The sequence below is a fragment of the Sphingobium sp. B2D3C genome, assembly GCF_025961835.1.
In the GTDB taxonomy this organism is placed as follows: Bacteria; Pseudomonadota; Alphaproteobacteria; order Sphingomonadales; family Sphingomonadaceae; genus Sphingobium.
Genome location: NZ_JAOQOK010000001.1, coordinates 2790952 through 2848622, shown reverse-complemented (window position 1 = coordinate 2848622; position 57671 = coordinate 2790952). Strand labels below are relative to the sequence as shown.

Sequence of the window (57671 nt, the reverse complement as noted above, 5' to 3'; positions counted from 1 at the left end):
CAATGCGGACCCAGAGCACATCGATGCCCATATAGTCGGCAATGCCAGCGCAGACGCCCATGGCTTTGGCATTTTTCTTGTCGAGGTAGAATTTGGTGCGGCGGGCGGACATCTCAGTTCCTCCTGTCGAAATAGGGATCGTCGCTCGCGCTCGGGCGGGCTGGACGGAAATCGGGATTGTCGGCGGCGATGATCCGCTCGACCGTCTGGAGGCGCTCCTCCAGGCGACGGGCGAGCATGTGCATTTCATCGAGCAGCCGTTCGTCCTCATCGGTGATCTTGGGCGCCTGCTTCCACTTGGTGACATAGTGGAAGATCAGCCACGGCATGCCGATGAACAGCATGCCGCAGATGACGATGGGCAGAAAGACGTCCTCCATGGATCAATCCTTCCTGGCTTGCGCGGCCTTGAGCGCCGCGAGTTCGGCTTCCACCTTGTCGGCGGATTGAAGCTCGGCGATTTCCTGCTCCAGCGTCTTGGGCTGACCGCCCAGACCCATGGCATCGGCCTCGCCTTCAGCCAGATCGACCCGGCGCTCCAGCAGTTCGAAGCGGGAGAAGGCATCCTGCACGCGCTCGCCATTGTACATCTCGCGCGCGCGTCGGCGCGTCTGTGCGCTCTCCATGCGGGCGACGAGGCTGTTCTGCCGGACGCGCGCCTCGCGCAGCTTGGCCTGCAGCTTGGCGATGTCTTCTTCGGATGCGGCCAGCGCCTCATCCAGCATGGCAATCTGCCCGCGCAGCTGCTCGGCCATGTCGCCGGCCTTCTGCTTTTCGACCAGAGCGGCCTTGGCAAGGTCTTCGCGATCCTTGGAGAGGGCGAGCTGCGCCTTCTCGACCCAGCTTTCCTGGAGGGCATCGAGCTTGGCGATGTGGCGGCGCATCTCCTTCTGGTCGGCGATGGTCCGCGCTGCCGATGCACGCACCTCGACCAGCGTCTCCTCCATTTCGAGGATGATCATGCGGATCATCTTGGCCGGGTCCTCGGCGCGATCCAGCAGATCGGTCACGTTGGCGGCAATGATGTCCCGGGTGCGAGAGAAAATACTCATGTACATACTCCAACTGAGGCGGTTCGGTCGGGGCAGCGGGGGTGTGCTGCCCCGACCTTGAAGCCGTCACACAAGGGATTGTGACGGCTTGTCCGGTGTGTTGTCCAGAGCCGCTGCAGTCGTGGCGGCAGGGTTGCCGGTGACAGCAGGGCCGACAGCGCCGATCACCATGATGGCGCTGAAAATGAGGGTAAGACATGCTGCGGCGGTCTGAGCACCGAAGCGGTCGATTGTGTTCAACATGGCGGTCTCTTCCTGATCCTGGTTGGGCCTTCAAATCCCGCTCATTGGCGGATTGCACAATGTATTGCAGGGGGCGTGCCAATTTCTGAGAAGCCCGGATTTTCGCCAACTTCTTCCCGGCCGAGGTGCGCGCGAAGCATTGTTTGTTGCAATGAGTTGGGAAATATCCCTAAAAGTTGGGAATGGAAAAGACGACGCATTTTGTCGGGGAATCCCTCGCCTTTCTGGATGCGGTCGAGCAGGCCGGCCGTGCGGCTGACCTCAACCGCCCGGTGCTGGTCATCGGCGAGCGGGGTACTGGCAAGGAGCTGATCGCCGAGCGCATCCATCGCCTTTCCCAGCGCTGGGATGGGCCGCTCATCATCATGAACTGCGCCGCCTTGCCCGAGACGTTGATCGAGGCCGAGCTGTTCGGTCATGAGGCCGGCGCCTTCACCGGCGCGACGCGGGCGCGGGCCGGTCGCTTCGAGGAGGCCGATGGCGGAACCCTGTTCCTCGATGAACTGGGCACGCTCTCCATGGCGGCGCAGGAGCGGCTGCTGCGCGCCGTGGAATATGGCGAGGTGACGCGCATCGGCAGTTCGCGGCCGCTTACCGTGGATGTGCGCATCGTCGGCGCGACCAACGAGCATCTGCCCGATGCCGTGGAAGCCGGGCGGTTCCGGGCCGACCTGCTGGACCGGCTCAGCTTCGAGGTGATTACCCTGCCGCCTCTGCGCGGCCGCGAGGGCGATGTCGACGTTCTGGTCGAGCATTTCGGGCGCAAGATGGCATCCGAATGCGGCTGGTCGTCCTGGCCGGGCTTTTCCAAGCGGATGATGACGGCGCTCAACGCCTATCGCTGGCCCGGCAATGTGCGCGAGCTGCGCAATGTCGTCGAGCGCGCCGTGTATCGCTGGCCCGACCCAGATCGGCCGATCGACGAGATCCAGCTCGATCCGTTCGCCTCGCCATGGAAGCCGCAGCCGATGCCGGGAAAACCCGCTGCCGCCAGCGCGGCGCCTGCCGCCGGTCCTTCCGAGGATGGCGCGGTCGAGGACGGGCGATTGCTGATCGCGCTGGACGATGTCGCCGACTTTCGCGGCGCTGTCGACGCGCATGAGGCCGCGATCCTGCGCCATGCGCTCCAGCGCCACCGCTTCAACCAGCGCGCCACGGCCAAGGCGATCGGGCTCTCCTACGACCAGTTGCGGCACTGCCTGAAGAAACACGCCCTGCTTTGAGGCGCTTGCCGCCTCGCGCAGGGCGCCGGCCGCTCAGCCGCCGTTGAAGTTGACCATGCAGTAGAGCATCGGGATCGACAGCAACGTGTTGGTGCGGCTGAAGATCATCGCGCGGGTGGCGGCGCTGGCCTTGGTCGCATCGTCGGCGGCCACCAGCCCCAGCGCCTTCTTCTGCGCCGGCCAGATCACGAACCACACATTGATCGCCATGATCACGGCGAGCCACATGCCCAGACCGATCAGTTGATAGGGCGCCTTGAACGCGAACGCCTCGTGCAGATAGCCGGTGCGCCATGCCACCAGCAGACCGGTCAGCACGGTCAGCGCCGCGGCCCAGCGGAAGAAAAACAGCGCGGAGGGCGCGATGAACTTGGAGACGCCCGGTTTCAGCTCTGCCGGGACCTTGGGCATGGTCGGGATCTGCACGAAGTTGAAGTAATAGAGCAGGCCGATCCACAAAATGCCGAAGAAGGTGTGCAGCCAGCGCAAGGCGGCGGAGACGGATTCGCCATTCGGGCCAATGCCGTAAATGACAGCCAGGGTCAGAATAACCCCGATCAGCAGGACGAGATGCAGATTGCCGAACAGTTTCGTCATGATGCTCCCCCAGTCGTTTGCCGGGTGCTTTGACCGCACCCTCCCCTAAAGCCGGTTATCGGCCATCGCACAGGCTATGCCAAAGTCGCGCCGCTGTCATATCGAAATTATATTTGGCGCTGATCGGGAGAGATGACTGGAAAGCTGCCGGTCTACGCGCCATCTGCTGCGGGCAACCGACACGAATCGCGCGCCTGCGCGTTTCGCCTGCAGAACGACTTTAATGCACCAAGAGGAGATTAGCGCCATGGCATTCACACTGCCCGACCTTCCCTATGCCAAGACCGCCTTTGGCGATGACATGTCGGCCGAGACCTTCGACTATCACCACGGCAAGCACCACAATGCCTATGTGACGAAGGCCAATGAGCTGGTCGCCGCCGATCCGGCCCTGCAGGGCAAGTCGCTGGTGGAGCTGATCAAGTCCTCCAAGGGCGGTCTGTTCAACCAGGTCGGCCAGATCTGGAACCACAGCTTCTTCTGGCAGTGCCTCTCGCCGGACACGCAGGAGCCGAGCGGCAAGCTGGCCGATCTCATCAACGAAGGCTTCGGCTCGACCGACGCGCTGATCGAGAAGCTGAAGGCCGAGGCCGTCGGCCACTTCGCCAGCGGCTGGGCCGCGCTGATCCTCAAGGACGGCAAGCTGGAAGTGACCAGCTACCACGACGCCGACTGCCCAGTGGCGCATGGCGATACGCCGCTGTTCATCCTCGATGTGTGGGAGCACGCCTATTACATCGATTATCGCAACGCGCGCCCCAACTTCGCAGACACGATCCTCAAGAAGCACGTCAACTGGGCATTCGTCGCGGAGAATCTGGACGGCAATGGCGCCGAACGGGCCAACCAGCCGGGCTGAACCCGCCGCAATCGGATTTTGAAGGAGGGGCTGGCGAAAGTCGGCCCCTTTTCATTGTCGTAATGAAATTAACAGTGCTCCTGCGAAGGCAGGAGCCCAGGGCGGCGAGGTTCGTCGGTTGCGCCCTGGGTTCCTGCCTTCGCAGGAACACGTTGCAGGGACACGATGGCCGACCTAACTCAGCCGCTCGATATCCTCGCGGCTCAGCGATCCGGGGATGATCATCACCGGGCAGGGCAGGGTGCCGGCATCATTGCCGGCAAAGTGCGCCACCAGCGGGCCGGGCGCGCCCTTGGGCGCCGCCCCGAGCACGAGCGCGGCGACCGTTTCGCCCGAGGCCAGCATCTCCTTCACCGATGCCACGGGATCGCCGACCTTCACCGTAATCGCGGGCTGGATGCCCGCTTCCGCCATCAGCGTGCCGGCGGCACTGGCCGCGAGGGCCTCGGCGCGGGCGCGGGCTTCCTCCTCCATTGTCGCCTGCACGGCGCCCCATTGGACGAATTCTGTCTTGGGCACGAGCGCCAGCATATGCACGCCGCCGCCCGTCTTGGCAGCGCGGCGCGCGGCGAACAGCAGGGCCGATTCCGCCTCGCTGCTTTCGTCCACCACGACGAGATAAGTCCGCATCATCGCCTGCTCCCCCGAAGAAACCGGCTCGGTAGGTGCGGGAAATTCGGTCTGGATGCAAGGGATGGCCTTGACCCCGACGGGCAAAGCGTGAAGGTGGCCGGTGATTGTCCAACCCGAAAAACAGGAAAGCCTGGCCCCCATGGCGATCAATATCCAGATGCCCGCCCTCTCGCCGACCATGGAGGAAGGCACGCTTTCGAAATGGCTCGTGAAGGAAGGCGACACCGTCTCGTCCGGCGATCTGCTCGCCGAAATCGAGACCGACAAGGCCACCATGGAATTTGAAGCCGTGGACGAAGGGGTCGTCGGCAAGATCCTCGTCGCCGAAGGGACCGACAATGTGAAGGTTGGCACCGTCATCGCGGTGCTGGTCGAGGAAGGCGAGGACGTGCCGAGCGGTGATGCTCCGGCTGCCGCCAAGCCCGCGCCCAAGGCCGATGCCGCTCCGGAGAAGAAGCCGGAAGCCGCCAGCGCCCCCAAGCCGGAGCCGGAAGTCGCGAAATCGACCGCTGCGCCGGCCGCTGCCTCCTCTGGAGATCGCGTCAAGGCGAGCCCGCTTGCCCGCCGCATCGCCACGAACAGCGGCATCGATCTGGCTGCGGTTTCCGGTACTGGTCCCAATGGCCGCATCGTGAAGGCAGATCTGGAGGGGGTGAAGCCCGGCAGCACCGCGCCCAAGCCCGCCGCGAGCCCGTCCGCGGCGCCCGCAGCGTCGGCTCCGGCCGCGCCTGCCCCGGTGGCCGCGACCGCGCAGGATTTCGGCATTCCGCACGAGGTCGAGAAGCTCTCGAACATGCGCAAGACCATTGCGCGCCGCCTCACCGAATCGAAGCAGCAGGTGCCGCACATCTACCTCACCGTGGATGTGCGCCTCGATGCGCTGCTCAAGCTGCGTGGCGATCTCAACAAGGCGCTCGAATCGCAGGGCGTGAAGCTCTCCGTCAACGATCTGCTCATCAAGGCGCTGGCCAAGGCGCTGATCGCCGTACCCAAGTGCAATGTGCAGTTCGCCGGCGACCAGCTGCTCAAGTTCAGCCGGGCCGATATCTCGGTGGCGGTGTCCATCGAGGGCGGACTGATCACGCCGATCATCACCGATGCCGGCGCCAAGTCCGTCTCCGCCATCTCGACCGCGATGAAGGACCTCGCCACCCGCGCCAAGGAAGGCAAGCTCAAGCCGGAAGAGTTCACCGGCGGCACGGCCAGCCTCTCCAACATGGGCATGATGGGCATCAAGCAGTTCGAGGCAGTGATCAATCCGCCGCAGGCGATGATCATGGCGATCGGCGCAGGCGAGAAGCGGCCTTATGTGATCGACGACGCGCTCGGCATCGCGACCGTCATGTCCGCCACCGGCAGCTTCGATCATCGCGCCATCGATGGCGCCGACGGTGCGGAGCTGATGAAGGTGTTCAAGGAACTGGTAGAGGCGCCGCTGGGTCTGGTGGCGTAAGCGCACCATGGCCGCTGACGAGGATGTCCTGCCGGAAGGTGCGCCCGCGACGCGGATCACCGCGATGCCGGCGGATGCCAATCCCTATGGGGACATTTTCGGTGGCTGGCTGATGGGCCAGATGGATATGGCGGCGGCGCTTGTCGCCTCGCGGCACAGCAAGGGCCGGGCTGTCACCATCGCCGTGGAAGGCATGCAGTTCCACCGCCCGGTGCTGGTGGGGGACGAGGTCTCCGTCTTCGCGACGCTCGTGAAGGTGGGCAGCACGTCGATGACCATTGAGGTCGAGGCCTGGCGCCGCGCGCGGCACAGCGAGGAAACCTACAAGGTCACGCAGGCCCGGTTCATCTTCGTCGCCATCGACGAAGTGCGCCGCCCCCGCAGGGTGCCGCCCCTGGCGAACGCGCAATGAAGGCGCAGTCGGTCATTTTAGACCCCTCTCCCTCAAGGGGAGAGGGCATCATGGATGGAGCATTTCGTGTCTGAATCCTATGACGTCATCGTTCTCGGTTCCGGCCCCGGCGGCTATGTCGCGGCGATCCGCGCGAGCCAGCTTGGCCTCAAGACGGCCATTGTGGAGCGCGAGCTGCTCGGCGGTATCTGCCTTAACTGGGGCTGCATCCCGACCAAGGCGCTGCTGCGCTCGGCCGAGATCTTCCATTATATGAGCCACGCCAAGGATTATGGCCTGGCCGCCGAGAAGATCAGCGCGGACATTGAGGCGGTGGTGAAGCGCTCGCGCGGTGTCGCCAAGCAGCTCAATGCCGGCGTCACGCACCTGATGAAGAAGAACAAGGTCGCCGTGCACATCGGCACGGGTACGATCACCGGCAAAGGCAAGCTCTCGGTCACCGACAAGGACGGCAAGAAGACCGATCTGGCGGCCAAGCACATCATCGTGGCGACCGGCGCGCGGGCACGCGACCTGCCGTTCGCGCCGGCGGACGGCAAGCGCATCTGGACCTATCGCACCGCGATGACCCCGCCGGAAATGCCGGGCAAGCTGCTGGTCATCGGCTCGGGCGCCATCGGCATCGAGTTCGCGAGCTTCTATAACGACATGGGCGCTGACGTGACCGTGGTCGAGATGATGGATCGCATCGTACCCGTCGAGGACAAGGACGTTTCGGCGTTCCTTGAAAAGCAGCTGGTGAAGCGTGGCATGAAGATCGTCACCGGCGCCTCGCTGGAGAGCCTCAAGGCCAGCGACAAGGGCGTTACCGCCGCCATCAAGGGCAGGGATGGCAAGAGCGAGACCAGCGAGTTCAGCCATTGCATCGTCGCCATCGGCATCGTCCCGAACACCGAGAATATCGGGCTAGAGGCGCTGGGCGTCACGCTGGAGCGCGGCCATATCAAGACCGATGGCCTGTGCCGCACCGGCGTCGATGGCATCTGGGCGATCGGCGATGTCACCGCGCCGCCATGGCTGGCGCACAAGGCCAGCCATGAGGGCGTGACCGCCGCCGAGGCGATTGCGCAGGCGCTGGGCAACAAGGATGTCCACCCGCATGAGATGGACCCGCTCAACATTCCGGGCTGCACCTATTGCCAGCCGCAGGTCGCCTCGGTGGGCCTGACCGAGGCGAAGGCGAAGGATGCGGGCTACACCGTGAAGGTCGGCACCTTCCCGTTCATCGGCAATGGCAAGGCGATCGCGCTCGGCGAGGCGGAAGGCTTCGTGAAGACGGTGTTCGACGCCAAGACCGGTGAGCTGCTCGGCGCGCATATGGTCGGCGCTGAGGTGACCGAGATGATCCAGGGTTACACCATCGGCAAGACGGCCGAGCTGGTGGAGCAGGACTTCATGCAGACGGTCTTCCCGCACCCGACCATCAGCGAATCCATGCACGAGAGCGTGCTGGCCGCTTATGGGCGGGCGCTCCACATCTGATCCAAAGGCGGATGCGGCGACTGCCAACTCCGGGCGTCGCGCTCAGTTTTGCGCTCAGTCTGGCGTTGCTGGTCGCGGCCATCGGCTTCCTCCAGCCCACCGGCCTGTTCGCGTCTATCGATGAGCGGCTGATGGGGCTGGCGGGCAAGCTGCACGGCGTGCGCGGTGCGGGGCTTGTGACGCATGGCGCGGTGGCGCTCGACCGGCTGGGCGCGGTCGGCGGTCGCACGTTGATCGTGCTGGCGGTGGGGCTGGTCTTCATCAAGCTGGGGCATCCCGAACGCCTGATCCCGCTGCTGGTCGCGGGCGTGGGGACCGCGCTCGTCATCGGGGTGGTGAAGCTCGGCTTCAATGCGCCGCGCCCGATGATGCTCTCCCCCGATATGCTCCCCAGCCTCGTCGAGACTGTGGGCACCAGCTTTCCCAGCGGGCACGCCGCCGGCGCCATGGCGCTCTATGGCGCCATCGCGCTGCTGGCGCGGAGCCGGGTGGTGACAGGGATCTGCGCGGCGATGATTCTCGCCACGGGGGCCAGCCGGGTGTGGCTCGGCGTGCATTGGCCCAGCGATGTGGCGGGCGGTTGGGCGGTCGGCCTGATCTGGCTGCTGCTCGTGTTTTTCATCCTGCCCTTATGGCGTCCGCTTCTGCAGCGGCCGGTCATCTCGCGCGACTGAGCCCCGCCGGCAGCCCAGACGGTCGATCGGGCCGGCGATCCGTTCATCTTATGGCAAGATTCTGCGCGAGCGTTGCATGGATGCCGCACTGCACAATATGTCATTGATATCGCGCGATTTTATTGCCGAATTAGGAGCGACTTCGAGAATTTTCCTCCTTTTTCCGGATACATACCGCTCATTTCGCAATGGCGAGACTGGGCAGGTCGCCAGTATGAACCCGCCATCGTCATAATTGAGTCACGTCCGACAGACACGGGCGATGACATAAAGATCGCAGACCAGGCGAGAGGATGTGTCCGAGCCCAGAGGGGTGAAGGCAGCCGTGATCAGGACGGCTCAAGACCAGTTTTCGTGATGATCTAAAGGGGATCTTCGATGCGCAACTTCCGCTTCTTCCTCGCTGCCTCGGCCGCGAGCATCGCCACCTGCGTGGCGCTCAGCCCTGCCCATGCGCAGGAAACCACCTCTTCCGTGCGCGGTACGGTCACGGCGGAAGGCGCGCCGGTCGCCGGCGCCGCCGTCACCGTGACGCACGTCCCCTCGGGCACCGTCTCGCGCACCACGACGGGCGCCGACGGCAGCTTTTCGACCAGCGGCCTGCGCATTGGTGGGCCTTACACGGTTGAGGTCGCCGCATCCGGCTTCGAAGATGTTCGCGTGACAGACGTGTACACGGTCGTTGGCCAGTCCTTCACGCTGCCGATTGAGATGGCCTCAGGCGACGCCATCGTCGTGACGGCATCGGCCATCCGCGGCGCGGGCAACGTGTCACAGGGCCCCGCCATGGTCATGACCGCTGAGCAGATCGGCAAGATCGCTTCGGTCAATCGCGACATCCGCGACATTGCGGCGCGCGACCCGTTTGCGACGCTCGACACCAGCCAGACGACGGGCCGCCAGGTTTCGTTCGCGGGCCAGAATCCCCGCTTCAACCGCTTCACCGTGGACGGCGTTCCGGTCACCGACAGCTTCGGCCTCAACCCGGACGCGCTGCCGTCACGTCGTGGTCCGGTTCCGCTCGATTCCATCGGGCAGTTCGAAACCAAGGTTGCGCCTTATGATATCCGCGAAGGCTTCTTCCAGGGCGGCGTTTCGAACGCGATCCTCAAGTCGGGCACCAACGAATTCCACGGCACGGCCTTCTTCACCTTCAGCTCGGACGAGCTGACCGGGAAGCGCACCAAGCCCTATATCCTCAACACCGCCGGACGCGTCACGCAGCCCGATTTCACCAGCAAGGACTTCGGTGCAACCCTCTCGGGGCCGATCATCAAGGACAAGCTGTTCTTCATGGTCTCCGCCGAGCGCGTGCGCGCTGCCCGTCCGGTGGCCTTCGGTACGCAGGAAGACAATGCCGGTACGCCGGTCATCGGCGCGACGAACGCTGCCCTGCAGCAGATCGTGGGCATCGCTCAGAGCCGTTACAACTACGACGCCGGCGGCCTGCTCCGCACCGATGGCGACAAGGACGACCGGATCGTCGGCAAGCTGGACGCCAACCTTTCCGAAACGCAGCGCGTCTCGCTGACCGGTCTTTATACCAAGGATGAGTTGAACGTCAGCACGACCACCGGCACCCGCGATCTGGGCCTTGAATCCAACGCCTATCGCAAGCCGAACGAACTGAAGGCCGGTATTCTGGCCTGGAATGCCGACTGGTCGGATAGCTTCTCCACTGAGACCCGCGCGCTCTACAAGACCTATGACAGCGGCCAGTTCCCTCTGATGGGCCGCAGCGCCCAGATGTCCGTCTGCGCGGCGCCAACCTCGGATCGCACGACGAATGGCGCTACCACGACCGCGGCCAGCATCGTGTGCCCCACTGGGACGCCGCAGTTCGTCCTGGGTGCCGGCGGCCCGAGCCAGTCGAATGTGCTGAACATCAAGAGCTGGGGCGGGTCCGTTTCCGCCAAGCTGAAGGCTGGCGACCACAACCTCCGCGCTCTTGCGGAATGGAATCACACCAAGTCCTTCAACATGTTCGTCAATCCGTCGGCGGGCACCTATTATTTCGACTCGATCGCCGACTTCCAGGCCGGCACGGCGCAGAGCTTCAGCTACAACAACGCGGCTTCGCTTAACCCCGCGGATGCCGCCGCCAGCTTCTCCTACAATGTGTACACGTTCGGCTTGCAGGACGATTGGCGCGTGAACGAGACGCTCTCGGTCGGCGTCGGTCTGCGCTGGGATGTGTTCGGGATGAAGAGCACTGCGGCGGTAAACCCCAACTTCTACCCGCGCTACGGCTTCTCGAATAACAGCAACATCAGTGGCATCGACCTGCTGCAGCCCCGCCTTGGCTTCACCTACAAGGCAACGCCGCGCCTCACCATTCGCGGTGGTGGCGGCATCTTTGGTGGCGGATCGCCGGACGTTTATATCGGCAACTCCTTCTCCAACACCGGGGTGATCAACACATCGATCACGGCGCGCCAGACGGACGGCGGCATATACCAGCTTAACGGTTCCGCGAGCGGCGCCAACAGCGCAAACGCGTCCTCCATCCTCAACAACCCGTCGTTCACAAACATTCCCGCTGCTGCCAACACTGCGGTGGTCGCCGCAGCCAACGGTCTGTCTGCGAACCCGAACGCGACCACGTCGATCAATGCGATCGATCCGAACTTCAAGGCGCCCAACCAATTCCGCGCGACCTTGTCGGCGGACTATGAGGCCGATCTGGGTCCGCTCGGCGACGGCTGGCGCTTCGGCGCCGATGTGCTGTATTCGAAAGTGCGTTCGCAGGTGAAGGTCATCGATCTGCGGTCGATCCCCGTTGCAGGCTCGCTCACGCCGGACGGCCGTCAGCGCTACACCAGCAAGATCGGCAACGCGAACGATACCGGCCAGGACCTGCTCCTGACCAACACCGATTATGGTCGCGGCTGGATCGGCGTCCTGCGCGCCGAGAAGAGCTGGGACTGGGGCCTGACGCTGGGCGGGGCCTATACCCGGCAGGACGTGCGTGACGACACCTCGCTCACGTCATCTCAGGCAAGCTCGATCTACGGCAATACCGCCGCTTATGACGCCAATCTGAGCGGGCCCGGCCATTCGAACGACGAAGTGACTTGGGCCTTCCGCTACAATGCTTCGTTCGAGCGCGCGTTCTTCGGGGATTACAAGACGCGTATCGACCTGTTCGGCTCGACCCGTGCCGGTGCCAGGTACAGCTACACGATGCAGGATCTCTCGGGCGGCCGCTCGGGTGTGTTCGGCACGGCCGGCAGTGCACAGCGCTATCTCTTCTACGTGCCGACCGGCGTGAACGACCCGAAGGTCATCTATGATAGTGCGGCGACGGCAACGCGGATCGACAGCATCGTCCAGTCCTCTGGGCTGGCAGGCTATCGCGGGCAGGTTGCGCCGCGCAATGCCTTCCGCTCGAAGGCGTTCACGCGCATCGACCTTCATGTGGAGCAGGAACTGCCGCTGCCGCTGGGCACGCGCTTCGCGCTGTTCGCGGACATCGAGAACTTCACGAACCTGCTCAACCACAAATGGGGCCAGCAGCTTCGGTCGAGCTTCCCCTTCCGCAAGACCGTTGCGAAGGTGAGCTGCGTGGCAGTGGGCGCCAACAGCTGTGCTCAGTACAAATATGAGCAGCCGAGTAGCGACACTGTGCTGGCGGACGAACTGGTGACGACAAACGGATCGTCGTTGTACGCGATCCGTCTGGGCGCACGCTTCAGCTTCTGATCGGCGCGGGATAAAGATCGAAAAGGGCGGGGGCAGCGATGCCTCCGCCCTTTTTGTTGTCCGACTTGTTTGCAAAATCTTCTGACCCCGCAAACGGGCTCTGCTTGTGCCCGATCAGGTCAGATCCAGGCAGGCATCCAGTCCGTCGGCTTTCACATGGCCGATCCAGCGGGCGATGTTGTTGCCGTGGCGGCGGGTGAAGCCGGTGGGGGCGATGGCGCCGCGCTTTTTGGGCAGGGGGAGGACCGCCGCGATGCGGGCGGCCTCGGTGCGGCTCATCTTGTCGGCGCCGTGGTTGAAGTAGCGGACTGCGCCGGCCTGCACGCCATAGGTGCCGATGCCCGTCTCGGCGACGTTGAGATAGACTTCCATGATCCGGCGCTTGCCCCAGATCGCTTCGATCAGCACCGTGTACCAGGCCTCCAGCCCTTTGCGGAAGAAGCCGCCGCCCTGCCAGAGAAACACGTTCTTTGCGGTCTGCTGGCTGATCGTGGAACCACCGCGAATGCGCCCGCCGCGTGCGTTCTGTTGCATGGCCTGCCGGATGGCATCGGTGTCGAAGCCGTGATGCTGGCAGAATTTGGCGTCCTCGCCCGCAATGGCGGCACGCGGCATGTCCGGATCGATGTCCGACAGCGGCGTCCAGTCCTTGGTGATGCCGTTCTTGTCCATCAGCATGGTGATCGTCACCGGCACCGGCACGACTTTATAGACCAGCACCTGCAGCAACGAGATGCCGATGAAGGCGAGGATGAGCATCAGCAGCCAGCGGAACAGCTTGCCCGGCAGGCTGGTGGGATTGCCGGGAAAGCCCAGGCCCTTGCGCCGGGGCGCCTTGCGTCTCGTGGTGCTCCGCGTTGTCGCCATCGCCCCGCCTTCCCCCTTTTGCCTTTGCCTCAGTGGCCGGGGAACTCGGTCGCCTCGAAGCGCACCGGTTCGCCTACCGCCTCATTGGCGAGCTGGTTGTCCCACATCACCCGATGGCCGCGCACGATGGTGCCGATCGGACGGCCGGTCACGCTCATGCCCTCAAACGGCGACCAGCCGCAGCGCGAGGCCATCCAGTCCGCGCCCATCGTCCAGCGCGCCTTGAGGTCGACGACGGTGAAGTCGGCATCATAGCCGGTCGCGATGCGGCCCTTGCCGACCAGACCGAAAATGCGCTGCGGCCCGGCGCTGGTCAGATCGATAAAGCGCTGGAGCGTCAGGCGGCCGTTTGCGACATGATCGAGGAGCAGCGGCACTAAAGTCTGCACGCCGGGCATGCCGCTCGGGCTGGCCGGGTAGGTCTTGGCCTTCTCTTCCTTGGTGTGCGGCGCGTGGTCGGAGCCGAGCACGTCGGGCACACCCTGGCCGACCCAGTGCCACAGTCCGTCACGGTGCGCGGCGCTGCGTATCGGCGGGTTCATCTGCGCATAGGTGCCGAGGCGCGGATAGGCATCCTCGCCGGCCAGCGTGAGGTGCTGGGGCGTCACCTCGCAGGTCGCGACATCCTTGTGCTGGCTCAGAAACTCCAGTTCGGCCGGCGTGGTGACATGCAGTACATGGATGCGGCGCCCGGCTTCGCGCGCCAGCTTCACGATGCGGCGGGTGGCCATCATCGCGCTTTCATCGTCGCGCCAGACCGGGTGGCTGGCCGGATCGCCCTCGATCCGCTCATCTTTGCGCGCATTCATTCGCGCCTCGTCCTCGCAATGCACGGCGACGCGGCGGCGGCCATGGGCGAGCACCCGCGCGAGGGCCTCGTCCTCGGCGACGAGCAGGCTGCCGGTGGAAGCGCCCATGAAGATCTTGACGCCTGCCGTGCCGGGGATGCGCTCCAGCTCGCCGAGCTGCTCGGCATTGTCGCCGGTGGCGCCGACATAAAAGGCATGGTCGCACCACATGCGGTGATGGGCGCGCTTGAGCTTGTCGGCCACGCGCTCGGCAGTGTCCGTGTTCGGATTGGTGTTCGGCATCTCGAACACGGCGGTCACGCCGCCCAGCACCGCGGCCCGGCTGCCCGATTCGAGATCTTCCTTATGCTCCAGCCCGGGTTCGCGGAAATGGACCTGGCTGTCGATCACGCCCGGCAGCACATCAAGGCCGGCGCAGTCGATCGTTTCGCCCGCATCGCCAAGACTGGTGCCGATTGCCGCGATCCTGCCGGCAGTGACGCCCACGTCCACGCGTGCCGGGCCGCTCGGGAGGTGGACGGTGCCGCCCTTCAGCAGCAGGTCGAATGTCTGGGCCATCGCGCGAACCTCTCTTGGCTTGGTGCTCCTCTCCCCCTACCTAAAGCGCATGTCCGCCACCACCCCCCTTGCCACGCCGCCCCTCGCAACCACGCTGCGCGATCGGGCCATCCTTCGTGTCGGCGGGGCGGAGGCGCGGCCGTTCCTGCAAGGCCTGCTCACGCAGGATGTGCTCGGCCTGCAGCCGGGCGCGCCGCGTTATGCCGGGCTGCTCACGCCGCAGGGCAAGGCGCTCTACGATATGCTCCTCTGGGCCGATCCGGCGGGCGGCGAGGATGTGCTGATCGATTGCGAGGCATCGCGGGCCGAGGCGCTGGCCCGCAGGCTGACGCTGTACCGGCTGCGCCGCCCCGTCACCATCGGCATCGAGGAAGGGCTTGCCGCGCACTGGTCCGCCGATCCGGTCGAGGGCGCATCCGCCGACCCCCGGCTCGCGGCACTGGGCTGGCGCTGGCTGGCCGCAGCGCAGGAGGGCGACGCTTCGGACATGGATCGCGCGCATCGGCTGGCCCACGGCGTGGCGGAGGGCGTGGCGGAGCTGGGCGAGGACAAGACGCTCTGGCTGGAGTGCAACGCGGAAGAGCTGCACGGCGTGGATTATGGCAAGGGCTGCTATGTCGGGCAGGAGAATACCGCGCGGATGCACTATCGCAACAAGGTGAACCGCCGCCTCGTGGTGGTGCCGCTTGACCGGTCCGACCCGGCCCGGCTGCGCATTGCCTATCCGGCTTTGGGGCTCGCGGTGGATCATCGTCCGGTCGATTCGCTCGAGGGGATCACGCTGCCGGACTGGCAGGCCGACGCGCTCGCGGAAGACGCCGAATGAAGCGGCTATTGGTCGCGATCTTCGTCCTCGTCTTCAGCGCGGGGCCCGCGCAGGCGGAGATCAAATGGGAGATCGTGCGCGAACTGCCGCATGATACCCGCGCCTTCACCCAGGGCCTCACCATCCATGGCGAGCTGATCTACGAAACCACCGGGCAGGTCGGCGAGTCAGATGTGCGGATCATGCGGCTGAGTGACGGCAAGATCCTGCAGCGGCGGCCCATGCGCGCCGATGTGTTCGGCGAGGGCAGCACAATCTGGGGCGACCGGATCGTGAGCATCACCTGGAAGGACGAGACCGGCTTCGTATGGAACCGCAAGGATTTGAAGCCGATCGGCTCGTTCCGCTACACGGGCGAGGGCTGGGGCCTCACTCATGATGGCCACGCGCTGATCATGAGCGATGGCACGCCGGACCTGCGCTTTCTCGATCCCGAGAGCTACAAGGAGCAGCGCCGCGTCACCGTCACATGGGAAGGCGAGCCTGTGCGCTTTCTCAACGAGCTGGAGCAGGTCGGCGACGTTCTCTACGCGAACATCTGGTTCTCGCCGCTCATTGCCCGCATCGATCCGGCCACCGGCAAGATCGACGACTGGATCAACCTGCAACCGCTGGTGGCGAAGAATATGAGCGCGAGCGGCGAGGGCGTGCTGAACGGCATCGCGTGGGATGCCAAGGCGCAGCTTCTCTACGTCACCGGCAAGAACTGGCCCAAAATCTACGCGCTGCGCCTGCAGGACTGAGCCTGAACGACTGAGATCGCGCCTGTTTGATCTTCGTCAAGGTCAGGCGCCTGCGACCCGCCTAGCATCACCGTCAGATGAAATTGTGAGAGGGCTGTGGCCATGGCTGCGAACATCGGACGACTGGACCGGATTATCCGGATCCTGATTGGCCTCGGGCTGATCGCGCTCGTCTTTGTCGGCCCGCGAACGCCGTGGGGCTGGATCGGCCTGGTGCCGCTGCTCACCGCGTTCGTCAGCTTCTGCCCGCTCTACGCACTGATCGGAATCAGGACCAAGTCCTGACCGTCACTTTGCGCGCCTCTCGTCCCACCGTCCGGGCATTGGAGGCCAGTGCAAAGGGAGGCCCCCTCTTGGCAGCGGAGGGGGCCTCCAATGTTCGGCCGGGAATGTTCAACGGCGCCGACTGAGCCGTTCCGGTCAATCAGCCCTTGGTGCGCGCCTTGTCCACAGCAGCCTGTAGCGTCTCGGTGCCGACCAGGCCGTTGAACACCTGATCGCCCACCACGAACAAAGGCGTGCCCTCGGCGCCGAGGGCCTGGGCGAGGCGGATGTTGCTCATGAACTCATCATCGCCGCCCTTGGCCGCAATGGCGGCCTTCGCCTTGTCGGCATCCAGCCCCGCCGTGCGCGCGGCCTTGAGGATGGCGTCCGAGGAGACGCCGCCGGCCGCGTACATCGCCTTGTGAAAGGCCATGAACTTGTTCTCGCTGGCGGCCAGCAGGCTGACCTTCGCCGCATTGGCACTGCCATCGGCAATGATCGGCAGTTCGCGATAGACCACGCGCAGATCGGGATTGGCCTTCACCAGTTCCTCGATATGCGGCAGCGCGGCGCGGCAATAGCCGCAGGCATAGTCCATGAACGCGACGAGGGTGACCTTGGGCTGGGCCGCGCCTTCCCATGCGCCCGGATAGGGCGTTTCCAGCGCGGACCGGTTCTGATCGACGGTGCCGGCGGTCTGCTTGGCTTTCAGCCGTTCCATCGCCTGCGGAATGATCTCGGGATGCTCGAGGATATAGTCACGCACCACCGATTCGATGGCGGCGCGGTCCGCCGTCGGCATGGCCGGGCTTTGATTGGTCGCAGCATAGGTTACCGCCGCGCCGCCGGCGAGCAGCGCAACGGCCAAAGCCGGCATTACCATCCGCCCGCGCTTGCGCTCGCCGGTGCGGCTGCCTAGCGCGGACACGATCACCCCGGCTGCGCGGAACAGCGCGCCCGCGCCTGCCTTGTTCGTCATTTCTTTCGTGTCCTTTCCATGGCGGCGCGGCTGGCCATCGCAATGTCCTGCGCCCGCAGATAATCGGGTGAATTGGGCTGGATGCCGGCCAGCGCCACATCGGCATGGCGCAGGGCGAGGGCGTCCTGCCCTTCCATCGAGTAGCGCTCGGCCGTGGCGAGCGCGGCGCGGGCGGTGTCGCCCTTGCGCTGATAGACGACGCCGAGCGAATACCAGGCAAACGGATTCTGCCGATCCCGCGCGACCGTGTTGCGCAGCACGCGCTCGGCCTCATCGAGATGGCTGTCATCCTCGGTCGCAACGAGGGCATGGCCGAGCATCGCGGCGATCAGCGGCTCGCCATTGGTGCGCTGCACGGCCTCTCGCAGCGGCGGGATGGCATCGGCGGGCTTGCCGGATTCGAGCATGACCTGCCCTTGCAGCTCCAGAAAATACGGGTCGTGCGGCGCGGCCTTGAGCAGGGTATCGACTTCCGCCAGCGCTTTCTCGGTAAAGGCGCTCTTATGATAGGCATAGGCCCGCGCATAATGGGCGGGCAGGCTCTGGTCCGAGGGCGGATAGAGCTTGAGGGTCTTTTCCGGCTCACTGACGAAGCCGATCAGCTTGGCGCGCACACGCTGGAAGCGCGCTTCCAAGGCCGGGTCGGTTGGCTTGTTCCAGGCCGGATCATTCTCATACAGCGCCGTCAGGGCTGAGATGCGGTCGCGCGAGAGCGGGTGGGTGCGGACATAGGTGTCCTGCGGCACGTAGAGCCGATATTCCAGATTCTGCAGCTTCTGAAAGAAGGCGATGCTGCCCTTGCCGCTGATGCCGGCCGCCTTGAGATAGCGCGCGCCGGCGGCGTCCGCGCTCGATTCCTGCGTGCGCGTGAAGGTGAGGAAGCGGCCCATTGCGGCCTGTTGACCGGCCGCCATGATGCCCATGCCGGCCTCGCCCCCACCGGCTGCCATCGCCGCGGCGCCGAGCAGCAGCGAGACGAGCTGGATGCCGGTCGCTTCCCGCGCGCCATCGGCAAAGCGCACGATATGGCCGCCCTCGATATGGCCAAGCTCGTGGGCCATCACGCCCTGCACCTGATTGAGGTCGTCGGCCTCCGCGATCAGGCCGCTGTGGAACCAGACGATCTGCCCGCCCGCGACGAAGGCGTTGAGGCTGGGATCGTTGATCACCAGCATCTGCACATTGCGCTCATCGAGCCCGGCGGCCCGGATGATCGGGACGGAGGCATCGCGCATCAGCGCTTCGGTTTCGGCATCGCGCAGGACGGACTGGGCCAGCGCGGGCTGCGCGGCGAGCAGGCTCAGCAGCGCAAGAACGGCGAGAAGTCGGCCGATCAGCCAGGGCGCGACAGCCGCCTCACGGGCATGATGGGGTTTGAGCTGGCCGGCAAGCTGCCGGGGAGGGGAGAGCGGCCGATCCATGACCGGCCCCTTAGCCCGGCGAGCCTGAACCCGGCATGACGGATCGGACGATCCATCATGCCGGTTCTCAGACCGCAGGGCGGTGTGCGTCACGCGCCGAACGTGCGCTGCCACCAGCCGCGACGGGGCGTTTCGCCGCTGTCGCCATCGGCTTGCGCCGACGCATCAGCGTCCGTTGCCGTGTCGGCGGCATCCGCGACCAGCGTCTCGCGCGCCTCGGTGGCGGCCTCGACGGTCTTGGGCTTGCGACGCGCGCGCGGCTTGGGGGCGGCCTTGGGCGCCTCTTCTGCCGCCTCGGTGCTTGTCTCAGCTTCGGGCTGGGCTTCACCGTCGGTCGCGGCGGGCGTTTCCGCAGCCTTGGTCGTCTTGCGACGCGTGCGGCGCTTGGGTGCCGGTGCCTCTTCGGCAGCCTCGCTCGGTGCTTCCGCAGCAGGCGCTTCGGCGGTCGGGGTCTCGGCCAGTTCCGGCGAGACTTCGACCGTCACGGCTTCATCAGCGGCTTCGGCGGCTTTGCGGGTGCGACGACGGCGCTTGGGCGCAGGCGCTTCTTCCGCGTCGGCAGCAGGCTCGGTCGATGCGGGCTCGGCCGTCTCCTGCACTGCCTCGGCAGCGTCCACCGATGCGACCGGCGCGGCGTCTGCTGCGTCGTCCGTCGAGCCTTCGCTGGCTTCGGCACCATTGTCTGCACCGTCGCTCTGTCCGCCCCGCCGGCGACGACCACCACGGCGACCACGGCGACCGCGACGCGGTGCCTCGTCAGACCCTTCGGCCTCGCTCGATTCGGACGGGCCGGCTTCGGCCTGCTCGTCATCGCGCTCATCGGCATCGGCCTGCGCGTCGTCATCCTCGTCGGACGCAGCGCCATCGCTGTCCTGCGGCGACTGGTCGTCGCGGTCACGCCGGCCACGGCGACCACGACGGCGACGCTTGCGCTTGCGTCCCTCGCCACCTTCGTCGTCTGCGCGAGGCTGGCGCTCTTCAGCGACCTCTTCCTCTTCCTCGACGTCCTCGATCTCGTCCTCTTCGTCCTCCACCTCTTCGGTGATGACGGGCGCATAGCTGACCTGCATGGTCGGGCGCGGGCCACTGGCCTCGACCGACATGCGAGCGCCCTCGATCTCGCCATCGGGCAGGATGAGGATGGTCACGCCATAGCGGTTCTCGATCTCATCGAGTTCGCGGCGTTTGTTGTTGAGCACGTAGAAGGCCGCTTCCTGGCTGGCGCGCAGGGTGATCTGGCTGCCACGACCGCGCGCGGCTTCCTCTTCCAGCATGCGCAGGGCCGAGAGGCCCGCCGAGGATGCCGTGCGGACGAGACCGGTGCCTTCGCAATGCGGGCAGGGCCGGGTCGAGGCTTCCAGCACGCCGGTGCGCAGGCGCTGGCGGCTCATTTCCATGAGGCCGAAGCCGGAGATGCGGCCGACCTGGATGCGGGCGCGATCGTCCTTGAGCGCCTCCTTCATCGCCTTCTCGACCTTACGGATGTTGGAGTTGTGCTCCATGTCGATGAAGTCGATGACGACGAGGCCGGCCATGTCGCGCAGGCGCAGCTGGCGGGCGATCTCGCGCGCGGCTTCCAGATTGGTGGCCGTGGCGGTCTGCTCGATGCTGTGCTCGCGCGTCGAGCGGCCCGAGTTGATGTCGATCGACACCAGCGCCTCGGTCGGGTTGATGACCAGATAGCCGCCGGACTTGAGCTGGACGACCGGATTATACATCGCGGCGAGCTGGTCCTCGACACCGAAGCGCTGGAACAGCGAGACCGGATCGGCATATTGCTTCACGCGCCGGGCATGGCTCGGCATCAGCAGCTTCATGAAGTCCTTCGCCTGGCGATAGCCTTCATCGCCCTCGACGATCACTTCCTCGATATCGCGGTGATAGATGTCGCGGATGGCGCGCTTGATAAGATCGCTGTCATTGTGGATCAGCTCCGGCGCGGCGGCCCTGAGCGTGTTCTCGCGAATCTCGTCCCACAGGCGGGCGAGATAGTCGAAGTCGCGCTTGATCTCGGTCTTGGTGCGCGAGAGGCCCGCCGTGCGCACGATGCAGCCCATGGTGTTGGGCAGCTTCATCTCGGCGATGATGGACTTCAACCGCTTGCGATCCGCACCGTTGCTGATCTTGCGCGAGATGCCGCCGCCATGGCTGGTGTTGGGCATCAGCACGCAATAGCGACCGGCGAGGCTGAGATAGGTAGTCAGCGCCGCACCCTTGTTGCCGCGCTCTTCCTTCACGATCTGGACGAGCAGCACCTGGCGGCGCTTGATGACGTCCTGAATCTTGTAGCGACGGCGCAGGGCCATGCGCTTGCGGCGCACTTCTTCTGCGGCCTGCTCATTGCCCTTGCCGTTCTGCTTGCGGGCCGGGGCTTCGCCTTCGCTCTCTTCGTCTTCGTCGAGATTGGGGCGCTCGACGACTTCTACGCCGTCTTCGCCGTGATCATCCTCGTCGTCGACATCGCCGCGCAGGGCGGCTTCTTCGGCAGCGTGCGCGGCTTCTTCAGCCAGCAGCGCCTCACGGTCCTCGCGGGGGATCTGGTAATAATCCGGGTGGATTTCCGAAAAGGCGAGGAAACCGTGGCGATTGCCACCGTAATCGACGAACGCCGCCTGCAGCGAGGGTTCGACTCTGGTAACCTTGGCGAGATAGATATTGCCCTTGAGCTGCTTGTGTTCAGCGCTCTCGAAATCAAACTCCTCGATCCGGTTCCCCGTTACGACCGCGACCCGGGTCTCTTCCCGGTGGCGCGCATCGATCAGCATACGCATTGTCATTAAAGTCTCTCCAGCCGGTCATCGCCATGCGCCGCAAGCGGGGATGGCGACCCGGTGTCATGTAGGGGGGCGCGCTCTTGCGTGTCGTGTCGACACGGCAGCGGCGCTGAAAACCCCGGTTTTCAAAAAAGGATTGCGTGTCTGTCGCCTGGGCATGTCCGCGTCCTGCGGATACCGGCTTGAACAGTGCTCGCGGCTGAAGGCCCGCTTTCGCGCGCTCCAAGCTCATCAAGCCATGCCCCATGCAACATCAACCTGTCGGATCGCCCAGAAGGCGATGATTAACCGGAAAAATCCCCACCGCGCGCCAGTCGGGCACAGCGGGTTGTCCGGGAGAACGAAGCGCTAGCAGGGCTTGCTCCGCAGAGCAACGTGGAAAAGCAGAAGGCCCCGCGCTGCCAGACCAAGCCAGGCCGCTTGCCAGCGCGGCGGCACCCTGCACGCAAGAGCCTTGCCGGCCGGTTAACTTTTGGCTGGCGCTGGCGGCGCATGGGCGGCAAAAGTCGCCTTCCATGGCCCTGTTGACCGCATTTTCTGCTCTTGTGCTGACCCTTGCCGCGCCGTCGGACGGGGGGCAGGTGCCTGTGGCTTCGGCCCCTGCGTCCGGTGCTGGCGACCTCACAAACCATATGAGCCGCCCGCCCAAGGGGCCGCGCCTTGTCGTGCGCATTCCGGATGCTGCGCCGGCCGTGCCCCTCCCGACCATCGAAGGGCCGAAAGACCCGCGCCGCCCGCTGGTGGTGATCGACGCCGGGCATGGCGGGCACGATCCCGGCGCTTACAATGCCAGCCTCGACATTCGCGAGAAGGATCTGACTCTGGCCATCGCGCAGGCCGTGCGGGATGAACTGCTCAAGACCGGCCGCATCCGCGTTGCGCTGACCCGGTCGGACGATCGCTTCCTCATCCTGCAGGAGCGCTACAGCATCGCGAGCAAGCTGGGCGCCGGACTGTTCATTTCGATTCACGCAGATGCCGCGCAAGACGGGGAGGCGCGCGGCGCGACCGTCTACACCCTGTCCGATGTCGCGTCCGACCGTGAGGCGGCGCGGCTGGCGGCGCGCGAGAACCGCACGGATATCATCAATGGCGTGGACCTCTCGGGCGCCAGCACGGCGGTCAGCTCGATTCTGATCGATCTGACGCGGCGGGACACGATGGAATCCTCGGCCCGCTTTGCCGAGATCCTGCATCGGGAGGGGCTGCCGCACTTCCGCTTCCGCGATCCCTATCATCGCCAGGCTTCGCTCGTCGTGCTCAAATCGACCGACACGCCCTCGGTGCTGCTGGAGACCGGTTATGTCAGCAACAATGCCGAGGCGGGGTGGATGGCCACGCGCGACGGGCGGTTGCAACTGGCCAAAGGGGTGGCCGCTGCCGTCTCGGTGTATTTCGCGCGGCAATCGGTCCAGCGTTGAATTCCAGCTTTGCGCGCACCTTGCCGCAAAATCGGTTCCCTCAGCCGGCAGAATTGGTCTAGGTGGCGCGCATGGAAGAAGCGACAAACGAAGCGACGAGCTTCCGGTTGCAGCGGGGCGGGCGTCTTGACACCGTGCGCGCGCGCCTGCGCGACATGATGAAGCGGCGGCGCTGGCGCTGGCTGGCTTATGTGCTGCTGGTCTTCATTGGCGCGATTTTCCTCTTCTGGCTGCTGTTCGCACGTGATCTGCCCGATGCGCGCACGCTGCTCGATTATCAGCCGCCGCTGCCGACGGTGGTGCGCGATATCGATGGCCAGCCCGTCTACAGCTTCGCGCGCGAGCGCCGCGTCCAACTGCAATATTCCGATTTCCCGCCGATGCTCGTGAATGCCTATCTGGCTGCGGAAGACCGGACGTTCTTCAGCCATCACGGCCTGGATTATCCGGGTCTTGCCCGCGCCGCATTCCAGGGCCTGATGAGCGGGCAGACGCCGCGCGGCACCTCCACGATCACCCAGCAGGTCGCCAAGAACCTGCTGGTCGGCAATGAGGTGAGCTATACGCGCAAGCTCAAGGAAGCGATCCTCGCCTGGCGCATGGAAAGCGTGCTGACCAAGCAGCAGATTCTCGAACTTTACCTCAACCAGATCTTCCTTGGCCGCAACGCTTATGGCGTGCAGGCTGCGGCGCGCGCCTATTTCGACAAGGATGTAGGCGATCTCAAGCTGCATGAGGCGGCGTATCTCGCGATCCTGCCCAAAGGGCCGGCGAATTATCGCCCGGAAGTGCACATGGATCGCGCACTCGAACGGCGGAACTGGGTGCTGGGCGAGATGCTGCGCAACCGCTTCATCACGCAGGGCCAATATGAGGAAGCGCGTGCGCAGCCGCTGGGTGCGGTGCGGCAGCGCGGCAGCGGCTACAGTGCTGTGGGCGGCTATTATATCGAGGAAATCCGGCGGCGTCTAATCGCCGAGTTTGGCGAAGCCGCCGAGCATGGCCCCAACAGCGTCTATGCAGGCGGCCTGTGGGTGCGCTCGCCGCTCTCGCCCTTCATGCAGGAGCAGGCGGCACGGGCGTTGCGCGAGGGCCTGCTGCGCTATGATTCGGGCAAGGGCTGGTCCGGGCCGATCGCGAAAATCGACAATCTGGATCGCTGGGAAAGCGAGCTCGCCGCGTCCAATCTCGGCATCGATTATGCGGACTGGACCGTCGCGGTGGTGCTGGACAAGTCCGGCAGCAGTGCCTCGCTCGGCCTGCCTGGTGGCCAGACCGGCACATTGCCGCGCTCGTCAGCCCTGCTCGCGGATCGGCGCAATGGCCGCCCGACCTTCGATTCGCTCAAGCCCGGCGATGTCATCGCGGTGAAGCCCGAAGGCAATGCCTATGCGCTGCGCAACGTTCCGGGCGTCTCAGGCGGCTTCATGATCGAGGGCGTCCACACCGGCCGCGTCTTCGCCATGCAGGGCGGGTTCGATGCGCGCCTGTCTTCCTATAACCGGGTAACGCAGGCGATGCGGCAGCCCGGCTCGACCATCAAGCCGTTCGTCTATGCCGCCGCGCTCGACAATGGCATGACGCCCGCCTCGATCATCGTCGATGGGCCGTTTTGCGTGTGGCAGGGCGCCAATCTCGGGCAGAAGTGCTTCCGCAACTTCTCCGGCGGGGGCGGTGGCGCGCAGACGATGCGCTGGGGCATCGAGCAATCGCGCAACCTGATGACGGTGCGCACGGCGGCGCAGACCGGCATGGACCGCGTCGTCCGCACGATCAAGGCGATGGGCATCGGCGATTACCAGCCCTATCTCGCCTTCGCGCTCGGCGCCGGCGAGACGACCGTCGAGAAGATGGTCAATGCCTATGCGATGCTCGCCAATCACGGCCGCCAGCTCACCCCCAAGGTGATGGATTATGTGCAGGACCGCAACGGCCAGGTGATTTGGCCGCGCAATTGGAAGCCGTGCCAGGGCTGCAATGCCGAGGACTGGAACGGCAAGGCCATGCCGCGCTTCGCCCATGGCGGGCGGCAGGCGATGAACCCGATGACCGCCTATCAGATGGTGCACATCACCGAAGGCGTGATCCAGCGCGGCACCGCGACCAGCCTGCGCGATCTGGACCGGCCGCTGTTCGGCAAAACCGGCACCACCAACGGCCCGACCAACGTCTGGTTCGTGGGCGGATCGCCGGACATCGTCGCCGGCGTCTATGTCGGCTTCGACCAGCCCCGCAACATGGGCGGTTATGCCCAGGGCGGCACGCTGGCGGCGCCGATCTGGAAATCGGCCATGGCGCCCATCCTCAAGGATATGCCCAAGACGCCGTTCGTGGCGCCGGCGGGCGTCCGCATGGTGCGGGTCGACCGGCGCAGCGGCAAGCGCGTCTATGGCGGCTGGCCGTCGGACGATCCGCGCACCGCGATCATCTGGGAAGCGTTCAAGCCGGAAACCGAGCCGCGCATTTCCATGCGGCGCGATGAGCTGGAAGAGCGCGCGCGCGAGGACAAGCCCGCCGCGGCCCGCCGCGATGTGAGCCGCGATTTCGCCGGGGAGCAGGGCGGCATCTATTGAGCCGCGGGCCCGGCGACCTATATCGCTTGTCTGGCCCGTTACTTGTCCCGTCCTCGTGCGCCGCGTTCACGCGATGCTCAGCCTTGATGGGATAGACAGGTCGCCTGTCATGGAGGACCCGTCTTGAAGCGCTGGTTGATCGGCCGCCTGCCGACCCGCGAAAGCCTGCTATCGAATCGGTGGATGAAGCCGTTCGCGCACCGCATCGCGCACCCGCTGCTCTGGCATTTCAACCGGCGGTCGACAGCACGCGGGGTCGCGCTGGGTCTGTTCGCGGGCTTCCTGATTCCCTTCGGCCAGACGCCGGTTGCGGCCATGCTGGCATTTTCCGCACGGGCCAACATATTGACCGCCGCGTGCGCAACGCTGGTCACCAATCCGTTGACCTTCCCGCCCATTTATTTCGCGGCTTACAAGCTGGGGCATGGTGTGCTTGGCGACCGTCTCTCGGCAAGCGGCGATACGATGATTCGCTCCATCGGCGCGCGCGTGCTGGATTTTGCGGCGCCCACCGCGCTGGGGCTTCTGCTGTTCGCCATTGTGACATCGATCCTGGGCTTTTGCCTCGTCCACCTTGGCTGGCGGGGCTGGGTGGCCCATCGTTGGCGGCAGCGCAGCCGCGCGCGGCAGGGCGATTCCGCCGCATCCGATCCGCCGGATCAGTCGTTGATCTGAGAGCAACTTTCCGCCCGCTGTGCCAAGGCCGGCCTTCTCGCCCCTTGACCGGGGGGAAGCGGCGTCGCATCGGGCTGCATTCGGCCCACCATCTGGCCACGGACTTGACGGAGATTTCTCATGCGTGCCGAAGCGCAGGCCCATGTCGACCACATTCAGGCAGCGCTGGATTTGCTGCGCCGGTTCCTCGACTGGGATCGCGCGCTGCGCCGCCTGGATGAGCTGAACGCGCGCGTGGAGGATCCGACGCTGTGGGATGATCCCAAGGCAGCGCAGGATGTCATGCGCGAGCGCCAGCGGCTCGACGCAGCCATCAACGCCACCCGCGCCATCGAATCCGAGATGAACGATACCGTCGAGCTGATCGACATGGCGGATGCCGAGGGCGACGAGGAGATGGCCAATGAGGGCATCGCCGGCCTCGCCGCGCTGGCTGAGCGGGCGGATCGTGACAAGGTAACGGCGCTGCTCTCCGGCGAGGCGGACGGCAACGACACCTATTTGGAAATCCACGCCGGCGCCGGCGGCACCGAGAGCCAGGACTGGGCGGAGATGCTGCTGCGCATGTACCAGCGCTGGGCCGAGAAGCGCGGCTACAAGGTCGAGATGATCGAGTATCAGGCGGGCGAACAGGCGGGCATCAAGTCCGCCACGCTGCTGCTCAAGGGCGAGAATGCCTATGGCTATGCCAAGACCGAGAGCGGCGTGCACCGGCTGGTGCGGATCAGCCCCTATGACAGCTCCGCCCGCCGCCACACGTCATTCAGCTCTGTGTGGGTCTATCCGGTGATCGACGACAATATCGAGATCGAGATCAAGGAAAGCGACCTCAAGATCGATACCTATCGCGCGTCCGGCGCGGGCGGTCAGCACGTCAACACCACCGATTCCGCGGTGCGCATCACCCACGTGCCGTCCGGCATCATCGTGGCGAGCCAGAACGACCGCTCCCAGCACAAGAACCGCGCCACCGCGATGAACATGCTCAAGGCGCGCCTCTATGAGGCGGAGCTGCAGAAGCGCGAGGCGGAAGCCAACACCGATTATCAGGCCAAGACCGAGATCGGCTGGGGCCACCAGATCCGCTCCTATGTGCTGCAGCCCTATCAGCTGGTGAAGGATCTGCGCACCGGCGTCACCTCCACCGCGCCAGATGACGTGCTGGACGGCGCGCTCGATCCGTTCATGGCGGCCGCGCTCAGCCAGAAGGTGACCGGGGAGAAGGTCGACGTCGAGGATGTCGACTGATGCTGCGCGGGCGGGATGCGCGGCGCTCAGCCGCGCTGGTCCTGCTGCTTGGCCCTGCCTTGCTCTCGGGCTGCGATTCGCTCGCGCCGGCGTCCAGTGGCCGGCCTGACACGGCCGAAGCCTTCCCCCGCGCCGACCGGCCGGTCGCACCGATCATCTCGACGCGCTGGTCCACGGAGGAGGCGCGCGACCGGGTCAACGAGGCCGAGGAGATCATGGACCGCGCCGGCATCGCGCCGGGCATGACCGTGGCCGACATCGGTGCGGGTGAGGGATACTACACCGTGCGGCTCGCCACACGCGTGGGGCCGAGGGGCCGCGTGCTCGGGCAGGACATCATCGCCGAGGTGATCGACCAGCTCGGCCAGCGAGTGACCCGGGAGAATCGTGACAATGTCAGCGTCAAGCTCGGCACGCCGGACGATCCGCGCCTGCCGGAGCACAGCTTCGACCGGGTGCTGATGGTGCACATGTATCATGAGATCGCCGAGCCCTACGCCTTTCTCTGGCGGCTCTATCCCGCGCTCAAGCCCGGCGGGCAGGTGGTGGTGGTCGATATCGACCGCCCGACCGAGCATCATGGCACGCCGCCGGCGCTGCTGCGCTGTGAGTTCGAAGCGATCGGCTTCCGCTTCGTCGGCATGGAAGGCCGGACGGCGGCGGGCGGCTATCTGGCGCGTTTCGAGCCCGGCGAACGCCGTGTCGAGCCGAGCGAAATCAGGCCGTGCCGCCTCGCGCGCCGCGGTCGCCCCGGATAGCCGGCGAGACGATCAGCCCACCCGGCGCCCGGCCCAGATCACGCGACCGACGATATTGACGAGGGCGGGGTCGACATCCTCCCATGTGGGATAGAGCGGGTTGTCGCTGCGGATCGAGAAGAGCCCGCGGCGGGGCGCGAGCGCGACGCGCTTGACCATCAGCACATCATCCATGCGCAGCACATAAATGCCATCGCGCAGCCGATCGATGCCATCGGCCCGATCGACCATGATGTCGTCGCCATCGCTGAGCGTGGGAGCCATCGACTCGCCATCGACGCGGATGATGGAGAGCTGATCGGGCTGGCCGCCCAAGGCCCTCAGCCAGCGCATGTCGAAGGCCAGCGCGCCGGCCGCCGCCTCATCCTCGACCAGCGCGCCGACGCCGGCAGAGGCACCGAGAGCGAGTCGGGGAACTGCGATGAGCCCGCGCGGCAGGGGTGCGCTGTGTCTCATCGGGTTGGGCGTCAGTGCTGAAGAGCCGCCGAGCAGCGCCTCCTCGACGCCAAAGAAGCGGGCGAGCAGCTGGCGATCGGCCTCGTCCAGCTTGCGGGGCGAGCCGCGCTTCACGAACTGCTGAATATAGGCCGGATTGCGACCGAGCAGGCGGGAAATGCTGCCATAGCTTTCCCCACGCTGTTGAATCAGCCGCTCCAGATTGGCTCTCGCATCGACGCTGTCCATTGCGGAACACTACACATAGGAATTTTCCTAGACAAGTAGGAAATAACTTTAGAACCTAGGGGTCTTCCTATTGTCGAGTCCAGTGAGGAGGTTCGGTTGGCGATGACGGTCCTGAGATCCATAGAGTTGTTCCTGCGCCGCACAGGCATGGCGGCAACCCGTTTCGGTCGCGAATGCGTGCGCGATCCCCGTTTCGTGCATGATCTGCGTCGGGGGCGTGAACCCTCCGAACGCACGCGGCGCCGCGTAGAACATTTCATGAACATTTATGAAGAAGGTGCGCAATGAGAGCGCTGTTGAGATCCAGGCCGGCTCGTTCGTCTGCCATGGCCAGCTCGTTGCCTCGCAAGGCCGCCCCAGCTCGCAGCACGCGGCGCGATTGTCACGGCCGTCTGCTGGCTGCTTTGCAGGCGCTGGCAGGCCAAGATTGTGCTGTGGAGGATGGCGGACAGCGCCCCTGGTGCAGCGCGACGTTCATCGGCGCGCAGCATCGGATCGTGCTGCACCTCCCCGGTACGGATGCGTGGGACAGGGCTACGGCGCTGACCAAGACGTTGCCGGACGCAGAGATCGCCCTCGTCCATCACATCGTCGTCGATCTGGCGGTCGATTCCGTGATGGATGGGCAGGATGGCGGGGTGGAGATGGTGCTGGCGGTCCTCACGATTGAGGACTGGTGACTGGCGTGCGGTGCGGCTTTGTCAGTGGCGGGACTGGATGGTCAGTGCGCGCAGGCGGGCGAGCGCCTCGCTCAGCGCGGCCTGCATCCCGGCGGAGTCCTCCTCCGTCGCATCGCTGGCGACGCGGATGGCTGCATCATCGCTTATCGGGCGGGCGCGGGGCCAGTGCGCGGCGGCCAGCGCGCTGACCTCCAGATCGCTAAGTGGCGCCGGCATGACCGCGCTGAACGACGCCCATGCGGGCAGCGCGTTGGTCTCGGTGACGAGCATGAGGGCTGGGCGGCGCGGCGTCGGCGCTGTCTCCGCCACATCCGGAGTGGCGGGCAGGTCGTCGTTCATGCGGAGGCGAGGCGCCGGCCTCGGGCTCCATGCGGAGGGTGCAGCCTGACCCTGAACCGATGCCTGCGCGCGACTCGTGCGGTCGAACAACCGCGCCAGCAAGCTCGTCACATCCGGCGCGGCCCATGTGAGGCCCGCCCGCATCGTTCTTGTCTGTCCCATGCCGCTTACCCCCTTTGCCTCGAATGGCCCTGCCGTAGCGGTAGCGCGCAGATGGTAAATGAAACGGTAACGACGCGATTTTCGCCGGCATTGACGGGTGCAGGCCGCCATGTCAGGCCGGGCGGGAGAGGAGAAACTGGTGTCCGTTCCCGAGAGCCTTCGCCGTGGTTTGCGTCTGCCCGTCATCGGCGCGCCGCTGTTCATCATCTCCAATCCCGATCTGGTGATCGCGCAGTGCAAGGCGGGCATCATCGGTGCCATGCCCTCGCTGAATGCCCGCGCGCCGGACCGGCTCGAGGACTGGCTGGAGCGCGTCGTCACCGAACTCGCGGCGCATGATGCCGCCCACCCCGAGGCGCCGGCCGCGCCCTTTGCCGTCAATCTCATCGTTCATCGCTCCAACCCGCGCCTGATGGAGGATCTCGCGATCTGCGCCCGCTTCAAGGTGCCGCTGATCATCACCTCGCTGGGCGCAAATGAGGAGGTGAATGCAGCGGTGAAGGCCTGGGGCGGCCTCGTCTTCCATGACGTCATCAATCAGCGCTTCGCTCACAAGGCGGTCGAAAAGGGGGCGGATGGCCTGATCCTGGTGGCGGCGGGCGCAGGCGGCCATGCCGGCAGCCAGTCGCCCTTCGCGCTGGTGGCGGAGACGCGGGCGTGGTTCGACGGGCCAATCGCCCTTTCCGGCGCCATCGCCACGGGCAGCGGCATCGCTGCCGCGCAGGCGATGGGCGCGGACTTTGCCTATATCGGCTCGGCCTTCATCGCCACGCAGGAAGCGCGGGCCAGCGCCGCCTACAAGCAGGGCATCGTGGACGGGCAGGCGGCGGACATCGTCTATTCGGATTACTTCACGGGCGTCTCCGGCAATTATCTGCGCGCGTCCATCCTCGCACAGGGGCTGGACCCGGACGCGCTACCCGCAAGCGATCCCTCGGCGATGGACTTCGCTGCGGCGACAGGCGCCAAGGCGTGGAAAGACATTTGGGGCGCAGGCCAAGGCATTGGCGCGGTCACCGATGTCGTGCCGGCCGCTGCGCTCATCGCGCGATTCGCCGCGGAATATGAGGATGCGCGCCGCCGCCTTTGCGCATCGTGAAGGCGCGCACGGTGCGCGGGCTGCACGGCGCGCCACGCGCCCGCCGGGCAAAACACGCCATGGGCCTTGATAATCGGCGACAAACCGGCCAATGGCCCGGCCATGGACAATAGTCGCATCTTTGAAGCGATCGCGCTGCGTCGCTGTCTTTCCGCCCGCTACAACAAGCTGGCGCTCGTGCTCGCGCCGCATGTGCTTTACAAGCGCAACGACAGCTACTTCATCGATGCCATCACCATTACCCGCGACGGCGCCGAGCCGCGCGAACCGAAGGTCGGCAGCTACAATCTGGCGGGCCTGAGCGAGCTGGACGTTCTTGAGACCACGTTCGATGTCCACCCGCTGTTCGACCGCATGGACCCGAAATATCGGGAAAACACGCTTTTCATGATCGACGCGGACTGAGTCTGGGTGGGGCGTACGCCCTGAAGACTTCCTCCCGTCCAGGCTCATCTGAATCGGATGACGCCGCAGCGCCCGCCATTTTTGGCTCCTCTGCATTCCAAGACGGCCCGAGATTTCTGCTGTTTGTAGCCTGTTCCTGTTTCAGAGCGGGCACAGGCTAGTCTTTGGGTGAACGCGCTGAGCAAACTCTGTACAAAATGGCATTTCGCGACCGTAGGTGGTGAGATAAACCGTCAGACCTTGGCGTATCGGCGAAGATGGCAAAATCTCGCGGGCGGCCCTCGATAGGATCTCGATACGAATGCTCCAGAATATGCCTGCGCGCGCTCAACATCTGGCCTCTGCCGATCTGGCCTTCCTGGCTGGCGGGGGCGAGTGCGCTGCGTTGATCAGGGACAGGGACTGGAGCGCCACGCCACTCGGTCCGATCGAAGACTGGGCGCCCTGCCTCAAATGCGCCGTTTCGCTGCTGCTTCGCTCGCAGGTGCCGATCGTGATGTTGTGGGGCGAGGAAGGCGTCATGCTGTATAACGACGCCTATTCCGGCTTCGCGGGCGGGCGCCACCCCGAGCTTCTGGGTTCCAATGTTCGGGAAGGATGGGGCGAGGTCGCCGACTTCAACGACAATGTCATGAAGGTCGGGCTGGCCGGCAAGACGCTCCATTATCGCGACCAGGAATTAACGCTGCACCGCCACGGCCGGCCCGAGCAGGTGTGGATGGACCTCGATTATTCGCCGGTGCTCGATGAGGAGGGCCAACCGGCGGGCGTCATCTGCATTCTCGCCGAAACGACCGAACGCGTCGCCGCCGAGCGCAAGACAGCGTTCTTGATGTCGCTGTCCGACGCGTTGCGCCCTTTGACCACGCCGGCCGACGTCATTGCCCTGACGGCGGAACGCCTTGGCGCGTATCTCTCGGCCAGCCGGGTGTTCTACGCGGAAATCACCGACGGCCGCATGACCGTCGAGCGCGATCATCATCGCGGTGTCGGGTCGATTGTTGGCGAACATTCGCTCGAAGCCTTCGGCCCGGACCTGCTGAACGCCTATCGCGTCGGCACGCCCGTGGTGGTGCGCGATGTGCAGGCCGACGCGCGCCTGAGCGCCGAGGCAAAGGCCGGCCTTGGCGCCCGCGAGGTCGGCGCCTTCGTGGACGTGGTGCTGTTCGAGGAGAAGCAGTGGGTGGGCCTGCTCGCGGTCCAGAATGCCACGCCGCGGGTCTGGACGGCGGAGGAAGAAACGCTCGTTCAGGAGGTGGGCGAACGCGTGAAGGTCGCTGTGGAGCGCGCGCGCTCGGAGCGGGACCGCCTGTGGACCTTGTCGCAGGACATGCTCGCGCGCGCCGATTTCACCGGCATGATGTCAGCCGTGAGCCCCGCCTGGACGCAGGTTCTGGGCTGGACGGAAGCCGAGCTGCTCACTCGCGGTTACGCGACATTCATGCATCCCGAAGACATGCCGCCCACGCTGGAAGCCATTGAGCGCATGGCCCAAACCGGGGAGCCCACGCGGTTCGAGAACCGCATTGCGACGCGCGATGGCGGCTGGAAGCATATCGAGTGGACCGTCGCGCCGGAGCCCGATGGCGTGAACTTCGTCGCGGTCGGCCGTGACCTGAGCGAAACCAAGGCCCGCAATGCGGAGCTCGAAGCGGCGCGAGATGCGCTGCGGCAGAGCCAGAAGATGGAAGCCATCGGCCAGCTGACCGGCGGCGTCGCGCATGATTTCAACAACTTGCTGATGGCCATCATGAGCAGCCTCTCGCTGCTCGGCAAGCGGATCCCCGATGACCCCATGTCGAAGCGGCTCCTCGACAATGCCCAGCAGGGCGCCGAGCGCGGCGCAGCCCTGACCCAGCGCATGCTGGCCTTTGCGCGGCGGCAGGACCTCTCGCCCGAACCGGTCAACGTCTCCTCGCTGCTCGACGGGCTCAAGGAACTGGCGCAGCGGACGCTGGGGCCGCTCTGGCCGCTCGAATTTCACGGCGTTGCGGACGGCCCCTTCATCGTCGCCGACCCCAACCAGATCGAGATGGCGCTGCTCAACCTGCTGGTGAACGCGCGCGATGCCTCACCCGATGGCGGCACGATCCGGATCGAGACGGATACCAAGCGGATTGCGCCGGGCGAATCGGCCGAACTGGCGCCGGGCAGCTATGTGCGCATTCTGGTCATAGACCAGGGCACGGGGATGGATGCCGAGACGCTGGCGCGGGCGACCGAGCCATTCTTCACCACCAAGGGCGTTGGCAAGGGGACGGGCCTTGGCCTGTCGATGATCCATGGCCTTGTGCGCCAGCTCGGAGGCACCTTTACCCTGACGAGCGCACCCGGCATCGGGACGACGGCGGCGCTCTGGTTCCCCGTCTCCAGCGACGACGCCAACCGGCCGGCACGGGAGGCGGAGCCCGCGCTGTCTGCGGACGGCACGGTTCGCCCGCTCAAAATTCTCGCCGTGGACGATGATCCGCTCATCCTGATGAACACGGCGGCGTTCCTGGAAGATCTCGGCCATCAGGTGTGGGAAGCCGATTGCGCGGCCGATGCTCTCAAGATCTTGCGGGACAATCCGGGCATCGACCTGCTTGTCACCGATCAGGCCATGCCGAACATGACCGGCGTGCAGCTTGCTATGCAGCTGATGGCCGAGGACATCCGCCTGCCGATCATCCTCGCCACGGGCTATGGCGAGGTGCCGACGGATAGCGGCCTTAACGTCCTCAAGCTGGGCAAGCCTTTCTCGCAGGGTGAGCTGAAGGCGGCCATCGCCCGCGCCATGGCGGAAGTCCGGCAGGCTCTGTAAGCGCCGGGATCAGCGCTCAGGATGAATGCGGCCGCGCCCGGTCGATGGGGCCGCTGTCGAGCAAGGGCGCTGCGTCGATATGTTCGGCGTCCATCAACATGGCGAGACGCTCGGTCGCGGCGAGGACCATCGCCTGTTCCCAGACGGGCAGAGCTGAGAAGCGCTCGGTAAAGGTCGCCTGAAGGGGGTCGGGCGCTTCTGCGAGAGCGGTTTCTCCCGCCGCCAGAACATTCAGATGGAACTGCCGCTTGTCGCGTTCGCTGCGCTCCCGCTGGACAAAGCCCAAGGCGACAAGGCGGTCTACGATCGCCGTGATGGTGGCCTGGCTGAACTGCAGCGATTGGGCAATCGCGCTTGGCGTGGCGGAGGGGGCGGCGGCGATTTCCCGCAGCACCAGCAGTTGCGAGGGGGTGAGGCCGGTCGCCGTGGCGAGTTGGCGGCTGCCGATGTCCGTGGCGCGGAGAATCCGTCGCAAGGCGCGTAAAGTGGATGAAGCAATATCGAGGCTCATGCCGTGTCGATAGCGCAAGGCGCGCCCCACGCCAATTCGCTGGAACGACGGGAGCGGGCGGGTATATGCTTTATCAGATGAACTAAAATTTGCCTCTTCCGCTTGAAGTGAGCGAGAAAAGTGCCATATATGGCCCGGAACGACGCTCTGCACAGCGTCGCGTCTCAGAAAATATAATTCGGGAGATAAACAATCTTTGATCGACAAGCTACAGCGGCTCTTGAGCCGCCAAGGGCTTCTGCGCACTTTTTAGATCGCGAGGGGCGATCTATCTCGCTTCGAAAGCCCGCCGCCACGGACGGGCCTGCCGTCAGTGCCCTGATTGCCGCATCACCACCGCTGGATGCGAACTCCGCCTATTGCAACCTCCTGCAATGCACCGATTTCGCCGATAGCTGTGCTGTGGCGGAATGCGATGGCGCGCTGGTGGGCTGGGTGTCTGGCTATCGCGTGCCACAATCGCCCGAGACGTTGTTCGTCTGGCAGGTGGCCATCGCCGCCTCCATGCGGGGCCATGGCCTCGCAGGGCGGATGATGGAGTCCTTGCTGGCGCGCCCGCAGCAGCATGGCGTGACCCACATCACGACCACGATCACGCGGGACAACCGTGCATCCTGGGCGCTGTTCGAAGGACTGGCGCGGCGGTGGAACGTCCCCATCGAGAAGACCGCGCGCTTTGGGCGCGAGCCGCATTTTGCCGGAGCGCACGCCACCGAGTGGCAGGCGCGCCTCGGCCCGCTGCCTCATCTGGCAGCCGCAACAGAAGAAGGAACGCTGACAGCATGACCGCCAACATCTTGCCCCACCCCACGGCTCGCAAACCCGACACCGCCATTTACGAGCGGCGGGAATCCGGCGTGCGCAGCTATGCACGCTCCATGCCGCGCCAGTTCAACCGCGCGCAGGGCGTCTGGATGCACGACAATCAGGGCGGCCGCTATCTCGACTTCCTCTCGGGCTGCTCGACGCTCAACTACGGCCATAATCATCCGGTGCTCAAAAGCGCGCTGGTCGATTATGTCGCCAGCGACGGCATCACCCACGGCCTCGACCTGCACACCGATGCGAAGGCGGATTTTCTCGCTGCGCTGGAAGAGGTCATTCTGCGCCCGCGCGGACTGGATTATCGGGCCATGTTCACCGGGCCGACCGGCACCAATGCGGTCGAGGCGGCGATCAAGCTCGCCCGCAAGATCACCGGTCGCGAGATGGTGATCGCGTTCACCAACGGCTTCCATGGCATGACGCTGGGCGCGCTGGCCTGCACCGGCAATGCCGCCAAGCGCGGTGGCGCCGGCGTGCCACTGAGCCATGTCGCGCATGAGCCATATGATGGCTATCATGGGCCGGACGTCGACACGGCCGAGCTGCTGGAACGGCGCCTGTCCGATCCGTCGAGCGGCCTCGATGCGCCGGCCGCCATTCTGGTGGAGACGGTGCAGGGCGAGGGCGGGCTCAATGTCGCGTCGGCGGAATGGCTGCGCAAGATCGCCGCGATCGCCAAGCGCCACGGCGCGCTGCTGATTATCGACGATATTCAGGCGGGCTGCGGCCGCACCGGCAACTTCTTCAGCTTCGAGGGCATGGGCTTCACACCGGACATCGTGACGATGGCGAAGTCGCTTTCCGGCATGGGCCTGCCCTTTGCGCTCACTCTGTTCAGCCCCGCGCTCGATCAATGGTCGCCGGGCGAGCATAATGGCACCTTCCGGGGCAACAACCATGCCTTCGTGACCGCCACGGCCGCGCTTCGCCATTTCTGGAGCGACGACACATTCCAGCAGGACATTGCCCGGCGCGGCGCACTGCTGGAGCGGCGGCTGGAGGCGATGGCCGCCGAACATGGCCTTTCCACCCGCGGTCGCGGCATGATGCGCGGCATCGATGTCGGCTCGGGCGAGGTCGCCGAAACCATCACCGCCGCCTGCTTTGCGCAGGGGCTCATCATCGAAACCAGCGGCGCGCATGACGAGATCGTGAAGGTGCTCGCGCCTCTCGTGATCGAGGACGACGTGCTGTCGGCCGGCCTCGACATTCTCGAGGAGAGCATCCGGTCCGCGCTGAGCGTCCCTTATGGCGTCGCCGCAGAGTAAGAGGAGATACGCATTATGATCGTTCGCAAGCTGCAGGACATCCGCAAGACGGACCGCAACGTGAAGTCCAAGGGCTGGGAGAGCGCACGCCTCCTCCTGAAGGATGACGATATGGGCTTTTCCTTCCACGTCACCACCATGCACGCCGGTGAGGAACTGCACATGCATTACCAGAACCATCTGGAGGCGGTGCTGGTCCTCAAGGGCACCGGCACCATCGAGGATCTGGGCACCGGCGTGACGCACAAGCTCTCGCCCGGCGTCATGTACGCCCTCAACGACCATGACCGGCACATCGTGCGCCCGGAGACGGACATATTGTGCGCCTGCACCTTCAATCCGCCGGTGACCGGCAAGGAAGTCCATGACGAACATGGTGCCTATCCCGCCGACACCAGTGCCCCGCGCGAGCCCGCGCTCGCCGACTGAACCATCTTTCAACCATTAGAAGGGGGAGAAGCATGCAAGACCTCTACCCATCCCGCCACGATAGCGTGGCGGCCTTTTCGCCGCGCCGCGACCCCGTCGTTCACAGCGACTGGAGCGAGGACGCACCCATCAGCCGCGCACAGGCCGAGCGCTTCGACCGCGACGGCTATCTGGTACTGGAAGACCTGTTTTCCGGCGAGGAAGTCGCGTTCCTCCAGCGCCACGCCGGCAAGCTGCTGGCCGATCCCGATGCGCTGGAAGACGAAACGGTGATCAGCGAGCCGGGCAGCCGCGAGATCCGCTCCATCTTCCGCATCCACGCGCAAAGTCCGGTGCTCGGGCGGCTGGCCGCCGATGCGCGCCTGGCCGAGGTCGCCCGCTTCCTGCTGGGCGACGAGGTGTACATCCACCAGTCCCGGCTCAATTATAAGCCTGGCTTTCGCGGCAAGGAATTCTACTGGCACAGCGATTTCGAGACCTGGCATGTGGAGGACGGGATGCCGCGCATGCGGGCGTTGTCCATGTCCGTGCTGCTGGCCGAAAACACGCCGCATAACGGCCCGCTGATGCTGATCCCCGGATCGCATCGCCAGTTCCTCACCTGCGTCGGCGAAACGCCGCAGGACCATTATCGCCAGTCACTCAAGAAGCAGGAATATGGTGTGCCGGACGAGGACAATCTCGCCGAGCTGGCCGACACGTTCGGCATCGTGGCGCCGACCGGCAAGCCCGGATCCGTGGTGATCTTCGACTGCAACATCATGCATGGGTCGAATGGCAACATCACGCCCTTCCCGCGCGCCAATGCCTTTCTGGTCTACAATGCCGTCTGCAACCGGCTGGTCGCGCCCTTCGGCGTCGAGACGCCGCGCCCGGCCTTCATCGCCGCGCGGGGCGAGCCGCAGGCGATCACGCCTGTGAAGGGACCGTTGATGGAGGAGGCGCTGGCATGAGCCATAGTGTGGAAAAGATCGGCGGCACATCCATGGCCGCGACGACGACTTTGTTCGACAATGTGCTGATCGCCGGCCGCAAGGGCGCCGATCTCTACAACCGCATCTTCGTCGTCTCGGCCTATGCCGGCATGACCGACCTGCTGCTGGAACACAAGAAGAGCGGCGAGCCGGGGGTCTATGCCCGCTTCGTCGCGGATGACGATGCCGACGGCTGGCGCCACGCCATGAACGCGGTGTGCGATGCGATGAAGACGCGCAACGCCGGGATGTTCGTGCGCGAAGAAAGCCTCGCCGAAGCGGATGCCTTTGTCGAGATGCGGATTGCCACCGTCGCTGCCTGCCTCGATGATCTGGCGCGGCTGCGCAGTCACGGGCGCTTCTGCCTCAAGGAGCAGCTGGTGACGGTGCGCGAGCTGCTCGCTGGCCTCGGCGAGGCGCACAGCGCGCATTCGACGGCGCTGCTGCTGCGCGACCGGGGCGTCAACGCCGCGTTCGTTGATCTCACCTTGTGGGACCAGCAGGACATGCGCGAACTGGATGAGCGCATCCTGCAGGCCTTCGCGTCCATCGATCTCAGCAACACGCTGCCGATCGTGACCGGCTATGCCGGATGCAGCGAGGGCATGGTGCGGCTCTATGCCCGTGGCTATTCGGAAATGACCTTCTCGCGCATCGCGGTGCTGACCGGCGCACGCGAAGCGGTCATCCATAAGGAATTCCACCTTTCGAGCGCCGACCCGCGCCTCGTCGGGACGGACAAGGCCCGCAAGATCGGCCGCACCAATTATGACGTGGCCGATCAGCTCGCCAATCTGGGCATGGAGGCCATTCACCCCGGCGCCGGGCGGGGCTTGCGTCAGACGGAGATCCCGCTGCGCGTGCGCAATGCCTTCGACCGGGAGGATGGCGGCACGCTCATCTGCGGCAAATATGTCTCCGATACGCCGCGCGTTGAAATCGTGACCGGCGTGCGCCAGGCGCAGGCCCTGCAGTTCTTCGAGCAGGATATGGTCGGGGTGAAGGGCTATGACGCCGCGATCCTCGAGGCGTTGACTCGCCATGGCGCGTGGATCGTCAGCAAGGCCTCTAATGCCAACACCATCACCCATTATCTCTCGACGGACGCCCCGACGGTGAAGCGCGTGATCGCGGATCTGCAGGGACGCTACCCCGATGCCGCGATCTCCGCCCAGCCGGTGGCGATCGTCTCGGTGATTGGCAGCGACATCTCGCGGGCGGGGCTGCTGGCCGATGCCTTGCGCGCGCTCGCGGATGAAGGCGTGCCGATCATCGCGATGCAGCACCAGATCCGCAATGTCGACGTGCAGTTCATCGTCGCTGTCGAGGATTATGAGACCGCCGTCGGCGCTCTCCACCGCGCCTTGGTGGAGGATGACGCGGCCATGACGGAGGACCGGCGCGCGGCTTGAACCCGCGCGCTGCTCCACCCCTGATGCTCGCCGCGATCCAGCCCGTCCGCAGCCTCCTGCTCGCCATCTTCATGCTGATGGCGGGCAGTGGCTTTTTGTCGACGCTGATCAGCCTGCGACTGGAGCGGGCCGGGGCGGGAACGATCGTGATCGGCGTGGTCGCCACGGCCTATTTCGCCGGGCTGGTGGTCGGCGCGCTTCGGGCCGGCGAGATCGTCCGGCGGGTGGGGCATATCCGCGCCTTTGCGGTGTTCGTCTCGCTGCTCTCGGCGAGCACGCTCTCTTATGCCCTGATCCAGTCCGCGCCGTTCTGGGCAGGCCTGCGCCTGATCGATGGCCTGTGCGTCGCCGGGGTCTTCATCTGCCTCGAAAGCTGGCTCAACGATCGGGCGGAGATGGAGACGCGCGGCAGCATCCTCGCTGCCTATATGGTCGCGCTCTATCTCGGGCAGGCAGTAGGCCAGCTGCTGCTCGGTGCCAGTGGCACGCTGCCGGCCGCGCCGTTTCTGCTCGCGTCCATTCTCATCTCGCTGGCGATCATTCCGCTCTGTCTCACCCGCAGCAGCGCGCCGGCGCCGGTCGATGCGGAAGCCTTCACCATTCGGGGCCTGTACGCCGCCTCGCCGCTCGGCACGGTCGGCGCGGTGGCGACGGGCCTGATGCTTGGCGCCTTTTACGGCATGGCGGCAGTCCATGTACGGCGGCTGGGGCTGGACCTGAGCGCCACGGCCACGTTCATGATGATTGTCATCCTCGGAGGCGTGGCCCTGCAATGGCCGCTGGGCCGCCTGTCCGACCGGCTGGACCGGCGGCGCGTCATCGTCGGCTGCTTCACCGCCACGCTGGTCGTCAGCCTGATGCTCGCCACGCTGGCATCGCGCGGGCTGGACCTGCTGGTGCTCGGCGCCTTATTCGGTGGGCTGAGCTTTGCGCTGTATCCGCTCTGCGTCGCGCACTGCAACGACCGGTTGCTGGCGGCCGAGCGCGTCGCGGCGAGCGGGCGGCTAGTGCTGCTCTACTCGGCCGGCGCTGCCGCCGGTCCGCTGGGTGCGGCACTGCTGATGAGCGCGGCGCCCGTGGGCGGCCTGTTCTTCTTCATCGCCCTGTGCGCGGGCCTGACGCTCGCTTTCGGCCTCTGGCGGCAGGCCTCGACGCCGCCTGTGCCAGCGCCGGATCAGCAGGACTTCCAGATCGTCCCGCGTACCACGCCCATGGCCTCGCTGCTGGACCCCAACACTGTCGACGGACACGCCGAATGACCGCTTCCTCGCTATCAGCCTCCCCCGACCAGCCGGTCGAGACTGCCACGCTGCGCCGCGCGATCGCGGCTTCGGCATTAGGCAACGCCACCGAATGGTTCGATTACGGCATCTATGCCTATGGGGTGACCTATATCTCGGCTGCGCTCTTCCCGGGCGATCTGGATGATGCGGTGCTGTTCGCGCTCGCGACCTTCGCCATCTCCTTTCTGGTGCGTCCGCTCGGCGGGCTGTTCTGGGGACCGCTGGGCGACCGGCTGGGGCGCAAGTCGGTGCTCGCGTTCACCATTCTGCTGATGTCGGGCGCCACGCTCGCGGTCGGGCTTATCCCGTCCTATGCCAGCATCGGCCTCTGGGCGCCCGCGCTGCTCATCCTGCTGCGGATGGTGCAGGGCTTCTCGACGGGCGGCGAATATGGCGGCGCGGCAACCTTCATGGCGGAATATGCGCCCGACAAAAGGCGCGGCTTTTACGGCAGCTTTCTCGAATTCGGCACGCTGGCCGGCTTCTCCTTCGGCGCGATCCTCATGCTGAGCTTCTCGATGCTGCTCGGGGAGGCGCAAATGTATGAATGGGGCTGGCGCATTCCGTTCCTGGTGGCGGGGCCGATGGGACTTGTCGGCATGTATTTGCGCTCGCGCATGGAGGACACGCCGGTCTTCCGCGCCCATGAGAGCGAAGCGCGGCCTTCGGTTTCGCTCCGCCAGCTCATGCACAGCCACTGGCGCCCGATGCTGGTCGTGGGCGGACTGGTCGTCGCGCTCAATGTCGTCAACTATACGCTGCTCAGCTACATGCCGACCTATCTCGAGCGGCGCATCGGCCTCACCGCGCAACATGCGCTGATCGTCCCGATTGTCGGCATGCTGTTCATGATGCTGTTCCTGCCCTTTGCCGGTTCGCTCTCGGACCGGATCGGGCGCAAGCCGATGTGGCGCTTCTCGCTCATCGGCCTGGTGGTCTGCGTCGTGCCGCTCTATCTGCTCATGGGTACGGGCTTCCTCGGCGCCACGATTGCATTCGTGTTGCTCGGCCTCCTCTATGTGCCCCAGCTGGCGACGATCTCAGCGACATTCCCGGCGCTGTTCCCGACCGCCGCGCGCTTCGCCGGCTTCGCGATTGCCTATAATGTCTCCACGTCCATCTTCGGTGGCACGGCGCCGGCCATTGGCAGCGGCCTGATCACACTGACCGGGAACGAGCTGATGCCGGCCTTCTATATGATGCTGGCCTGTCTGGTCGGGCTGGTTGCCTTGCGCTTCATGCCGGAAACGGCAGGCCGCTCGCTTCACGAAGATGTTTTTGCTCGCGGTGACCGCCCCGGGAGGCCGACGCGCCACTGACCATTCTCGAATCGAGAATGCACCTCCAAAGCTACATGGCCTTCTGAACTGGCCCTCTCGCGCGTACCGCAGATCCTATCGCGCTCAGCCCCGACGGGAATCGTGTCGAACCAAGCTCTGCTGGTTCGGGTCTTCGTTCTGGCGATGCGCAATAAGAGCTTGAGCAGGGAGAGGATCAGATGAAAGCTATCAGCGCAGCCCGTTCGCGGTTCCATTTGGGCGTTTGCATTGCGGCAATGCTGTGCCCCCTCAGCGGCGCCTTGGCGCAGGTGAGCGACGATACCGCCGAGCCGGCGACGGCCCAGGTTACGAGCGCGCAGCCGGAAGGCACTGGTGCGGCGTCTTCTGGCGGCGCAGCGGCCGATCAGGACATCGTCGTCACCGGCTCGCGCATTCAGGCGAGCGGCTTCACGGCGCCGACGCCGACCTCGGTCATCAGCACCGCGCAGATTCAGTCCGTGGCGCCGACGCGGGTCGATGACGCGCTCCGCCTCATCCCGGCCTTTTCGACGACGGGCAACGGCGTTGCGCGGGCCTTGTCATCCGCGACGGTGGTTGCCGATCTGCGCAATGTCGGCGCGCAGCGCACGCTGGTGCTGGTCGATGGCCGCCGCCATGTCGCGACCGCGCCGGAGGGCACGGTCGACCTCGGCGTCATCCCGGCCATTCTCATTGAACGCACGGAAGTCGTCACCGGCGGTGCTTCGGCATCCTGGGGCTCGGACGCCGTGTCCGGCGTGATCAACCTCATTCTCAAGTCAAAACTCCAAGGCGTCGAGGGCACGGTTCAGAGCGGCATTTCGCAATATGGCGATGCCCAGAACGTGCTGGCAGGGCTGGCGGCCGGAACCAGCTTTGGCGGCGGGCGCGGCCATATTCTGATCGGCGGCGAATATTCCAAGAATGAGGGCATCGGCCAGACGCCCTATCGCCCGCGCCCCTGGGTGAGCCGTGGCGTCGCCGGCAACTCGGCTTATGCGCAAAATGGCCTGCCTGCGACCATCTATGCGGACGACGTGCGCCGCACCGACCTGTGGGAAGGTGGCCTGATCACCAGCGGCCCGCTGCGTGGCACAACCTTCCTCCCGGGGCAGCAGACCGGCCAGTTCGGCTATGGCGAAGTGTTCGGCAACCGGATGATCGGCGGCACGAGCAACTACACCGAGATCATTAATCCCGGCGGCAACCTCCAGCAGCCGGTCGAGCGCTATTCGGCGATGGCCCGCGTCTCCTATGAGGTGGTCGACAACCTCACTCTGTTCGCGGAAGGCAGCTTCGCGCGGTCGATCACCAATGGCTATTTCGCCGAGCCGCGTCAGCAGGGCTCCGTCACCGGCAACCCCACCTGTTCGGCGACCACCATTCCCGGCGGGCAGACCGGCAATGTGCTGGTGCCGATCACCAACCCCTATCTGAGCGACGACTTCCGCACGCGTGCGCTTGCCGCCGGCGTCACCTGCTTCAACTTCGGTCGCTCTCTGCGCGAGCAGGGCTTGGGCGCCGTGCGCGGACATGTCGGTTCGCCGTCGGTCTATCGCGGCGTCGTCGGCGTGGAAGGCACGCTCGGGGACTGGTCGTTCGACGCTTATTACCAATATGGCCGCAACCACTTCGTCCAGGAGTATGTCGGCCAGATCAACATGATCAATTACCGCAAGGCGATCGACGCCGTGCGCTCCGGCAGCAACATCGTTTGCCGCGTGAATGCCGATGCCAATCCGCTCAATGACGACCCGGCGTGCGCGCCGCTCAATCTGTTCGGCTTTGGATCGCCCTCGCAGGAAGCCATTGCCTACATCACCGGCACGTCGCGTTTCGACCTCATCACCAAGCAGCAAGTGGCGGCGTTCAGCGCCAATGGCGCGCTGTTTGAAGGCTGGGCCGGCCCGATCAACGCCGCGTTCGGCGCGGAGTATCGCGAAGAGTCGATCGACGCGACGGTGGACGCCATTTCGCAGGCGGGCCAGTGGCAGAGCGGCGCGCGCCAGCCGATCGCCGGCAGCTATAATGTGAAGGAAGTGTTCGGCGAACTGGCGATCCCGCTGTTGAAGGATCTGCCGTTCATTCGCTCGTTCGATCTCAACCTCGCCGCGCGCTACACGGACTACAGCACATCGGGTGGCGTCACGACCTGGAAGGTCGGCGGCACATGGGAATTGTCGAGCGAACTGCGGCTTCGCGCCACGCGGTCCCGCGACATCCGGGCGGGCAATTTTGCCGAGCTGTTCGCGCCGACGACGGTGGCGCGCCAGAACATTCGCGATCCGCGCCGGTCGACCAACTACACCGTCGAGGTCGCATCTCTGGGCAACCCCAATCTCGATCCTGAAAAGGCCGATACGCTCACGGCGGGCATCGTCTATCAGCCCCGCTGGCTGGACGGCCTGCGTCTCTCGGTCGATTATTACGATATCGACATCAAGGGCGTGATCGGGACGATCTCCGCGAACGAGGTGCTCGAGCGCTGTTATGTCGATGGCATTTCCGACTTCTGCGGCCTCGTCACGACCTCTGGCGGCGCCCCGGCCGGCGACATCACCGGTGTGACGGTCCGCTTCGAGAATCTGGATCGTCTGAAGACCAAGGGCGTCGACTTCGAAGCCGCTTATCGCTCATCGCTGGAGAACATCTTCGGTCAGGGCGCCGGGTCGCTCTCCATTCGCCTGCTGGGGACATATCTGGACACATTGGCCACCACGGCCGTGTCCACCGCCAGCACGGAAGAACGGGCAGGCGAATATGTGACGCCGCACTGGCGCGTGTCCGGCCTCGTCACGCATGAACTGGGCCGCCTGACGAGCACGCTGGACCTGCGCTGGCTGCAGGGCGGCAAGATCGACAATGATTTCGTTGTCGGCACCGGCACGCTGAACAGCATCAACTTCAACGATACGAAGAACACCTTCTACACCAACGCGACGTTCACGGTCGATGTCTCGCGGGACGCCGATCGGAGCCGGGAGATGTTCATTCGCCTGAACAATATCTTCAATGTCGCGCCGCCCTTCCCGGACCAGGCATCGCCCTTGTTCGATCAGGTCGGGCGCGCATTCCGCGTCGGTCTGCGGTTCAAGATGTAAGGGCGCCCGCGCTTCACCAACACTCATGGGATGGCGCCCGCAGCGCCATCCCTCCCCAGAAAGGATATGGTTCGCCGATTATGGACAGACCTAAAGTTCAGGAAGTTCGCCAGTCGGAGGATCGTTTTCTGGCCTCTGACGTGTTCGAGACGGGTGGTCGGGTGCTGCCGCGGGCCAATGGCACGGGGACCTGGGTCGAGCCCGCGCGCGAGATTCCGGTGTATCACAGCTGCGACGTGCTGGTGGTCGGCGGCGGGCCTTCGGGCACGGCGGCGGCCTGGGCGGCGGCGCAGGCCGGGGCCGATGTGGTGCTGATGGAGCGCTATAATCATCTGGGCGGTCTTTCCACGGGCGGCCTCGTCATCTGGATCGATCGGATGACCGACTGGACCGGTCGCCAGGTCATCCAGGGCTTTGCCAATGATGTGCTTGGGCGCCTGCCCGCCGCGGGCCTTGCCGGGCCGCCGCGCGCCGACTGGGGCTCGCGCGATCCCAAGAAGGCGAGCTACTGGGGCCAGCGCACTGCGGCCTTCCACGGCACGGTCTGCTGGTCGCCAACGCTCGATCCCGAGCGGTTGAAGCTGATCAGCCAGGAGATGCTGCTGGCAGCCGGCGTGCGGCTGGTGTTCCACAGCTGGGCAGCAGTGCCGATGGTTGCCGATGGCAAGGTCGAGGGTGTGGTGTTCGAATCCAAGGCCGGGCGTCAGGCGCTGCGTGCCAAGGTGGTGGTCGATACCACCGGCGATGGCGACATCTTCGCGCGGGCGGGGGCCGAGTTCGATACCGATATCGAGGAAGGCGACGTCCATCACAGCGCCAATACCGGCTTCATGCTGGGCGGTGTGGACATGGACCGCTGGCTGGCCTTCCGCGCCAATGAGCCCGAGCAATATGCCGAGTTCGCCAAGCTCGGCCGTGAGCGGCTCGGCTTCTTCCAGCCGCCTTATGTCTCCTGGCGCAACGACATCGCGCTGTTCCTCGGCCCGCGCCAATCCGGCCTGTCCGCGCTGGATGTGGATGACCAGACCGAGTTGGAGATCCGCTCGCACCGCTTCATGCAGACGCATTGCGAGTTCTTCCTCGAACATGCGCCGGGCTTCGAGCAATGCTATATGCTGCAGAGCGGCTCGCAGCTTGGCGTGCGGCACACAAGGCGTCTGGCCGGCATGGGCAAGATCCTGCGCAGCCAGTGGGCCGACGGCATTGCGCTCCCGGACGAGGTTGGCGTCAGCCCTTCGGTCAGCCTCAAATATCCGGTGATCTCGGTGCCCTATGGCGCGCTGGTGCCGCGCAAGCTCGATGGCTTGCTGGCAGGCGGCAAGCACATCAGCTGCGATGCCAACTCGCATGGCTTCATGCGCGAGATCCCGCAATGCTGGCTGACCGGCCAGGCCGCTGGCGCCGCAGCCGCGCTCAGCGTGAACGCCGGCGTCCAGCCGCGCGCGCTGGATGTGGCCAGCCTGCAGGCAGAGTTGCGCAGGCAGGGCGTGTTCCTGCATGACCAGCCCGGTGAGATGAGCCAGACAGCGCAGGCAGCCAGCCGGCAGGCCTGAGGCGCCCATAGAGACGATGGAGAGGATCAGAGAGATGCGCAGCGGTAACAGGACGAAGCGAACATATGCCGGGTTGCTGGCCGGTCTCCTGATCTCTCCGATCCTCGCCGGCGCCTCTCCCGCGACGGCTCAGGCGCCGACATCGCGCTCGACCGAGAGTGTCAAAGTCTCGGCCGTGGTGGCTGAGCGCATTGGCTCAGGCCCCGTCATCTATCCGGACATGCCGGGGCTGGAAGGCGATCTAGGCAACAATATCAACGGCCCGTCGGTGATCCGGGTGCCGAGCTGGATCAAGAATCCGCTCGGCAAATATTATATGTATTTCGGCCATCATCGCGGCGGCTACATCCGCCTGGCTTATGCCGATCGGCCCGAAGGCCCCTGGACCGTCTATAAGGATGGCACATTGCGGCTGGAGCAGACCTCGGCGCTGCACCACATCTCGTCTCCCGATGCCGTCGTGGATGAAGAGAATAAGCGGATCGTGCTCTATTATCATGGCGCCACCGAGATGCCTGGTGGCGACTATGGCGGCCGGCCCTATGTCCAGCGCAGCTTTGCTGCGACGTCACCCGATGGATTGAGCTTCACCGCAGCGTCCGGCGCGTTCGGGGCGCCCTATATTCGCGTGTTCAGCTACAAGGGCAACAGCTACGGATTGGGCATGGCCGACAAGGCGAGCGCCTATCCCGTCTGGCTGCGCAGTGGCCAGTTCTTCCGGTCGGCATCGCTCCTGCCGCCGTTCGAAGCCGGCCCGCGCATTCTAGATGAGATGCGTCATGCCGGCGTGACGCGCATCGGCGATACGCTGCATGTCTTCTACACCAATGTAGGGGATTCGCCCGAGCGCATCCTCCATGCCAGCGTCGATCTGCGGCCGGATTGGTCGGAGTGGACGGCTTCGACGCCAACAGAAGTGATGCGCCCGGAAAAGGCCTATGAAGGCGCCAATCTGCCTTTGGTCTCCTCGCGCGGGGGCATGGCGACGGGCGCGGAGCATGCCTTGCGCGATCCCGGCGTTCTCAACGACGACGGCCGCATCTATCTCTATTATGCCGTCTCCGGCGAGAAGGGGATTGCGGTGGCGCGGGTGACTTTCAAATGATGACGCGCGGGCGGCCATTCGTGAGCGCGCCCTGATGGATACGCTGCTCAACATGCGCGCCTTTCTGGCCGTGGTTGAATGCGGCAGTCTCGCTGCTGCCGCGCGCAAGCTCAATATCGCGCCGTCGGTCATGTCCAAGCGGATCGGGCGGCTGGAGGATGAACTGGGCGCGGTGCTGTTCGTCAGGACGCCGCGCAAGGCCGAGCTGACGGCCTTTGGCGAGCGCCAATTGCCGCGCGTCCGCGCGCTGGTGCGCCAGACCGACGATGTCGTCGCCGGCGCGCGTCGATCCCGCCAGGCGCTGGACGGGCACCTGCGGATCAAGTGCCCGACCACGGTGGCCAGCAGCTATTTCGGGCGCTTCTTCGCGGATTTCGTGCAGAGCCATGTCGGCGTCAGCATCGATCTCATGCTGGTCGATCGGTCCGTGAACCCCATCGAGGAGGGCTTCGATCTGGCGATCGGCGCCATGGCCGCTTCTTATGCCGGGGTGATGGATGTTCCCCTGTGCGAGCATCCGATGGTGATCTGCGCCGCGCCGTCCTATCTGGCCCGGCGGGGGCACCCCAAGCATCCGCGCGAGCTGGTCGAGCATGATTGCCTCAACTCGCAGTCGATCGGGGGGACCTGGGTCTTCGAAAGCGAGTCAGGCGATCTGGCGGTCGATGTCAGTTCGCGCTTTGCGGTCAACACCGCCATCGTCCTGCGCGATGCCGCTCTGAGGGGCGCGGGGATCGTCATGCTGAGCGAGTTCGTCTCGCGCGAGGCCGTGCGCGCTGGCCGGCTGGTGCAACTGCTGCCGGACTTTCCAGTCAAATCTCTCTGGCTCAAAGCGCTGGTTCCCAATGTCAAAATGAGCCTGCCGCTGGTGCAGGCGCTGATCGAAGATCTCCTCGCCTTCACCCAGCCCGTGGCGCCCTGGGACCGGGCGGACCCGGCCAACTGAACCAGCGCCTGCGGGCGACCCATAGAAGGAACACATCGATGCAGAGCAGGCGTGATATGCTTCAGGCTTCTGTCGGGCTGGCGGGCGTTGCCGTCTGGGCTGGCGGAGCGCCGGCCTCGGCTGCATCCGATCCGGCACCCGCCGGCGCCGCGCCCTTCGTGTCTCCGCTGCAAAAGCAGCTGCGCGAAGACATGGAGACCTACGCCTCGTTCGGGAGCAAGGTCTCGGGCTCTGCGGGCGATCTTGCCACTGCGGCGTGGATCGGCAAGCGCCTCGCGACGGCCGGCTTCAAGGTCGATGAGGTCAAGTTCCCCATTCCCACATTCGAGCCGGCGGTGACGGAGTTGCGCGCCGGGGACAAGCGGGTCGCGGTGACCGCGCAGCCGGTCGTCGTCCCCACGCCGGCGAAGGGCATTACCGCACCGGCCGTTCTGGTCCGCGATGCGTTCGAGGCGCAGGGCGTCGCCGGGAAGATCGCCATCGTCGTCCTGCCTTATGGTCGCCACGCGGCGATTTTCTCGGGCGAGGTCAAGCCGATGCTGGATCGAGTCATCCCCAATAAGCCGGCCGCGATCGTCATCGTGACGACCGGGCCGACCGGCAGCATCGTGGCGCTCAACACCCGGCTGAAGCCCATCGCGGACGTGCCCATCGCGCTCATGGCGCCGCGCGATCTGCCGATCGTCGCCGAAGCGGTTGCCGCACGCCGGCCCCTGACCCTCATTCTCACCGGGAAAAGCGCGACCGGCCACAGCAGCAATATCATCGCGCGACGCGAGGCGGGCCCCAAGTGGCTGGCTTTCTCCACGCCCCGCTCGGGCTGGGGCGTCAGCGTCGGCGAGCGGGCGCCCGGGACTGCCGCCTTTCTGGAGCTGTGTCGCTGGGCCGCGATCCGCTGCCCGGACCATTCGCTCTTCGCCATCAACGCGGGCGGGCATGAGCTCGATTTCGCCGGCACGCACCACTCTCTCTCCGAGGGGCCGCCAGCCGCCCAGACACAGATCTGGACCCATCTGGGCGCCGGGCTCGCCACCCGCGATGCCTATGAGGTGCTGAGCCGCAATCACCAGCTTCTCTCCTGCGCCGATCCGCAGCGCGTCCTGATGACGTCGCCGGGCTTGATGGCAGAGACCACTGAGGCGTTTCGCGGGCTTGCGGGTTATGAGCGGCCGATCGAAGTCGTCGGTGGCGCGGGTGAGCTGTCTTCGATCATCGACCGGGGCTATGTGAACGCCTTCGCCGGCTTGGGCATCCATCGCTGGTGCCATGTTGAGGACGATACGATCGACAAGGTCGATGCCGCGCTGCTCGAACCGGTTGTGGAAGCCCATCGCGCCGTGGTCGAAGCGGCCGTCGCGCGGGCAGTGAGGGGTTAGGCGGGATCTTGAGCCTCTCCTCGGAAGAGGAGGGGAGTCAACCCCATGAACCTCGCGCGCGCTTCGGATCTTATTCCGTCGTGGCGCTTTCGGGCATTGCGTTGACGACCTCGACATTATGCTCGGCGCAGACTGCGGCGAGTTCCGGGCTGTCGAGATAGTCGGTCACCAATATGTCGACGGCGCTGATGTGGCCGATGCGGACCGGGGCGCTGCGGGTAAGCTTGCTGCTGTCCGCGACGAGAATCACGGAGCGCGAGTTTTCGACGATGGCGTGTGAGACCTGCACCTCGTTCAGGTCGAAATCCAGCAACGAGCCATCCTCATCGATGGCGGACGCGCCGATGACCGCGAAATCGACCTTGAAGTTCCGAATGAAATCGACCGCAGTGGGGCCGACCGCGGCCCGATCGGCATGACGTACCCGCCCGCCGACGACGATCAGGTCGATCGCGCTGTTACGGCAGAGGATATCGACCACGTTCAGATTGTTGGTGAGGACCATCAGATTGCTGCGGCCGGCGAGCGCCCGCGCGACTTCCTCGGTCGTGGTGCCGATATTGATGAACAGGGAGGCGCCATCGGGAATGCGGGCCGCAGCCTCCTTGCCGATTGCCTTTTTCTCGGCCACGGACAGGCGGCGGCGGGCCTCATATTCCAGGTTCTCGACGCCCGAGCCGAGAATGGCGCCGCCATGCACGCGCGACAGATAACCGCGCTCGCACAGATCGTTGAGATCCTTGCGAATGGTTTGGGGCGTCACATTCATGCGGCCGACGAGATCCTCCACCGTCACCTTGCCGTTGCGGCGCGCCAGATCCAGAATCTGGCGGTGGCGGGTGTTGGATGCGCTCGTCATGCCGGCGTTCTGACGCCTCGATCCTTGAGTTGCAAGCGTCCTTGTAGCCGGGCGCGCGGCATCCTTGGGGGGACCGTGATGGCTGCGCAGCCGGCCCTTCGTGGCATGGAGCAGCGGTGCGAAAGCGCGGCTCAGGAAATGGCGCGTTCGACCGCCTTTCGCCAACCATCGACCGCGGCCGATCGGGTCGCTTCCGGCATCTTCGGCTCGAAGCGCCGCTCGCGGGTCCAGATCCGGTCGAGGTCATCCAGACCGCTCCAGACGCCGGTCGCCAGCCCGGCCATGAATGCCGCGCCCAGTGCCGTCGTCTCGACAATGGCGGGCCGCTCGACCGGCGCGACCAGCACGTCGGAGAGGAACTGGCAGAGCCAGTCATTGACCGCCATGCCGCCATCGACGCGCAAGGCGGTTTCGCCTTCGCCGACATCGGCCTTCATGGCGTCGATCAGGTCCATGGTCTGATAGGCGACGGATTCCAGCGCGGCGCGGGCCAGGTGCGCGTCCGTCGCATCCAGCGTGAGGCCGCAGATCAGCCCCCGCGCGTGCGGATCCCAATATGGCGCGCCCAGGCCGACAAAGGCAGGCACCATATAGACGCCATGACTGTCCGGCACGCGGGTGGCCATGCCGTCGGTTTCCGAGGCATGGGTGATGATCTTGAGCCCATCGCGCAGCCATTTGACCGCCGCGCCGGCGACGAAGATCGAGCCTTCGAGCGCATAGGTCGTCGTTCCGGCCAAGCGATAGGCCGGGGTGGTGAGCATGCGCGTTTTCGAGAGCACGGGCTCCGTGCCGATGTTCATGAGCGCGAAGCAGCCTGTGCCATAGGTTGATTTCGCCATGCCGGTGCGGAAGCAGCCCTGACCGAAGAGCGCGGACTGCTGATCGCCGATCATCCCCGCGACCGGGATGGCCTTGCCGAGAATGTCGGCATCGCACTGGCCGAAGATGCAGCTATTGTCCCGAACCTCCGGCAGCATCGCGGCGGGCACGCGGAAGAGGCTGAGCAACTCCTTGTCCCAGGCCTGGTCCATGATGTTGAACAGCAGGGTGCGGCCTGCATTGGTCGGGTCGGTTGCGTGGACCGCGCCGCCCGTCAGCCGCCAGAGCAGGAAGCTGTCGATCGTACCGAAGGCCAGCTCGCCGCGCTCGGCGGCAGCGCGGGCGCCCGCGACATTGTCCAATATCCACGCGGCCTTGGTCGCCGAGAAATAGGGGTCGATCAGCAGTCCGGTCTTCGCTGTGACCATCTCTTCGGCGCCGCTGTCCTTCAACCGCGCGCATTCATCGGCGGTCCGTCGGTCCTGCCAGACGATCGCGTTGTGAATTGGCTTGCCGGTCGCCCGGTCCCACACCACGACGGTCTCCCGCTGGTTGGTGATGCCGATCGCGGCGACATCCGCGACATCGACGTCGGCCTTGGCCACCACATCCTGCATCATGGCGACGGTGTCGGTCCAGATGTCCTCCGGATCATGCTCCACCCAGCCGAGATTGGGATAATGCTGCTTGAATTCGCGCTGCGTCGTGGCGACCGGATTGGCGGCGGCATCGAACAGGATGCACCGCGTCGAGGTCGTGCCCTGGTCGATCGCGAGAATATAAGGTGGCTGGGCCATGATTGCTCTCCTGTGGTCGCCGGCTGCGCGGCGCGATTGTCAGTTGGCCGCGTCTGCCTCGGCGGGGATCGTCTCCTGCAGGGCGCGCTTGTGGCGTGCGGGCAGGAACGGCCGGATCAGCCAATGATAGACGCTGGCGCCCAGCACGCCGCCGCAGAACGGGCCGGCGATGGGCACCCACCAGTAATTGCCCGGCCCGGGGAAGGCGGATTCGCCCCAGCCCGCCAGATAGCCAAAAATGCGGGGGCCAAGGTCGCGCGCGGGGTTGATCGGCCACCCTTCCAGATATCCCGCGCCGCCGCCGATCATGGCAACCAGCAGGCCGATGATGAGCGCGCTCGAATTGGCCTCGGGCGCCTGCGTGTTATATTCCTCGGTGATCGCGAAGATGCCGAGCAGCAGGAAGCCGGTCAGCACGATCTCGTTGAAGAATGCCCGGATGGGGGTGATGTGCGCGCCTGGTGCGGTGAAGAACACACCGGCGCCGCCACCGGCCGCCCGCTCCACGCCCTGGGTGGCGTTGAACGCGTCGATCACCGGTGAGAACATCATATAGACCACCGCGGCACCCAGAAATGCGCCGAAGATCTGCGCCAGCCAGAATGGCACGACCTTGCGCCCGGGGAAGCCCCGATAGATCATGAGCGCAAGCGTGACTGCCGGGTTGGCGTGCGTGCCGGAGACTGCGCCCGTCACATAGATGGCGATGGTGACGGCAAGGCCCCAGGTGATGCACACCCCGAAATAGGCTGTGCTGTAAGGGCTTGGATCATAGAGAAAATACATCGCGGCGGCAGAACAGCCGATGGTGATGATGATGAACACTGCAATGCATTCGGAGATCAGTTCTCCAATAAATGCCTTCCCCGGTGACATGGGCCCCTCCACGTTTATCGTTGTCATTTATCCGACGGCGTTGACGTCCAACCTCGCATGATCCGCGAGATAGGCTTCCAGCGCCACCACCTCTTCCTTGCGCATATGCAGGCCAAGTTTCGATCGACGCCAGACAATATCGTCGACCGAGCGTGCCCATTCATGTGCGATAAGATAATCCACTTCGACTTGCGTGAGCCCGGCGCCGAAATGCTGGCCGAGGTCCTCCGCCGTCTTCACGTCCGCGAGCAGCTTGAAGATGCGCGCGCCATAGCTCTCCGCCAGGCGGCGGATGGTGGTTTCGCTCAGAAAACCGACCTTCTTCCGCAGGTCGGCAATGAGGCCGTCCAGCCCTCGCGCGCTCAGGTCGCCGCCGGGCAGCGGAGCGGTGGCCGTCCAGGCCGGTCGCAGGCTCGGGAGGTGCCGGGCGAGCTTGTCCATCACCTCTTCGGCCAGCGCGCGGTGCGTGGTGATCTTGCCGCCAAAAACGCTCATCACCGGCGCCGCGCCCCCGGCATGATCCAGCGAGAGGACGTAGTCGCGACTGATCTCGGACGCGTTGGTCGTCGCGTCGTCATAGAGCGGGCGCACGCCGGCAAAACTCCACATCACATCCTGCGGCGTGATCTGCGTGGTGAACCAGCGGTTGACGGAGTCGCAGAGATAATCCGTTTCCGCCGCATCGATCTTCACGACGTCCGGCGCTCCCTGCCACTCCACATCCGTCGTGCCGATCAGCGTGAAGTCGTTTTCATAGGGAATGGCAAAGACGATGCGCTTGTCCGGATTCTGCAGGATATAGGCGTGGTCGCCCTCATACAGCTTGCGGGTGACGATGTGGCTGCCCTTGATCAGCCGCAATGTGCCCGCGCCCGCAACGCCGGCCCGCTCGGGCAGGAAGTCAGCGGCCCAGGAGCCGGTGGCATTGACGAGCACATGCGCCGTTGCGACGAACGGCGTGCCGTCAGTGCCCTGCAAGGACACGCGCCAGCCATGCTGATCCCTTTGTGCGGCGAGGCATTTTGTGTGGGTGAGGATCGTCGCGCCATGCTCGGCGGCACACTGCGCGTTGGCGACGACGAGGCGGCTGTCGTCGCCCCAGCAATCGGCATAGACATAGCCGCGGCCAAATCGAGATTGAATGGCGCTGCCATAGCCATCCCCGGCCAGCCTGATCGCCCGCGAGTGGGGCAGGCTGCTGCGCCCGCCCAGCCGATCATAAAGGAACAGGCCGATGCGCATCATCCACATGGGGCGCATGCCGCGATCATGGGGCAAAACGAACTCGAGCGGGCGGATGAGATGCGGCGCCGCACGCATGAGCCGTTCCCGCTCCGCCAGGGCCTTGGCGACCAGCCGGAACTCATATTGCTCGAGATAGCGCAGCCCGCCATGAATGAGCTTGGTGCTGGCGGAGGAGGTGTGCGCGGCGAGATCGTCCTGCTCGACGAGCATGACACGCGCGCCACGACCCGCCGCATCGCGCGCAATCGCAGCGCCGTTTATACCTCCCCCAACGACCAGAACATCATACGCAATATCCATGGAGCGACCTTCGCAGGGCCTGACAACGAAAGTCAATTACTTTCGTATATTTCGTATTTTGAAATGGGCAGATGGTCGGCCCCCGGCGCGAGCGAATTTCACTCGCAAGACTATATTGGCTAGCGAGTTTCCCGTTAGCTTGGCCGGACGACGGGGTCGGCGCGAGATACGGGACCTATCCGCGCACCGGAAAAGCGAAATTTCAAACGAACCCGTCGGATGTACCCGCGCGGCGTCGGCAGGCCATCAATATCGCTGGACCGAGGCACGCCGTGATGGCTATCGGCTGGGCCATGAGTGTCATCGCAACCATCATGAATTCGGCCACCGGCCAACCCGTTCAGAAAATGACCTTCGGTCGCATGCCCAAGCCCTGGGCCAGTTTTAATCTGGAAAGCGGCGAGCTGGTGACGATCGATCGCGTGCAGGTCGGCAAACCGGCGCCCGGCAAGTTCGTCGCCCCCGTCGAGGTCTGGGTGACGCCGAAAAGCTGATGTCGGCAAGCCCGGAGCGGATGAGCGACATTCTGATCGTCGGCGGCTCGCTTGCCGGCCTCATGACCGGCCTCGCACTGTCGCGGCATGGCTTCTCGATCACGCTCCTGGAGCGCTCGACCGATACCGACCGCACCGGGGCCGCGCTGCAGGTCGGCTATGGCTTGCTCGAGCAGTTGACTGGGCGTCCTCACGCTACGGGCGCGCTCGCGACGGGCGTCCAGGCATGGCAATCGGTCTATCGCGGTCTGCGCGCAGCGGCGGACGGGGCGGGCATTGTGGTCCTGCAGAACGCCTGTGTGGAAGCGACGGGAGAGGCGGAGGATCGGGCCTGGGCAAGGACCGCCGATGGTCGGCGGTTCGACGGCAAGGTGCTGGTCGGCGCGGACGGCTATCAGAGCGTCGTGCGGCGGCAGGTCAGTCCGGAGCGCCCGGATGCCGTCTTCGCGGAGTATCTGGCCTGGGTCGGCTTTGCCGAAGAGTCGGCGTTGTCTGTCCGCTATCCGCCCAATCTGGAGTTTCTCGAATCCGGGCCCTATGTGCTTCTCGGCTTTCCGCTGACAGCCGCCGATGGCAGTCCGGAGCGGGGCCACCGCCGGGTCGGCTGGGGCTGGTACGACGCCGGACATAACGCAATCCTCCGCAGCACAGGGGCGGTCGAGGGCCCGCTGGTGCGGCATTCGCTGCGCCCCAATGACATGCCGGATGCGCTGTTCGACGAGCTGGCCGCCTTGGCGCGCCGGCACTGGCCATCGCCTTGGCGCGACGCGATCCTGGAATGCATCGCCCGCAAAGCGGTGCTCGGCACACCGGTCGTGGAATATTATCCCGATCGGCTCGTCGCCGGCCGCATGTGTCTGGTTGGCGACGCTGCCCATGTCTGCACGCCGATGACGGGCAATGGCTTTGCAACCGCCGCGCAAGATGCTCTCACCCTCGCGCGCTGCCTCGACCCGGCGGCCTTGCGGACCGACCCGAATGCCGCGCTCATGCGATATGAAGCGTCTCGGCTGCCCGAGGTGCGCAGACTGGCCCGGTCCGGCCAGCAGATCAGCCAGAACTTCGTGCGCTCTGCCGGTTGAGGCGGTTGCTCTGACATAGCGGTGGGTCGGTAGCACGAAGACCTTTTCAAGCCTGCCTTTCGTTGCTCTCCGGCATTGCGCCGACATCCTGAGGCAGCGCCCCACCGCAGAAGCGCTTCGATGACGGCCGACGCTTGGCCGCGTCGCGCGCTCCACGCCCTGACAAGCGAAGCGAGGGGAGAGGAGCCCAAGCGGCGCTTTTCGCGAGGCGGGCCTTGGCATTTAGCCCGGATGTGTAATTCGTCGGGATCATAGCGACGGCAACGAAATACATCCTCATGGAATTCGGTTTGGCGCGAGCTAACCGCATCGTCGGTTCGCTTCAGTCCGCGAAGTTCTTGGCGTGTTGCTTAGGCTCTGATGATCCAAACCTCGCGTTTATTTCATTGAAAACAAACGCTCTCCTAATCGGGCTGCTCGATCGGCGGTTCAACATGGGAGTAGTCGCACAATTCTCCATCTGGTCGTTCACCACATAGGCGTTGACTGTGTAGCGTATAATAGTTAAATCAAAATTTACCTAATAGCGCCCGAGATTCTCGGTCGAAACGGCAAACCATCGGCGACGATGGGACGCAAAGCCTCCGGTCCCTCACAGGGATAGCGGGGTTACCGAAACGGAGAACTATTGTGGACCTGTCGTCCTCGCGCCTTCCAGATCCTTTCCGCCCTCATCGGGCAACGGCCCGTCTTTGGC

52 protein-coding genes and 1 riboswitch (1 of these 53 running past the window's edge) are annotated in these 57671 nt (G+C 65.2%); of the genes, 34 read left to right on the top strand and 18 right to left on the bottom strand.

Annotated features, from left to right (window positions below; translation table 11 throughout):
* From pspC to M2339_RS13045, 4 genes are all read right to left on the bottom strand, one after another.
* Positions 1–112, bottom strand: partial view of an envelope stress response membrane protein PspC gene (gene pspC, locus M2339_RS13060; protein ID WP_181560863.1) — the beginning only. Its footprint begins 269 nt before the window's first position; only the first 112 of its 381 coding nucleotides appear in the window; the start codon lies at positions 110–112; its stop codon lies off the left edge, out of view.
* 1 nt (position 113) lies between these two features.
* Positions 114–380, bottom strand: coding sequence for an envelope stress response membrane protein PspB (gene pspB / locus M2339_RS13055; protein ID WP_181560862.1), 267 nt, complete (start codon positions 378–380; stop codon positions 114–116).
* Between the two features lie 3 nt (positions 381–383).
* The gene (gene pspA / locus M2339_RS13050) at positions 384–1052 is read right to left on the bottom strand and encodes a phage shock protein PspA (protein ID WP_181560861.1); all 669 of its coding nucleotides are present in this window, start codon (positions 1050–1052) and stop codon (positions 384–386) included.
* Between the two features lie 66 nt (positions 1053–1118).
* The gene (locus M2339_RS13045; protein WP_181560860.1) at positions 1119–1295 is read right to left on the bottom strand and encodes a hypothetical protein; all 177 of its coding nucleotides are present in this window, start codon (positions 1293–1295) and stop codon (positions 1119–1121) included.
* A gap of 182 nt (positions 1296–1477) precedes the next feature.
* On the opposite strand from M2339_RS13045, the gene pspF reads away from it, so the two are divergent.
* Positions 1478–2518 (top strand): phage shock protein operon transcriptional activator, encoded by a 1041-nt coding sequence (gene pspF, locus M2339_RS13040; RefSeq protein ID WP_264588285.1) that lies wholly within the window; start codon positions 1478–1480, stop codon positions 2516–2518.
* A gap of 33 nt (positions 2519–2551) precedes the next feature.
* Here pspF and M2339_RS13035 read toward each other — a convergent pair whose 3' ends face one another.
* Positions 2552–3115 carry a urate hydroxylase PuuD gene (locus M2339_RS13035; RefSeq protein WP_264574156.1) on the bottom strand — a complete coding sequence of 188 codons (564 nt, stop codon included), beginning with the start codon at positions 3113–3115 and terminating at the stop codon, positions 2552–2554.
* A gap of 247 nt (positions 3116–3362) precedes the next feature.
* Here M2339_RS13035 and M2339_RS13030 point away from each other — a divergent pair, with 247 nt between their 5' ends.
* The gene (locus M2339_RS13030; RefSeq protein WP_264588286.1) at positions 3363–3974 is read left to right on the top strand and encodes a superoxide dismutase; all 612 of its coding nucleotides are present in this window, start codon (positions 3363–3365) and stop codon (positions 3972–3974) included.
* Positions 3975–4148: 174 nt separating this feature from the next.
* On the opposite strand, the gene M2339_RS13025 is transcribed toward M2339_RS13030, so the two are convergent.
* Entirely contained in the window at positions 4149–4604 is a 456-nt protein-coding gene (locus M2339_RS13025) for a universal stress protein (protein ID WP_181561548.1), read from the bottom strand.
* 142 nt (positions 4605–4746) lie between these two features.
* Between M2339_RS13025 and M2339_RS13020 the strand changes: the two genes are divergently transcribed.
* From M2339_RS13020 to M2339_RS13000, 5 genes are all read left to right on the top strand, one after another.
* A complete protein-coding gene (locus tag M2339_RS13020) occupies positions 4747–6060 on the top strand; it encodes a pyruvate dehydrogenase complex dihydrolipoamide acetyltransferase (RefSeq protein WP_264574158.1) in 1314 nt (437 codons plus the stop codon).
* A gap of 7 nt (positions 6061–6067) precedes the next feature.
* Positions 6068–6472, top strand: coding sequence for an acyl-CoA thioesterase (locus tag M2339_RS13015; protein ID WP_181560855.1), 405 nt, complete (start codon positions 6068–6070; stop codon positions 6470–6472).
* A 66-nt stretch (positions 6473–6538) separates the two neighbouring features.
* Complete coding sequence (lpdA, locus tag M2339_RS13010; RefSeq protein ID WP_264588287.1) at positions 6539–7954, top strand: dihydrolipoyl dehydrogenase; 1416 nt, start codon at positions 6539–6541, stop codon at positions 7952–7954.
* Positions 7955–7965: 11 nt separating this feature from the next.
* Positions 7966–8628: a phosphatase PAP2 family protein gene (locus tag M2339_RS13005; RefSeq protein ID WP_264588288.1), complete on the top strand. Its 663-nt coding sequence runs from the start codon at positions 7966–7968 to the stop codon at positions 8626–8628.
* Positions 8629–9006: 378 nt separating this feature from the next.
* The gene (locus tag M2339_RS13000; protein WP_264588289.1) at positions 9007–12330 is read left to right on the top strand and encodes a TonB-dependent receptor; all 3324 of its coding nucleotides are present in this window, start codon (positions 9007–9009) and stop codon (positions 12328–12330) included.
* Positions 12331–12444: 114 nt separating this feature from the next.
* Here M2339_RS13000 and mtgA read toward each other — a convergent pair whose 3' ends face one another.
* Both mtgA and M2339_RS12990 read right to left on the bottom strand, forming a co-directional pair.
* Positions 12445–13197 carry a monofunctional biosynthetic peptidoglycan transglycosylase gene (gene mtgA / locus M2339_RS12995; RefSeq protein WP_264588290.1) on the bottom strand — a complete coding sequence of 251 codons (753 nt, stop codon included), beginning with the start codon at positions 13195–13197 and terminating at the stop codon, positions 12445–12447.
* Between the two features lie 29 nt (positions 13198–13226).
* A complete protein-coding gene (locus M2339_RS12990) occupies positions 13227–14564 on the bottom strand; it encodes a dihydroorotase (protein ID WP_264588291.1) in 1338 nt (445 codons plus the stop codon).
* Between the two features lie 49 nt (positions 14565–14613).
* On the opposite strand from M2339_RS12990, the gene M2339_RS12985 reads away from it, so the two are divergent.
* The 3 genes from M2339_RS12985 to M2339_RS12975 all read left to right on the top strand — a co-directional run bounded on the left by M2339_RS12985 (position 14614) and on the right by M2339_RS12975 (position 16418).
* Positions 14614–15390: a YgfZ/GcvT domain-containing protein gene (locus tag M2339_RS12985; RefSeq protein ID WP_264606386.1), complete on the top strand. Its 777-nt coding sequence runs from the start codon at positions 14614–14616 to the stop codon at positions 15388–15390.
* Positions 15387–16133 carry a glutaminyl-peptide cyclotransferase gene (locus tag M2339_RS12980; RefSeq protein WP_264588293.1) on the top strand — a complete coding sequence of 249 codons (747 nt, stop codon included), beginning with the start codon at positions 15387–15389 and terminating at the stop codon, positions 16131–16133. Before M2339_RS12985 ends, M2339_RS12980 begins: the two co-directional genes overlap by 4 nt.
* Before the next feature lie 102 nt (positions 16134–16235).
* Positions 16236–16418, top strand: a complete 183-nt coding sequence (locus M2339_RS12975) for a DUF2892 domain-containing protein (protein WP_264571478.1) — start codon at positions 16236–16238, stop codon at positions 16416–16418.
* A gap of 139 nt (positions 16419–16557) precedes the next feature.
* Here the strand turns inward: M2339_RS12975 and M2339_RS12970 are convergent, their stop codons facing one another.
* The 3 genes from M2339_RS12970 to M2339_RS12960 form a co-directional block, all read right to left on the bottom strand.
* Positions 16558–17280, bottom strand: a complete 723-nt coding sequence (locus M2339_RS12970; RefSeq protein WP_413714909.1) for a DsbA family protein — start codon at positions 17278–17280, stop codon at positions 16558–16560.
* A gap of 92 nt (positions 17281–17372) precedes the next feature.
* A complete protein-coding gene (locus M2339_RS12965) occupies positions 17373–18797 on the bottom strand; it encodes a M48 family metalloprotease (protein ID WP_264576846.1) in 1425 nt (474 codons plus the stop codon).
* 89 nt (positions 18798–18886) lie between these two features.
* Positions 18887–21574, bottom strand: coding sequence for an Rne/Rng family ribonuclease (locus M2339_RS12960; RefSeq protein ID WP_264588295.1), 2688 nt, complete (start codon positions 21572–21574; stop codon positions 18887–18889).
* Between the two features lie 512 nt (positions 21575–22086).
* On the opposite strand from M2339_RS12960, the gene M2339_RS12955 reads away from it, so the two are divergent.
* From M2339_RS12955 to M2339_RS12935, 5 genes are all read left to right on the top strand, one after another.
* Complete coding sequence (locus M2339_RS12955) at positions 22087–22992, top strand: N-acetylmuramoyl-L-alanine amidase (protein WP_319801028.1); 906 nt, start codon at positions 22087–22089, stop codon at positions 22990–22992.
* A gap of 71 nt (positions 22993–23063) precedes the next feature.
* Complete coding sequence (locus tag M2339_RS12950) at positions 23064–25565, top strand: penicillin-binding protein 1A (protein WP_264606385.1); 2502 nt, start codon at positions 23064–23066, stop codon at positions 25563–25565.
* 123 nt (positions 25566–25688) lie between these two features.
* Positions 25689–26240, top strand: coding sequence for a DUF2062 domain-containing protein (locus M2339_RS12945; protein ID WP_264586334.1), 552 nt, complete (start codon positions 25689–25691; stop codon positions 26238–26240).
* A gap of 120 nt (positions 26241–26360) precedes the next feature.
* The gene (gene prfB, locus M2339_RS12940) at positions 26361–27488 is read left to right on the top strand and encodes a peptide chain release factor 2 (RefSeq protein WP_181560842.1); all 1128 of its coding nucleotides are present in this window, start codon (positions 26361–26363) and stop codon (positions 27486–27488) included.
* The gene (locus tag M2339_RS12935; protein WP_264571472.1) at positions 27488–28246 is read left to right on the top strand and encodes a class I SAM-dependent methyltransferase; all 759 of its coding nucleotides are present in this window, start codon (positions 27488–27490) and stop codon (positions 28244–28246) included. Before prfB ends, M2339_RS12935 begins: the two co-directional genes overlap by 1 nt.
* Before the next feature lie 12 nt (positions 28247–28258).
* Here M2339_RS12935 and M2339_RS12930 read toward each other — a convergent pair whose 3' ends face one another.
* Entirely contained in the window at positions 28259–28930 is a 672-nt protein-coding gene (locus M2339_RS12930) for a helix-turn-helix transcriptional regulator (protein ID WP_264606384.1), read from the bottom strand.
* 102 nt (positions 28931–29032) lie between these two features.
* Between M2339_RS12930 and M2339_RS12925 the strand changes: the two genes are divergently transcribed.
* Both M2339_RS12925 and M2339_RS12920 read left to right on the top strand, forming a co-directional pair.
* Positions 29033–29218, top strand: a complete 186-nt coding sequence (locus M2339_RS12925) for a hypothetical protein (protein ID WP_181561545.1) — start codon at positions 29033–29035, stop codon at positions 29216–29218.
* A gap of 38 nt (positions 29219–29256) precedes the next feature.
* Positions 29257–29610 carry a hypothetical protein gene (locus M2339_RS12920; protein WP_264606383.1) on the top strand — a complete coding sequence of 118 codons (354 nt, stop codon included), beginning with the start codon at positions 29257–29259 and terminating at the stop codon, positions 29608–29610.
* A gap of 21 nt (positions 29611–29631) precedes the next feature.
* Here the strand turns inward: M2339_RS12920 and M2339_RS12915 are convergent, their stop codons facing one another.
* Entirely contained in the window at positions 29632–30111 is a 480-nt protein-coding gene (locus M2339_RS12915; protein ID WP_264586337.1) for a hypothetical protein, read from the bottom strand.
* A gap of 139 nt (positions 30112–30250) precedes the next feature.
* Here M2339_RS12915 and M2339_RS12910 point away from each other — a divergent pair, with 139 nt between their 5' ends.
* The 3 genes from M2339_RS12910 (at position 30251) to M2339_RS12900 (ending at position 34418) form a co-directional block, all read left to right on the top strand.
* Positions 30251–31210, top strand: a complete 960-nt coding sequence (locus M2339_RS12910; RefSeq protein ID WP_264586338.1) for an NAD(P)H-dependent flavin oxidoreductase — start codon at positions 30251–30253, stop codon at positions 31208–31210.
* 102 nt (positions 31211–31312) lie between these two features.
* Positions 31313–31615 (top strand): hypothetical protein, encoded by a 303-nt coding sequence (locus tag M2339_RS12905; RefSeq protein WP_181560836.1) that lies wholly within the window; start codon positions 31313–31315, stop codon positions 31613–31615.
* A gap of 313 nt (positions 31616–31928) precedes the next feature.
* The gene (locus M2339_RS12900) at positions 31929–34418 is read left to right on the top strand and encodes a PAS domain S-box protein (RefSeq protein ID WP_264586339.1); all 2490 of its coding nucleotides are present in this window, start codon (positions 31929–31931) and stop codon (positions 34416–34418) included.
* Between the two features lie 16 nt (positions 34419–34434).
* Here the strand turns inward: M2339_RS12900 and M2339_RS12895 are convergent, their stop codons facing one another.
* Entirely contained in the window at positions 34435–34929 is a 495-nt protein-coding gene (locus tag M2339_RS12895; RefSeq protein ID WP_264588297.1) for a MarR family winged helix-turn-helix transcriptional regulator, read from the bottom strand.
* 270 nt (positions 34930–35199) lie between these two features.
* On the opposite strand from M2339_RS12895, the gene ectA reads away from it, so the two are divergent.
* The 12 genes from ectA to M2339_RS12835 all read left to right on the top strand — a co-directional run bounded on the left by ectA (position 35200) and on the right by M2339_RS12835 (position 50499).
* A complete protein-coding gene (gene ectA / locus M2339_RS12890) occupies positions 35200–35715 on the top strand; it encodes a diaminobutyrate acetyltransferase (protein WP_264588298.1) in 516 nt (171 codons plus the stop codon).
* Positions 35712–37022, top strand: coding sequence for a diaminobutyrate--2-oxoglutarate transaminase (gene ectB, locus M2339_RS12885; RefSeq protein WP_264586340.1), 1311 nt, complete (start codon positions 35712–35714; stop codon positions 37020–37022). The genes ectA and ectB overlap by 4 nt, the downstream gene beginning before the upstream one ends.
* Positions 37023–37037: 15 nt before the next feature.
* Positions 37038–37451, top strand: coding sequence for an ectoine synthase (locus M2339_RS12880; RefSeq protein ID WP_264571465.1), 414 nt, complete (start codon positions 37038–37040; stop codon positions 37449–37451).
* Between the two features lie 32 nt (positions 37452–37483).
* A complete protein-coding gene (thpD, locus tag M2339_RS12875; RefSeq protein ID WP_264586341.1) occupies positions 37484–38404 on the top strand; it encodes an ectoine hydroxylase in 921 nt (306 codons plus the stop codon).
* Entirely contained in the window at positions 38401–39837 is a 1437-nt protein-coding gene (locus M2339_RS12870) for an aspartate kinase (RefSeq protein WP_264586342.1), read from the top strand. Before thpD ends, M2339_RS12870 begins: the two co-directional genes overlap by 4 nt.
* Before the next feature lie 23 nt (positions 39838–39860).
* A complete protein-coding gene (locus M2339_RS12865) occupies positions 39861–41096 on the top strand; it encodes an MFS transporter (protein WP_264588299.1) in 1236 nt (411 codons plus the stop codon).
* A complete protein-coding gene (locus M2339_RS12860) occupies positions 41093–42439 on the top strand; it encodes an MFS transporter (RefSeq protein ID WP_264586343.1) in 1347 nt (448 codons plus the stop codon). The genes M2339_RS12865 and M2339_RS12860 overlap by 4 nt, the downstream gene beginning before the upstream one ends.
* Before the next feature lie 179 nt (positions 42440–42618).
* Complete coding sequence (locus M2339_RS12855; protein ID WP_264586344.1) at positions 42619–45519, top strand: TonB-dependent receptor plug domain-containing protein; 2901 nt, start codon at positions 42619–42621, stop codon at positions 45517–45519.
* 80 nt (positions 45520–45599) lie between these two features.
* Positions 45600–47072, top strand: coding sequence for an FAD-dependent oxidoreductase (locus M2339_RS12850; protein ID WP_181560826.1), 1473 nt, complete (start codon positions 45600–45602; stop codon positions 47070–47072).
* A 178-nt stretch (positions 47073–47250) separates the two neighbouring features.
* Positions 47251–48177 carry a hypothetical protein gene (locus M2339_RS12845; protein ID WP_264606382.1) on the top strand — a complete coding sequence of 309 codons (927 nt, stop codon included), beginning with the start codon at positions 47251–47253 and terminating at the stop codon, positions 48175–48177.
* A 34-nt stretch (positions 48178–48211) separates the two neighbouring features.
* A complete protein-coding gene (locus M2339_RS12840) occupies positions 48212–49123 on the top strand; it encodes a LysR family transcriptional regulator (RefSeq protein ID WP_264571458.1) in 912 nt (303 codons plus the stop codon).
* A gap of 38 nt (positions 49124–49161) precedes the next feature.
* A complete protein-coding gene (locus M2339_RS12835) occupies positions 49162–50499 on the top strand; it encodes a hypothetical protein (RefSeq protein ID WP_264606381.1) in 1338 nt (445 codons plus the stop codon).
* Positions 50500–50569: 70 nt separating this feature from the next.
* Here the strand turns inward: M2339_RS12835 and M2339_RS12830 are convergent, their stop codons facing one another.
* From M2339_RS12830 to glpD, 4 genes are all read right to left on the bottom strand, one after another.
* Entirely contained in the window at positions 50570–51358 is a 789-nt protein-coding gene (locus M2339_RS12830; protein WP_181560822.1) for a DeoR/GlpR family DNA-binding transcription regulator, read from the bottom strand.
* Positions 51359–51489: 131 nt separating this feature from the next.
* A complete protein-coding gene (glpK, locus tag M2339_RS12825) occupies positions 51490–52977 on the bottom strand; it encodes a glycerol kinase GlpK (RefSeq protein ID WP_264586347.1) in 1488 nt (495 codons plus the stop codon).
* 39 nt (positions 52978–53016) lie between these two features.
* Positions 53017–53853, bottom strand: a complete 837-nt coding sequence (locus M2339_RS12820) for an MIP/aquaporin family protein (protein ID WP_264586348.1) — start codon at positions 53851–53853, stop codon at positions 53017–53019.
* Between the two features lie 27 nt (positions 53854–53880).
* Complete coding sequence (glpD, locus tag M2339_RS12815) at positions 53881–55398, bottom strand: glycerol-3-phosphate dehydrogenase (protein WP_264586349.1); 1518 nt, start codon at positions 55396–55398, stop codon at positions 53881–53883.
* Positions 55399–55691: 293 nt separating this feature from the next.
* Between glpD and M2339_RS12810 the strand changes: the two genes are divergently transcribed.
* Both M2339_RS12810 and M2339_RS12805 read left to right on the top strand, forming a co-directional pair.
* Entirely contained in the window at positions 55692–55892 is a 201-nt protein-coding gene (locus M2339_RS12810) for a hypothetical protein (RefSeq protein ID WP_181561543.1), read from the top strand.
* A gap of 20 nt (positions 55893–55912) precedes the next feature.
* Positions 55913–56974, top strand: a complete 1062-nt coding sequence (locus M2339_RS12805; protein ID WP_264606380.1) for an FAD-dependent monooxygenase — start codon at positions 55913–55915, stop codon at positions 56972–56974.
* Between the two features lie 540 nt (positions 56975–57514).
* Positions 57515–57591, top strand: a riboswitch (cyclic di-GMP riboswitch).
* Positions 57592–57671: the final 80 nt, after the last annotated feature.

Coding starts and splice junctions, on each gene's coding strand:
- pspB (WP_181560862.1), bottom strand. CDS start 380: ATGGAGGACGTCTTTCTGCCCATCGTCATCTGCGGCATGCTGTTCATC.
- pspA (WP_181560861.1), bottom strand. CDS start 1,052: ATGAGTATTTTCTCTCGCACCCGGGACATCATTGCCGCCAACGTGACC.
- M2339_RS13045 (WP_181560860.1), bottom strand. CDS start 1,295: ATGTTGAACACAATCGACCGCTTCGGTGCTCAGACCGCCGCAGCATGT.
- pspF (WP_264588285.1), top strand. CDS start 1,478: ATGGAAAAGACGACGCATTTTGTCGGGGAATCCCTCGCCTTTCTGGAT.
- M2339_RS13035 (WP_264574156.1), bottom strand. CDS start 3,115: ATGACGAAACTGTTCGGCAATCTGCATCTCGTCCTGCTGATCGGGGTT.
- M2339_RS13030 (WP_264588286.1), top strand. CDS start 3,363: ATGGCATTCACACTGCCCGACCTTCCCTATGCCAAGACCGCCTTTGGC.
- M2339_RS13025 (WP_181561548.1), bottom strand. CDS start 4,604: ATGCGGACTTATCTCGTCGTGGTGGACGAAAGCAGCGAGGCGGAATCG.
- M2339_RS13020 (WP_264574158.1), top strand. CDS start 4,747: ATGGCGATCAATATCCAGATGCCCGCCCTCTCGCCGACCATGGAGGAA.
- M2339_RS13015 (WP_181560855.1), top strand. CDS start 6,068: ATGGCCGCTGACGAGGATGTCCTGCCGGAAGGTGCGCCCGCGACGCGG.
- M2339_RS13005 (WP_264588288.1), top strand. CDS start 7,966: ATGCGGCGACTGCCAACTCCGGGCGTCGCGCTCAGTTTTGCGCTCAGT.
- M2339_RS13000 (WP_264588289.1), top strand. CDS start 9,007: ATGCGCAACTTCCGCTTCTTCCTCGCTGCCTCGGCCGCGAGCATCGCC.
- mtgA (WP_264588290.1), bottom strand. CDS start 13,197: ATGGCGACAACGCGGAGCACCACGAGACGCAAGGCGCCCCGGCGCAAG.
- M2339_RS12990 (WP_264588291.1), bottom strand. CDS start 14,564: ATGGCCCAGACATTCGACCTGCTGCTGAAGGGCGGCACCGTCCACCTC.
- M2339_RS12985 (WP_264606386.1), top strand. CDS start 14,614: ATGTCCGCCACCACCCCCCTTGCCACGCCGCCCCTCGCAACCACGCTG.
- M2339_RS12980 (WP_264588293.1), top strand. CDS start 15,387: ATGAAGCGGCTATTGGTCGCGATCTTCGTCCTCGTCTTCAGCGCGGGG.
- M2339_RS12975 (WP_264571478.1), top strand. CDS start 16,236: ATGGCTGCGAACATCGGACGACTGGACCGGATTATCCGGATCCTGATT.
- M2339_RS12970 (WP_413714909.1), bottom strand. CDS start 17,280: ATGGTAATGCCGGCTTTGGCCGTTGCGCTGCTCGCCGGCGGCGCGGCG.
- M2339_RS12965 (WP_264576846.1), bottom strand. CDS start 18,797: ATGGATCGGCCGCTCTCCCCTCCCCGGCAGCTTGCCGGCCAGCTCAAA.
- M2339_RS12960 (WP_264588295.1), bottom strand. CDS start 21,574: ATGACAATGCGTATGCTGATCGATGCGCGCCACCGGGAAGAGACCCGG.
- M2339_RS12955 (WP_319801028.1), top strand. CDS start 22,087: ATGGCCCTGTTGACCGCATTTTCTGCTCTTGTGCTGACCCTTGCCGCG.
- M2339_RS12950 (WP_264606385.1), top strand. CDS start 23,064: ATGGAAGAAGCGACAAACGAAGCGACGAGCTTCCGGTTGCAGCGGGGC.
- prfB (WP_181560842.1), top strand. CDS start 26,361: ATGCGTGCCGAAGCGCAGGCCCATGTCGACCACATTCAGGCAGCGCTG.
- M2339_RS12935 (WP_264571472.1), top strand. CDS start 27,488: ATGCTGCGCGGGCGGGATGCGCGGCGCTCAGCCGCGCTGGTCCTGCTG.
- M2339_RS12930 (WP_264606384.1), bottom strand. CDS start 28,930: ATGGACAGCGTCGATGCGAGAGCCAATCTGGAGCGGCTGATTCAACAG.
- M2339_RS12925 (WP_181561545.1), top strand. CDS start 29,033: ATGACGGTCCTGAGATCCATAGAGTTGTTCCTGCGCCGCACAGGCATG.
- M2339_RS12920 (WP_264606383.1), top strand. CDS start 29,257: ATGGCCAGCTCGTTGCCTCGCAAGGCCGCCCCAGCTCGCAGCACGCGG.
- M2339_RS12915 (WP_264586337.1), bottom strand. CDS start 30,111: ATGGGACAGACAAGAACGATGCGGGCGGGCCTCACATGGGCCGCGCCG.
- M2339_RS12905 (WP_181560836.1), top strand. CDS start 31,313: ATGGACAATAGTCGCATCTTTGAAGCGATCGCGCTGCGTCGCTGTCTT.
- M2339_RS12900 (WP_264586339.1), top strand. CDS start 31,929: ATGCCTGCGCGCGCTCAACATCTGGCCTCTGCCGATCTGGCCTTCCTG.
- M2339_RS12895 (WP_264588297.1), bottom strand. CDS start 34,929: ATGAGCCTCGATATTGCTTCATCCACTTTACGCGCCTTGCGACGGATT.
- ectB (WP_264586340.1), top strand. CDS start 35,712: ATGACCGCCAACATCTTGCCCCACCCCACGGCTCGCAAACCCGACACC.
- M2339_RS12880 (WP_264571465.1), top strand. CDS start 37,038: ATGATCGTTCGCAAGCTGCAGGACATCCGCAAGACGGACCGCAACGTG.
- thpD (WP_264586341.1), top strand. CDS start 37,484: ATGCAAGACCTCTACCCATCCCGCCACGATAGCGTGGCGGCCTTTTCG.
- M2339_RS12870 (WP_264586342.1), top strand. CDS start 38,401: ATGAGCCATAGTGTGGAAAAGATCGGCGGCACATCCATGGCCGCGACG.
- M2339_RS12865 (WP_264588299.1), top strand. CDS start 39,861: ATGCTCGCCGCGATCCAGCCCGTCCGCAGCCTCCTGCTCGCCATCTTC.
- M2339_RS12860 (WP_264586343.1), top strand. CDS start 41,093: ATGACCGCTTCCTCGCTATCAGCCTCCCCCGACCAGCCGGTCGAGACT.
- M2339_RS12855 (WP_264586344.1), top strand. CDS start 42,619: ATGAAAGCTATCAGCGCAGCCCGTTCGCGGTTCCATTTGGGCGTTTGC.
- M2339_RS12850 (WP_181560826.1), top strand. CDS start 45,600: ATGGACAGACCTAAAGTTCAGGAAGTTCGCCAGTCGGAGGATCGTTTT.
- M2339_RS12840 (WP_264571458.1), top strand. CDS start 48,212: ATGGATACGCTGCTCAACATGCGCGCCTTTCTGGCCGTGGTTGAATGC.
- M2339_RS12835 (WP_264606381.1), top strand. CDS start 49,162: ATGCAGAGCAGGCGTGATATGCTTCAGGCTTCTGTCGGGCTGGCGGGC.
- M2339_RS12830 (WP_181560822.1), bottom strand. CDS start 51,358: ATGACGAGCGCATCCAACACCCGCCACCGCCAGATTCTGGATCTGGCG.
- glpK (WP_264586347.1), bottom strand. CDS start 52,977: ATGGCCCAGCCACCTTATATTCTCGCGATCGACCAGGGCACGACCTCG.
- M2339_RS12820 (WP_264586348.1), bottom strand. CDS start 53,853: ATGTCACCGGGGAAGGCATTTATTGGAGAACTGATCTCCGAATGCATT.
- glpD (WP_264586349.1), bottom strand. CDS start 55,398: ATGGATATTGCGTATGATGTTCTGGTCGTTGGGGGAGGTATAAACGGC.
- M2339_RS12810 (WP_181561543.1), top strand. CDS start 55,692: ATGAGTGTCATCGCAACCATCATGAATTCGGCCACCGGCCAACCCGTT.
- M2339_RS12805 (WP_264606380.1), top strand. CDS start 55,913: ATGAGCGACATTCTGATCGTCGGCGGCTCGCTTGCCGGCCTCATGACC.